Below are 55,527 nucleotides of genomic sequence, written 5' to 3' on the forward strand. Positions count from 1 at the left end.
TTTCAAATGCCCGTGTACGGCTGTGCCGTCGAACTCAGACGGTGCTGCACATCCGGCGGAATTCGACGAAGCAGCGCCGAATGGGACACCTGCTTGCACTCATGCGAACAGGCTAGATCCGGCGACGGTGCGATGGTGGCAAGTGTGATCCAAAGCACCCGTTAACCTATAGGCCAAGTGGGAGTTACGGGTGTGTCCTGCCTGGTCAGAAGCGCCCGGCGCTACGCTGCCTGTAGTCCGGGACGGTCCGCGCGGACCGGGGTCGCCCGCAGGCGGCCCCGGATCGTGCGGGCGGCCGCGCGCAACTCGCGCACCGTGTGCGCCACCGGTGCCTCGCGCAGGGCCTCCGGCGAGGCCAGTGCGTAGATCCGACGGTGCGGCCAGTTGGCCAGCGGTCGCACGCGCAGCCGACTGTCGAGGTGGGCCGAGATGGCCAGCTCGTTCATGAGGGTGATGCCGACGCCGCTGGTCACGAGGTTCTGGATCGTGACGTGGTCGTCCGCGGTGGCCACCAGGCGGGGCGTGAAACGCGCCGCCGCGCAGGCGGCGAGGAAGCGCTCCCGCACGGTCTCCATGACCCACGGCTCGTCGGCGAGGTCGGCGAAGTCGACCTCGTCACCGTCGGACGTCTCCCGGGCCAGCCGGTGGTCGGCCGGCACCACGACGCACCGGCGATCGGTCATCAGGGACACGCGGCGAAGGCCGCGCTCCGCGTCGGCGGTGGCCTCGTTGGTCCAGTCGCACAGAAGGCCGATCTCGATCTTGCCGGACCGCAGGAGCTGGGCGGCCTCGGGCGGTTCGACCTGCTGCACGACGAGCTGCGGTGCGGGATCCCCGCCGTCGTCAGGCGTGCTCCGGGCGAGCCGGTCCAGCAGCGAGGGGACCAGGGTGGCGCAGCTGCTCCGGAACGCCCCCAGCCGGACGGTGTCGGCCCGCTGCTCGCTCATCGCCCTGATCTCCGACTCGGCGGCCGCGAGGGCGGTCAGCACGATCTCGGCGTGGTCGGCCAGCCGGCGGCCGGTCTCGGTCAACACGATTCCTCGTCCCGCCCGCATCACCAGGGACGCCCGGGTGGCCCGTTCGAGCAGCCGCATCTGATAACTGATGGCCGGCTGGGAATAACCGAGTGCCTTGGCGGCGGCGGTGTACGAGCCGTACCGCGCCACTTCGGCCAGGATCAGCAACTGATGCGTGTCCAACACGAGTGGAATCATAAGGATCACTTATGAATGCTCGGTGACGTTTTGATTGGACGTTCGGCGGCGTCGGCCCGATGCTTTGTCCGCAACCGAATTCGGCTGACCCCCGCTATCGGACGATGCCCCCAGATATCCGTCGGCGGCGCCGTCCTGCCCACGGCCGACCACGAGCGGCCGGCGTTCACCCACCCCCGAGTAGTCCCCGGACACACCCTCAGGAGAGACACAGTGGAACCATCGACCGTCCTGGCCGCTCGCGGCCGACGCCGGCTCGCCGGTCGACGGGCAGCCGTCCTGGCCACCGCCGTGGCACTGACCACCGCCCTCGGCGTCACCGCAGGGTGCAGCTCCGCCCCCCTGCCGGCGCCGCCCGGCACCGCCGCCGCCGACGGGGGAGCGGGCGGCGAGTCGATCGAGAAGATCCTGGCCGACGCCCCCGTCGCCGACCCGGCCGACCTGTCGGCCGGTGGCCGGGCGGCCACCATCAAGCAGGCGGGCACCCTGCGCGTCGGGGGCACCGCCACCGCCGCCCTGTTCTCGCTGAAGGACCCGACCACCGGCAAGGTGACCGGCTTCGACGCCTACCTGGCTCAACTCCTGGCCAAGTACATCACCGGGACGCCGTCGGTCGAACTGGTCCAGGTGACGGCGCAGACCCGGGAACTACTGCTGCAGAACGGCACCGTCGACGCGGTGCTGGCCACCTACACCATCACCCCGGCCCGGGCCGAGAAGATCAACTTTGCCGGGCCGTACTTCAACTCCGGCACCTCGATCCTGGTGAAGAAGTCGGAGACCGGCATCACGACGCCGTCGGACCTGGCCGGCCGGACGGTCGTGACCCAGGCCAACTCCACGGCGGTCAACACCCTCAAGCAGGTGGTGCCGGACGCGAAGCTGCTCCTGCTGGAGACCAACGACCAGTGCGTCCAGGCGCTTCGCCAGGGCCGGGCGGAGGCGTACGTGCTCGACCAGGCCATCCTGCTCGGCAACGCGCAACGCGACCCGGAGGTCAAGGTCGTCGGCCAACCGTTCACCGAGGACCCCTACGGGATCGGTCTGCCTCCCGGTGACGCGGAGTTCAAGACGTTCGTCAACGGCTGGCTGACCAAGATCGTCGAGGCCGGGCTGTGGGACCGGATCTGGAAACTGACCCTGGGCACCGCGATCGAGGGCGAACCGCCGACCCCGCCGGTCCTCGGCTCCGTGGCCGGAAGCTGAGCGTAGTCCCCGTGCCGTACGTGTCGGAGGTGGCTGGGATCCCGCTGGTCGACGGCGTGCTCAGCCACCTCGGCCGGCTGGGAGCCGGCCTCCTGGTCACCGTCGAGCTCACGGCGGCCTCGTTCGCGGGCGCGATGGTCCTGGGCACCCTGCTGGCGATCATGCGGATCGTGCCGGTGCCGTTGCTGAGGCTCTGCGCCGCGATCTACGTGCAGTTCATGCGCAACACGCCGCTGCTGGTCCTGCTGGTGCTGTTCGTGTTCGGGCTGCCCGAGATCGGGATCCTGTACGACCTGTTCTGGACGGTCACCACCGCGATGGCGATGTACGGGGCCGCGCTGGTCGCCGAGACGATCCGGTCCGGCATCCGGACCGTGCCGCTCGGTGAGGCGGAAGCGGCCCGGGCCCTGGGCATGACCACGGCACGCAGTCTGCGTCACGTCATCCTTCCGCGCGCCTTCCGCTCGATGGTCCAGCCGCTGGGGAACATCTTCATCGCCATCGCCCTGAGCAGTTCCCTCGCCGCGGCGGTCGGTGTCACCGAGCTGACCGGCGAGACCGACCTGATCAACCTGGAGTTCGCCGACGCCGGCCCGACCTTCCTGGTCAGCACGGCGCTCTACCTCATCCTGACCCTGAGCATCGGCTTCGTCACCGGGCTGCTGGAGAAGAAGGTGGCGGTCGAACGATGAGCGTGTCCGAGCAGGCCCTGTTCGACCAGCCGGGTCCCCGGGGCCGGCGATGGATCCGGCTGGCGACCATCGGCACCGCCGTACTCCTGGTCGGTCTGTTCTGGCTTGCGATCACCGAGTTCCACGCCCACGGCCAGCTCGACCCCGCCAAATGGACGATCTTCGGGCAGTGGCCCGTGATGGCCTTCCTGCTCCGGGGCCTCGCAGCCACCCTCCTGGCCGCCGGGGTCAGCGCCGTGATCGCCGCGCCACTGGGATTCCTGGTCGCGCTCGGCCGGCTGTCCCGGCGACGGGTCATCCGGTGGCCGGCGGTGGCGTACGTGGAACTGTTCCGCGCGGTGCCGATCCTGCTGCTGCTGTTCGCCTTCCTGATCCTGGCGCCTCGCTTCGGGCTACGGCTACCGATCTTCTGGCAACTGGTCGTACCGATCGTGGTCTCGAACGTGGCCGCCCTCGCCGAGATCTTCCGCGCCGGCATCCTCTCCGTCGACAGGGGACAGACCGAGGCCGGGCTCTGCGTGGGCTTGAGCCCGGCGGCCACCATGCGACTGGTGGTGCTCCCGCAGGCCCTGCGGCGCGTCGCCCCGGCGCTGGTGACGCAATTCATCCGCCTGCTCAAGGAGAGCACGCTCGGCTACGTGGTGAGTTTCCTCGAACTGCTCCACGCAGGCCGGGTGCTCGGCGAGTACACCCACGCCCTCATCCAGACCTACCTCGTGATGACCCTCATGTTCGTCGCGGTCAACGCGCTGCTGTCGTGGCTCGCCACGGTCCTGCAGCGGCGTGGCTGACCGTCCACCCTGACCCCGGGAGTATGCACATGTGCCGTCTGTTGGGTGTGGTCGGCGCGTCCGCCGGTCGCCTGACCGAGCTTCTCGCCACCGAACTACCCGGATTCACCGAACTCTCGGCCGAACACGGCGACGGCTGGGGCGTGGCCCACTGGCACGACGGTGAACTCCGCGTCGACAAGGAGCCGACGTCGGCCCGTACCAGCGAGGGATTCACCTCCACGCTGAGCCGGATCACCGCCGACGCCGCCCTGCTGCACATCAGGCTGGCCAATCCCGGGTCACCGCTCGTCCTGGCCAACACCCACCCGTTCCGGTCCGCGACGGTCGCCTTCGCCCACAACGGTGACTTCTCCCCGGCCGACGCCGTCGACGATCTGCTCGAACCGGAGATGCGTGAAGCGGTGGCCGGTACCACCGACAGCGAACGGTTCTTCCTCCTGGTCAGGCAGTTCCTGCGCCGCACCGACCCGGTGACCGCGCTCAGTTCGGCCGCCGCCGAGGTACGGCGTCACGCCACCCGGTACAGCGGCCTCAACTGCCTACTGCTGACCGAACAGTCGTTGTTCGCCTACGCGGACCACGATCCGGACTCCGCTGTCAGCCGGCGTCGTGGCCCCGGGTTCTTCCCCCTCAACTACCTCGTCGAACCCGATCGGGTGGTGGTCGCCTCGACGGGCTGGGACCAACCCACCCCGCCCTGGCACCAACTGGACCAACGGCACGTGCTCGAGGTCCGCCGCTCCGATCTGCGGGTCTCCCGACACCTGACGCGGCCCGAGTTGCCCCCGGTCGCGGCCGTGGAGAGCAGCGTTCGATGAGCACGCGCCCGGTGCCACGGTGGCCTTCCCGTTCCGCGCCGTCCGGGTCGAGGTGAGGGCGCTGGCAGAATGATCGGATGTCCGCCGAAGCCGCGCACGCCGCGGAGATCCTCACCGCGCTCGCCACTCCCGAGCGCCTCCAGGCGTTGGCCGAACTCGCCCGCCGGGGCGACGACGGGCTCACGGCCACCCAGTTGGCCCAGGCGCTGGACATCCCCGTACCGAAGGCCGGAGCGGCGCTCGCCCGGCTCCACGCGATCGGCGTGGTCACCGGCACCGGCGTCTACCGGGCCCGGCTCGACGCCCTGCGGGAGACCGCCGCCGACCTGGACCGTCAGCAGCCGATCAGCCGTCTGCTCGTGGTCTATCCGGAGCTGCGGAGCGTCTTCGTACACGGCCGGCTGACCGCCTTTCCGCCGACCCTGTCGCGGAGGTGGGAACTGCTGGCCGAGATGCTGGTCCGCTTCCTCGACCTCGACGGCCCGTGCGACGAGGACGAGATCAACCGGCGGCTCTCCGCCGTCACCGACGACGTGGCCGGTGCCCGGCGGATGCTGGTCGACGCCGGCTGGCTGGAACGCGACCGCGCCGGCACCACCTACGGCACGTCGCGCACGCTACCCGCGCGCGAGTCGTCCGCCTGATCAAGCCAGGACACAGACGTGCGGCCGGGACGGTGCTGTCCCGGCCGCACGGTGCGGATCAGATGTTGGAGATGCGGAACACGGTCGCGGCGGTGTCACCGCGCGCCGCGCGGTCTCCGGCGGCCGCCGACTCCTCCGGGGTCGCCCCACGGGCCATGGCCCTGGCCACGGCCGCGTCGCGCTGCTCTTCGATCTTCCGCCTACGCCGCTGGGTGAACCTGCTCCAGATAGACATACAGAAGATCTTCCCGATCGCCGACGGACCAAACCGGTTCACGGGCGATCATCGGATCACCCGTGAACCGTCGATGTCCGGACGGGTCAGGGCACCGCCACCACCGCGTCGGTGCCCGGCATCCGGGTCACGCTGGGCAGTTGCGGCACCGCCTGCGCCGAACGGCTGCTCACGCCGCCGGTCGGGCAGATCGCGGTGAGCACGAACGTCTGCCAGGCGATGTCGACCGGATGCGCGTCGGGCAGCCCGATCTGGTAGTGGCTGAGGTTGATCCCGGAGGACGCCTGGCGCACACCGTCCCGGCTGTGCAGTGAGTACGTCAGGTGACCGATGACCGCGCCGTCGTGACCCCAGACCTCGCCGCACGGGGTGGAGAGCGAATAGATGCCCAGACCGTAGCCACCGGCCTCGGGCATTCCCGGCACCATCGGCACTCGGGTGAGCATCTGGTCGAGGGTGGCCGGACGGAGCAGGTCACCACGGAGCAGCGCCCGGAAGAAGGTGTTCAGGTCCGCCGTGGTGGAGATCATCTCACCTGCCGCGCCGGCCCAGCTCATGTTGAACTCGCTCACGTCGCGAGCGCCGAAGGGGGCGAAGTAGGCGCCACCGTGCGGACCGCGGATCGTCGGATCGGTGCCCGGGAAGGACGTGCCGGTCAGCTTCAGCGGTCGGAGGATCCGCCGCTGCACCTCGGTCGCCGTACTGCTGCCGGTGACCGCTTCGATCAGCATTCCGGCCAGGACGTAGTTGGTGTTCGAGTAGCTGAATCCCGCGCCCGGGGCATTGGTCGGCGGCATGGCCAGACCCATGGCGACCAGCTCGGCCGGAGCGTACGTGGTGACCTGCATCCGGTTGATCGCCGCGTACGAGTCGATCATCGCGTTGGTGTAGTTGCCGATGCCGCTGGTGTGGTTCAGCAGCATCCGGACGGTGACCTGGGCGCCGGTCTCGCCCGGTACGACGTCGGGCAGCCGCTGCCCGATCGGGTCGTCCAGACCCAGTCGGCCCTCGTCGACGAGCTGGAGCACGGTGGTGGCGACGAACGTCTTGGTGATGCTGCCGATGCGGTGACGCATCTGCGGCTGCATCGGTCGTGGCTTGGTCAGGAACGCCTGGCCGGCGGCTCCCTGCCAGTCGTGTCGGCCGTCGCGCACGGCGGCCAGCGCGCCGGGCACACCGGCCTCGGGCACGGCCGCGAGCGCGGCGCGCAGCCCGGTGCGGTCCAGCTTTCCGGCGGACGCGCCGGGCTGCGCCACGGCGGAGGCGGGTACGACAGCGATCGTGGCGACCAGCGTGAGGCTGGTGGCCACCACCTTGAGTGTCCGAAGAGTGCGAGACATGGAAATAGCATCAATGTGTCCTGGTCGGTGTGCATCGTGCTCAGGCGCGAGATTCGACTCCCACTGCGGAGTGAGCCGCATTCGACCAGCGGCCTACCGCAGCACCACCGCCGCAGGTCTCGCGCATGACCCGGCACCCCGCCGGTACAGATGTCCCTGGACGCCGGGCGGTCGTCCCTGCCCTCCGGGACGTCCCGCCCACCAGCCTCGGAACGGTCAGGTTCGATGCGGCCCGGCCCGTCCGGTCCCGGTCTTGGGAGGAACACGTGGTGACGACAGCGGCGAAGGGGTCGGGCAGACCGCCCGGCCGACACGGCAGGCCCACGGGCCGCCGGGGCACCCTCGGACGGTGGTGTGCCGTCGGGATCGCGGCGGTGCTGACCGTGACCATGCACCAGACTCCGGCGCGGGCGGTCGAGCAGGTGCCGTTCGACGAGCACACCGTGCACGGTGCGCTCTTCGCTGCCGTGGTGCAGCTCCACGACAACGGTGCCGCCGGGCTCACCGACGCCCTGCTCACCGCCGAACTGCTGGACTGGCGTACGGCGAACCCGAACGCCGACGCCGCCCAGGTGGCGGCACACGCCAACGGCACCCGCGCGGCCGTCGCCACGGTGGCGCCCGACGGCAGCGGTGAGGAGCGGTCCCGCTTCGCCCTGGCGATGGCCCTGCTCGCGCGGCTGGGGGACACCCCGAGCAGCGGCGCGGTGCTCACCGGCCCGACGGTGCGGACCTTCCTGGACAGCACCGTCGGCGCCGAGGGCGCCAACGTCGTACCGGACATGCTGAACCTGGTCCGGGGCGGCTACCAGGACGCCGCGTGGAACGCGAAGTCCCGCGACGTCGTCCGCGAGACCTGGATGGAGCTGCACCGACGGGCGAAGGTGGACGACCCGCTGACCGTCGGGTGGGACGCCGCGTTCACCGGCCGCACCAAGACGGCGGTCCGCACCCCGGTGGACACGTTGCTGGCCACCCGCATCCACGAACCGCGTCCGGACGGCAACGCCGGCACGCTCGGCCACTACGTGCCGCTGACCGCCATCCGGGACGAGCGCGACGACCCGGCCGCCTTCCGCGCGCTGGTGCAGGACCGTGCCTACGCGGCGCTGGCCGTGCTGGACGCGGGCGGACGGGCCCGGGCCGACGAGGTGGTGGCCAGGGCGGCGACCTACCCGCTCAACGGCGACCCGAAGCCGACCGCGGCGGTCATCGACGAGGAGAAGCGCAAGACCGCCGAGAACAAGACGATCTTCGAGGGGCTCGGCTCCACGGTCAGCGTGCTCTCCACCGTGATGGGTTTCCACGACAAGAAGTTCGGCAAGCAGTTGGAGACGATCGGCAAGGCGATCGTCACCTCGGTCACCGCTATCAACACCTACATGACCACCGTGCTCGGCCAGGGGCTGAGCACCGCCGCCGTCGCCATGGGCACCGCGGTGCTCACCGGTAACCTGCTCGGCGCGGCGGTGAGCCTGATCGGTCTGTTCGCCGGCGGCGGCGACCCGAACGCCGCCGTGCAGGCCGAGATCGGCAAGCTCCGGGACCAGATCAACCGCCTGGCCCAGGGCATGGACCGGCGCTTCGACCGGATCGAGGCGGCGCTCGGCGAGATGTACGCCAACCTGGTCGCCCAGCTCGACGCGCTGACCCGGTCGCTGGACCAGGTCCACGCCAACCTCGGCCGGATCGCCACCCAGTTGCAGACCATCGAACGCAAGGTCGACGCGATGGCCCTCGCCACCCACGTGGCGTTGCAGAACATCGCCCGTGACCCGCTGAACACGGTCATCACCACCTACGTGCACCACAAGGAGATCACCGGGGAACCGATCCCGGACTACATCAACACGTACTTCCCGAAGGCCGAGTCGCCGACGTTCGAGTTCGCCACGCTGCGCGCCGCCGCCGAGGGCACCTTCACCGTTCCGGCCGGGACCAACACCACCGACCCGGTCTCGCAGCTCGACCTCTACCTGCCCGAAGGCTCGATCAACTACCTGACCCAGTGGGCCGGTCAGCGGGTCGGCGGCGCCTGGACCACCGGACCGGTGGCCAACGCCGCCGCCTGGAAGACCGCCGCCCGCACCTACAACATCCTGCAACTGCAGAACCCGCAGTACGCCAGGCGGATCGACACCGGGCGGGCCGAGGCGGTGGCCCTGGCCGGTGACGAGATCAACCAACGGGTCCGGCAGTTCAGCAAGCCGACCGACGACGGAGCCACCAACCCGCTGTTCACCGCGCTGGTCGACGACTACCGCACCGCCATGAACGGCTGGCGGGACCAGGCCGACAACGTCCGCCGCGCGGTGCTCTGGAACGGCAGCGACGCGATCCCCGAGTACGACATGTGGGGCAGCCCGGACCAGCAGATCGCCGCCGCCAACCGGATCAGCGAGACCGGCTCGATCGCCCCCTGCGCCGGGACTCTGGGCACCCGGGCGGTGCCGGCCACGCTGCGGCACAACACCCTGCCTAACCCGTTCCAGTTGGCCGCCCACGGCCTGCCGCCGGCCCACCGTCCCTCCTTCACGAGCTGCTACGAGGCGCAGTTCGTCAACGTGGTGGAGAACGAGGGACCCCGCTTCCACACCACCAGCGGGGACCTGCAGATCACCGTGCGGTCCCGGGTGAAGTGGGCCGGCGGCGACTGGCAGCAGGTCCGCAGCGCCACCCGGGTCTTCCCGATCGGTGTCTACTGCTCCTGGAGCGTCCGCTCGGAGATTCCCGACGGCTACTGCTACGACGAGCGCAAGTTCCTCGACGAGCGGTGGAACACCACCTATCGGACGGCCTTCGAGTCCGCCGCGATCCCGACGGTCGACGCCCAGACGGCGACCGCCCGGGCCAAGGCCGCCAGCATGCTCGCCGGCCGGCAGAAGTACTTCTACCGGGTGATGCTGGCCGGCTCCGGCACCGCCGCGCCGGACCCCGGCACCTGGGACTCGGCGAAGGCGCTGTGGCAGCAGGGCAAGAAGGTCTCCAACGCGCTGCGGCTGCTCCAGGCGTACACCGAGCTGGGTTGGGGCACTGCCCTGGAGTCCGACGACGGCCTGCGCGGTCTGCTCTTCGGCAGCCACGGTCTGCCGGCCGACTGGGCCCGGCCCCGCAGCGACGCCGACCAGTCCGCCAACCGGCACCTGCACAACGCGATGGCGCAGGCGCTGGCGAACTACGACGGCTGCACGCAGGTCGACGGATGGGACCCGTGCGGCGGCGACCGGTCCGGGTTCAACCCCCTGGCCAACCAGGGCCAGTACGGTGCCGGCTGCCCGCAGGCGACGAGCGGTGCCCCCCGTGACCCGCTCAGCGCGTGCCTGTTCGGGGCCGCCGAGCTGCGGGCCAACCAGCTCGCCGCCCGGTACGGCCACTGGTCGGGACGGGTGCACGCCGGAGCGCACGCCGAAGGGCTGCCGGACGTGACCGCGACGGTCGACATGACCCGTGCGGCCAGTCGGGCGATCCGGTTGGGCTGACCGGACGGGCCACGATCCCGCCGACCCGGGACATCCGCCCCGGGTCGGCGGGACACCCACCGGGTGACGATGGGCAGGTCGGACCTTCGCCGACGAACGCGACACCCGCGACGGTGCCACCGTGGACCCCGCGCGTGTCTACGCTTCGCGTGATCCTGAGGAGACCACCATGACCCTGCCCACTCGTGAACCGGACCGTGCCTCCGCCGACACCGACCCGCGCATCGTGCTGGTGGCCGGCGACGACACCTTCTGCCACGTCTACCGCAACCTCGCCGAACTGCTCGACGAGCAGAGGCACTACGACAAGCTCGACGGTCCGGTGGAGTTCTTCGACCCCACCGGCCGGCAGTTGATCCCGGCCTTCTCGCAGGACTGGCAGCTGGTGGAACTGCACCCCTCGCACCGCCCGGCCGCGCCGGAGGTCCTGCGCGAACGCTTCAAGGCGGTGCTGGCGCACGTCGAGCAGTTCGTCCGGGAACGCCCGCAGGTGCTCGGCGACCACCGGATCGACGTCGAGGAGGTGCTCTCCGACCTGCCCGACTGCGACGCTCCGAACTTCACCGACGTCGTCGACGCGTTGCCGTGGCACTCACACGGCCATCGGGGCAACCTGCTGCACAATGCCATGCACGCGGCGGGCTGGGCTCGCTGACCCGACCCCTTTCCGACCCGTCCCGGAGGCTCCTTTGTCGCCGACCCCGCCACCAGTGACCGTCCGCCGTCGGGCCCTGGCGGTGGCGGGGACGGCCGTCGCGCTGCTCGTGGTCATCGGCCACCTGTGGAGCCGGGACGCCGCCGCCCAGGGCCCGGTCGCGGTGACCGCCAGCATGGCCGCCGCGTTCACCGCGCTCGGCACGCTGGTGCTCGCCGGTGTGCCGGGCCATCCGGTCGGGCGGCTGATGACCGCGGCCGGACTCACCGCCGCCGTCGCCGCCCTGTCGCTGAGCTGGTCCGGGATAACTCCGGTCGCCTGGGTGGGGCAGTGGCTCTGGTGGCCGCCGTACGGACTGGTCATCCTCGCCCTGCTGGTCTTCCCCGACGGCCGGCTGCCGAGACGGCGGTGGCGTCTGGTCGCGTACCTGATCGTCGTCACCACCGTCGTGGCCACCGTGGCGTTGGCGGTTGCCGCGCTCAGCGACCCCCGTCGGCTGCTGCTCTCGGCCGAGCCGGCCGCCACCGCCCAGGCCCGTACGCTGGTGCAGATCGCGCTGCTGGCGATCGGCGTCGAGGTGCTGGCGCTGCTGGCGGTGTTGGTCGCGCTGGCCGGTCGCTGGCGGCGTGCCACCGGCGAGACCCGCCAGCAGTTGGCCTGCCTGCTCGCCGCCGCGGTGTTGTTCCTGCTCGGACTGGTGCTCGACGCGCTCAACCTCTCCGGCGCCTGGGTGCTCATGGTGATCGCCATTCCCGGGGCGATGACCCTTGCCGTGCTGCGCTACCGGCTCTACGGCCTGGAACAGGTGATCAACCGCACGCTGGTCTGGCTGGTGATGAGCCTGCTGCTGATCGTGGCCTTCGTCTCCACCGTGAGCCTGCTGCGCGACCTGGTGCTGCGCGGCGACACCTCGAACGCCTCGCTGGTGACCACCGGGCTGATCGCGGTGACCTTCGAACCGTTGCGGCACCGGGTGCAGCGCGGCGTCAACCGCCTGCTCTACGGGGAGCGCGACGAGCCGTACGCGGTCCTGGCCCGCCTCGGGGACCTGCTGGAGAGGACCGTCGAGCCGCAGGCCGTGCTGCCGCTGCTCACCCGGACCGTCGCCGGCTCCCTCCAGGTGCCCTACGTCGCGGTCGAGCTGACCGCCGACCACGACCCGGATCGGCCCCCGAAGGTGCACGCCGAACACGGCCGGCCCACCGGTTCGGTGGAACGGTTCGACATGGTCACCCACGGCGAGCGCGTCGGCTCGCTGGTGGTGGCACACCGTACCCCCGGGACCCGCTTCACCTCCGTCGAGCGACGCCTGCTCAGCGACGTCGCCCTGCACGCCTCGGTGGCGGCGGCGACCGCGCGCCTGATCCGGGACCTGCGGGCCTCTCGCGAGCGACTGGTCACCGCACGGGAGGAGGAGCGCCGCCGGCTGCGTCGCGACCTGCACGACGGGCTCGGTCCCACCTTCGCCGGCATGTCCATGCAGGTACGGGCCGCCCGCAAGCTCGCCACCGACCGGCAGCGACTGGTCGGCATCCTCGACGGGCTCGCCGAGGACCTCCGGACCTGCACCGCCGAGGTACGCCAACTGGTCGACCAGTTACGCCCACCCGCCCTGGACCGTGGGCTGGAATCGGCCCTACGGGCGGAGTGCCAGCGTTTCGACGGCCCCGGCCTGTCGGTGCGCCTGCGGGTGGAGGACGAACTGGACCGGTTGCCCGCCGCCGTGGAGGTGGCGGCGTACCGCATCGTCGGTGAGGCACTGGCCAACGTGGCCCGGCACGCCCAGGCCACCACCTGCGACGTGGTGGTACGCCGGGGTCGCGCCCTGGTCGTCGAGGTGGGCGACGACGGTGTCGGTGTCCGCGCCCGACGCCCGGGCGGCGTCGGTCTGGACTCCATGCGCGAACGCGCCGCCGAACTGGGCGGCGAGTGCGACCTGGTGGACCGCGCACCGCAGGGCACCCTGGTACGGGTACGCCTGCCGTTCCAGCCGGTCGCGTCGGCCCCCGTTCCGGTGGACGGACCCGGCTGACACCATGAGCCGGGCTGGTCGAGGCGGTCGGGCCGGAAGTGGGGCGAGAGAGATGTCCGGACAGGGTCGGGTGCTGATCGTGGACGACCATCCGGTGGTCCGCCGTGGACTGCGGATCATGCTGGAGGGGGAGGGCTGGGTCAGCGCGGTGCTGGAGGCCGCCACCTGCGCCGAGGCGATCCGGCTGGTGATGACCGAGCCGGTCGACGTGGTCGCCATGGACGTCGGTCTGCCCGACGGCGACGGCGTCGAGGCCACCCGCCGGATCGTGCGGGACCGTCCGGCGACGGCCGTGCTCATGCTCACCATGGCCGACGACGACGAGGTGGTGAGCCGGTCGCTGCACGCGGGCGCCCGGGGCTACCTGCTCAAGGACACCGACCCGGACGTGATCGTCGACGCGCTGCGCACCGTGGCCGGCGGTGGACTCGTGCTCGGCCCCCGGGTCGGCCCTCGGGTGCTGGCCGACCTGCAGCGCCGGCCGGTGGAACTGCCAGCACCGTTCAACCAGCTCACCCCGCGCGAACGGGACATCCTGCGGTACCTGTCGGCCGGCGAGACCAACGCCCGCATCGCCCGCCGGGTCGGGTTGAGCGAGAAGACGGTCCGCAACCAGCTCTCCGCGGTCTTCGCCAAGCTAGGGGTCTCCGATCGGGTCCAGGCGGCTCTCCTCGCCCGCGACGTCGGTCTCTGAGAGCCGTCTTCGGCGGCGGACGAGACCCGACCGAGGTTACTCAACCAATTGGTTGACAATCATCGGGGCGTGCTGCGATGCTCAACCGCGTAGTTGAAATAGCAGTTCAACATGCTTGTCGACGTTGCCGCGAGGGAGAGCGCCACCATGACCGCCAGCACCCGTGAGACCCGGATCGTGGCCGACCCCACGGTCCCTCAGGTGATCATCACCCGCGAGTTCGACGCCCCGCCGGACGCGGTGTTCCGGGCGCACACCGATCCCGAGTTGTTCGCCCGCTGGATCGGTCCCCGAGACATCGCGACCGTGATCGACACGTGGGACTGCCGGAGCGGCGGATCGTACCGCTACGTCCAGCAGGCCGAGGGGTTCGAGGGTGAGTTCCGGGGCTGCTTCCACGAGGTGCGGGCGGGTGAGCTGATCGTCCAGACCTTCACCTTCGAGGGGATGCCCGACGGCGTCGCGCTGGAACGACTCTCCTTCGAGGACCTGGGTGGGCGCACCCGGCTGACCGCCACCTCGCTCGTCGACTCGTTCGAGGATCGGGACGCGTTCCTGGCCTCGGGTATGGAGGTCGGGGTTCGTGAGGGCTACGAGCAGCTCGACGGTCTGCTGGTCGAACGGGTCGCATGATGCGTGAGACCGATGTGGCGGAAGCCGTCGTACCGCCGGGCATCGCCGTGCGACGGCGGCCGACATGAGCGCGGACACGTTGTCGCCCGTCTTCTCGGCCCTGGCCGACCCGACCCGCAGGCGGATCGTGGCCCGGCTCGCCGCCGGGGACGCCACGCTGACCGAGCTGGCCGAGCCGTTCGACATGAGCCTCCAGGCCGTGGCCAAGCACCTCGCGGTGTTGGAGGAGGCCGGCGTGGTGACCCGTGGCAGGGACGGGCGTCGCCGGCCCGCCCACCTCGAAGTGGAGGTCCTGGACCTGATGGCCGGGTGGATCGAGCGGTACCGCCAGCGGGCCGAGGAGCGCTACCAGCGCCTCGACGAGGTCCTCGCCGCGATGTCGGACGCCGAGGAGGCGTCCGAGCCCGGCCGCGACGGCCACTCCGGCGTCAGCTCAAGGTGAAGGTCACGTCGTCGAGGTCGAAGGTCGTGACGCCGTTGCCGGCCGTCTCGCTGGCGAGGAAGCTGACCGTCGCGGTGCGCTCGACCGTCGCCGTCCCGCTCGACATGGCGTACTCGCGCCACTGTGCCCCACCGTCGAAGGCGAGTGAGAATCTCGTCTTCGGGGGTATCCCGGTGACCGCCAGCCCGACGTTCAGGTAGTCGCTCCGGCTGCTCTCCGTGGTCGTGGTCCGGACCCGGAAGCGGACCGTCAGGTCGCACTCGGCCGGCACGGTGACGGTGGTCCGCAGCAGATCCGACCGGGTCACGTCCAGCCCGGCGAAGGTGGCGTAGGCGCGGCCGGAGTGGGCGGGCCGCGCCGCGTCACCGAGTACGACGATGCGGGGGCCGGCCGTCCAGCCGGTGGTGCCGCGTTCGAACCCGGGGTTGGCGTGGATCTGCCCGGTGCAGGGCGCGTCGGTCGGCGGTGGATCGGCGGGGGCGCTGCCTGTGGCCAGGAACAGCAGGGCCGCAGCCGAGACGGTGGTGACGAGGGCCTTCATGTGTCCTCCCCGTGTCAAGACAGCTACATAAATCGACTTTGCTCGATGCTGTGCGGAGCGTCAAGCCCTTCCCGGATCGGCTCCGAGGCCGGTGTCCCGCTCAACCGCCCACCGCGAGATCGGCCACCTCGTCGGCGCACCCCCAGGACAGCGTGACCCCGGCTCCGCCGTGACCGTAGGCGTGCACGAGCCGATGCCCGGAACCGATCGACCGGTCCACCTCTACCCGGGGGCCGCCGTGGCGTGCCGGACGCAGTCCGATCCGTTCGCCGAGCACCGGGGCGTCGGCCAGTTCCGGCACGAGGGCGACGCAGCGCCGTCGGATCGCCGTCGCGGTGTCCGGGTCGGGCGCGGTGTGCCCCACGCCCGGCTGGTACGTGCCGCCGAGAACCACGTCGTGTCGGCGCGGGTGCACGTAGGTGATCCCCGCCGGGTCGTCCTCGTCGCGTACCGAGACGGTCAGGCCCGGATTCGCCACCAACACCAGGTGCCCGCGCACCGGGTACACGGCCGGGTCGGCGGCGAGCCGGCCGGCGGCCAGGCCGGTCGCGTTGACGACCGTCGGCGCGAGGTCGAACGCGTCGGCGAGCCGGTCCACCCGGCGGCGCAGCAGCCGCCCACCGTCGGCCTCCAACCGATGCCGGAGCCAGGCCAGGTACGGCGTCATCTCCACCGTCGGAGCGGTGAACCGCAGCACTGCCGTGTACGGCGGCGTCGCCGGCTCCGCCACCAGGTCCGCGCACGCCGCCGACCACCACGGCGGCCCGGTGTCCGGGCCGCGCAGCAGCATCCGGGTCGGCCGGTCGACCACCCCCGGCACGCCGTCGGCCGCCTGGCGGCTCAACTCGATCCGGGTCCGGCGTGCCCAGTCCGACACCCGTGGGTCCTCGTCGGTGTGGCTCGGATACCAGACCGCGGCGGCCACCGCCGACACCGTGTCCGCCGGTTCGTCCGCCGCCAGCACGGCCACCCGTGCCCCGCGACGCGCCAGGGTGACGGCCACCGTCATCCCGACGATGCCGCCGCCGGCCACCACCACGTCCGCCGCTGCCGCCATCGCTCGCTCCCGTCTGTCGTGCCGCCTGTCTCGAATCGTGGCGGTGACGCCACGCTGACGTCCAAGACGACATGGGGCAGTCGGCGATAAGCGGCGCTTATGGTGGCTCCATGTCCGACGTGCCGGCCCGAGAAGCCTGGTCCGACCTGCGCCGACTGCGGTACATCGCGGTGCTCGCCGAGGAACTGCACTTCACCCGGGCCGCCGCGCGGCTGCACGTCGCCCAACCCGCGCTCAGCCAGCAGATCCGCGCGCTGGAACGTCAGCTCGGCGTGCCGCTCGTGCGCCGCACCAGCCGGGGCTGCACGCTGACCGAGGTGGGCGCGCGGGTCGCCGACGAAGCCGCGCGGCTGCTCGCCGAGGTGGACGCGGCGACCGCCCGCATCCGGGGCCTGGCGGGCGGACGGGGCGGCCGGCTGCGCCTGGCGTACACCCGCTCGGCGCGCGGCGGCCGGGTCGACGACCTGGTGGCCCGGTTCCGGGCCGCCCACCCGCAGGTCGAGGTGGTCCCGGAGACGGCCTGGACGGCACCGAACGTGGCCGGACTGCTGGCCGGCCGGCTCGACGCGGCGTTCGTCCGCCCGCCACTCGACGAACCGGCGCTGGCCTGCCGGACCGTCGACACCGAGGAACTGCTGCTGGCGCTGCCCGCAGGGCACGCTCTCGCCGCCGGTCGCCGCCGGATCAGCCGCGCCGAGGTGGTCGACCTGCCGGCCGTGATGTGGCCCCGGGAGAACGGCCCCGGGATGTTCGACCGGACGATCGCACAGGTCTGGCCGCACGGCGGCTTCCGGCTCGTCCGGCAGGAGCCGGACGACGAGCAGCTGCTGCGGGCGGTGGCGCAGGGCGACGTGGTCGCGGCAGTCCCGGCCGGTCGCGCACGCGCACTACGGATGCGCGGGGTACGCCTGCGCCGCTTCACCGCCCCGACACCCACCGTGGACGTCGCCCTCGCCTGGCCCCGGGACAGCACGAACCCGGCCCTGCGCCGGTTTCTCGCGCTGCTCGGCCAGCCCTGAGCCCGCCGCCGTCGCCCTGCTACAGGGCCTACGGCACGCTGCAGGTGTAGAGCACCGCGGTCAGCATGCCGAGCGAGCCGGTGACCTGCGTCGACGTCCAACCGCCGGGTCCGTTCGCGACCAGTCGGAAGGTGCCGGTGCCGATGGAGAGCAGCCCGCCGGGGACGGTGACGCTGGTGGCCGTGGGACCGAGTGTCCCGCCGCCGGTGAAGCTGCCGGACAGCGACCACGTGAAGCCGCTGCGGGTCAGGCCCCCGACGGGCAGTGTCCAGGTGAAGGTCGGCGGGGTGAGCGTACCCGCGCTGCACTGCAGGTTGGTCGGTGGACTGACGGTGCCGGCCTGGAGGGTCCCCTGGCCGTACTCGGTGCCGGTCCACGCCGCCATCGTCGATCGCGGCGGCGCGAGCACCCCGACGGTGAAGGCGAGCACCAGGGCGGCCGTACCCGCGAGCCACCGGCGCCCGACCTGTGCGGTGGCTGGTCGAGCCGGCGTGCCCGGACGCCTCACGGCCGCCCCACCCGGATGCGGCGTCGGCGTACGGCGAGCACGAGCAGGAGGCCGGCGAGCAGCGCACCGGCTCCGACGGCCAACGGTGTCCGCAGGTCGGGTCCGGTGCGCGGAAGCGGGCCGACCGTGCCGCCGGCCGAGGCCCGGTCGCCGAACCCGGTCGCGGTGACGACCAGGTCCGCCGACCCGGCGGCCGTCGCGCCGGCGAGCAGGCTCGCGGTGACGAGGACCCACCGTTGCTGATCGGCGCGCATCGAGTCGATGGTGACCGGTGCCGTGGTCAACCTGGTGGCCGGACCGTCCGCGAGGACCTGTTTCTCCTGGCCGGTGGGGCAGCCGCCCTTCACCCACCGCTGCGGGCAGACGGCGGCGGTCACCTGGAGTCCGTCCGGCCTGGCGGCGAGCGGGCCGGAGGCCGACAGCGAGATGGTCACCGTGCCCGGCTGCGGCGCGTGTGCCGAGACACCCACCTGCCAGGGCACGGGTTCCTCCGGCGACATGGTGGTCATCCGCGCCTCGTCGCCGATCGAGACCAGGGTGAGGTACCGGCTCCGGATGACCTCCTCGGTCGGGTCGGCGCGGGCCGGGCTCGGTGCCGCGAGCACCGCAGCGGTGACACCGGGCAGCACCGCCACGGCCAGAAGGAGGCATCGCAGGGTCGAACTCGGGTGCGCGTCCGTCTCTCGATCCGGTGTCGCCCCGTCCGGCCCCGTCCGCCGATGGCGAGCCGGTGGCCGGGGCTCGCTGCGCGGCCAGAAGGCCCAGGTCACGATCGCGGCGGTGCTGATCGTGATCGCGCTCATCGCGTACACGTTCGATACGGTGCGGACCGCGTACCCGAGCCGGGGCGCCGACCACTCGACCAGCCGTACGTGGGTCACCGCGTACGGAGCGGTGTCGTTGGAGTCGTTCGCGTCCCCGCGCAGGGTGAGCAGGCGCGTGGACCCACCCCCGTCGGCGATCTCGACCACCCGGTGGGTGATCGGTGCCAGCGGCGAACGGTCGACGGTCACGACGTCTCCCACGACGACCTCGGACGCGGGGATCTCCCGCACCACCGCCAGTGATCCGGCGGGGATGCTCGGGCTCATCGACCCGGTCTTGAACAGGATGAGCGAGATGTCGAAGAAGAACGCCAGCGGGACGAGGACGACGCACACCGTCCCGCCGACGGCGAGCAGGGTCAGCGCCAGATCGCCGACCCTCGCGAGGAGTCGACGCCGCTGACGCGCTGGTCCCACCATCCGACCGGTCCTTTACGTAGACGTGGCAGTGAATTCCCAGGTGACCGCACCGGTGGTGCCCTGGTACGCGTTGCCGGCTCCGGACTGCACACGTGCCTCGAAGCAGAACCGCAACTGTGGCGTCGCGCCGGCCGGCGCCGTGATGGCCGACGACACCGGCGACCCGGGAACCGAGGTGATGCCCAGGTAGCTGGGCCCGACGATCCATGTCGGCGTACCGGTGAAGGCGGCGGCCGCGCAGGTGGTGCTGGTGGTGGCGGTCCGCACCACGCGGTACTCCAGTACCGGCAGCAGGGCACCGGCGTTGTTGGACGAACCGGTCAGCGCCACCGTGCCGCCGACGTTCGTCGTGGCTGTCGTCCGGATGTCGAGGTAGGCGTAGAACGAGACCGAGGGGGACATCGCCGTCGCGGTGAACGCCAGCGTCGCGGCGTTCACCGCCGGGGTGTGGCTGGCCCAGGTACTCGACGCGGTCTGCGACTCGGTGCCGAAGACACTGGCCGCGAACGACCCGGTGCCGTACTCGCCGTCCGTCCACGCGGCGAGCGTGGACGTCGTGCCCAGGCCGATGACCAGGGCACCGGCGAGTACGGCACGGGTCCGGCGGAGCCGTGGTGTCCCGGCCGGCGTGCGACGGTTGACCACGGCCACCACCTACACGGATTCGGCGAGGAGCTGCCAGGTCTCCGTGACCGACGTGCCCTGCACCAGACCGTCGTCCGCCGTGACGACGAAGCACAGGAACACCGGAGCGCCGGGTGTCGTGGGCGGAGTGCCCTGGGTCAGGTTGAACGACACCGCACCGGTCACCGAGTCGAGTGCGGTGCCCTCGGCCACGATCCACGTCGGAGTCGTGGGTTCCGGGCTGCAGTCGCCGAACGTCGGGACGGTCGCGATGCCGTAGGTGAGCCCGACGAAGGTGGGCGGTGCGGGGGTGGCCGAGGCCACCGTGACGGTCGCGTCGTACGTCGTGGCCGCGGTCAGGCGCACCGCGAACGGTGCGGCGACCACGTCGTCCGGGCTCATGTTGTCGAAGCCCGTGCTGAACGCCAACGCCGCCGCCGTGCCGGCGGTCGGGTGCTCGGCGTAGGTGGTGCCGTCCGTGCTGCCCTCCATGCTGAAGCTACCGGCGGTGAACGTGCCCGAGGCGTACTCGGAGTCGTTCCAGGCGGCGAGGGTGATCGTGGCGCCGAGGCCGAGCGCGAGCCCGCCGGCCAGGATCGCCTTGAGCTTGCGACGACCTCCTCGACTGCTCGACTCGCCCGTCGTCATCCCTGTCGGTCCAGTCAACTTGTCCTCCTCGTGCATCCCCGTTGGCGTGCTGTCACGCAGGGACACGATAAAGCTCTAATACGGACAAGTCGGGCGTGAATTCCGAAACTTCACGGAGGTGTATCGACTGGCATCAAGTAAATCGAATTCGTTTCGCGATGCCGCTAGCATCGCCGGATGGCAACGCGACTCGTGCAGATCAACATGAAGGCCCGGGACGACTCCGCGCTGGGCGGTTTCTGGGCGGCGGCGCTCGGTTGGGGGATCTCCAGCGAGGAGCCAGGCGTCACCAACCTCGAACCCGAGGGTGTCGACTATCCCGACCCGGTCGCCGTCTTCGTCGACCTCGTCGTCTCCGCAGAACCCAAGACGGCGAAGAACCGGGTACACCTCGACCTCGCCACCACCTCGGCGGACCATCACGCCGCGACGGTCGCGCGTCTGAAGGAACTCGGCGCCACCCCCGCCGACGTGGGTCAGGGCGACGTCCCGTGGACGGTGATGGCCGACCCGGAGGGCAACGAGTTCTGCGTCCTGGAACCCCGGCCGACGCTCCAGGACGTCGGACCGGTCGCCGCCGTCGTGGTCGACTGCGCGGACCCGCGCGCCATGGCCGACTTCTGGAGCACCGCCACGGACTGGCGTCTGCACGACATCACCGACCGCGCAGCGGTCCTGCGCTCCGCCGCCGACGTGGGCCCGTACCTGCACTTCCTCCGCACGCCCGACGCGAAGACCGGCTGGAACCGGGTCCACCTCGACGTCCGCCCGTATCCCGGTGACGACCCGCAGGTCGAGGTGGACAGGCTGCGGGCCCTGGGCGCCACCACCGTGGACGTGGGCCGCGACGATCTCCCGTGGACGGTCATGGCCGACCCGGAAGGCAACGAGTTCTGCCTCCTCGCCCCCGGCTGACGCGTACCCGGGGTCAGTGGTCCGACGGCTCCCACCGGTCCCGGTGCACCGCTGCCTGCCAGGGACGGCGCTGCCGCCAGCCGTGTCGCTCCAGGTCCGGCACCTGCTCCAGGTGGGTGACCGGACCCAGGCACAGCCAGGCCACCGGGCGGACACCCGCCGGGATCCGCAGCAGGTCCCGCACGAACGGCTCCCGGTAGAACGAGACCCACCCCACGCCGAGCCGCTCGGCCGTGGCCGCCAGCCACAGATTCTGGATCGCCAGGCACACCGAGTACAGGCCGGCGTCGGCGATGGCGTGCCGACCCAGCACCGTCGGGGACCCCCGGTCCGGGTCGTACGTCACCACGACGGAGAGCGTCGACTCCAACACCCCGTCGATCTTGATCCGGCTGAACCGGCGCGCCTCCTCCCCGTGCAGACCGGCGGCGAAGACGTCCCGTTCCTGCTGCACGTGGCGGTGGAACTCCGCCCGCAACCCAGGATCGCGGACCAGGATGAAGTCCCACGGCTGCGACAGGCCGACGCTGGGCGCGGCATGCGCGGCGGCCAGCACCCGATCGAGGACCTCGGCCGGGATCGGCGCGCCGGTGAACTCGCCCCGTACGTCCCGGCGGGCGTGGATGACCTCGTACACATCGTCGAACATGGGCAGGCTCCCGCTGCGCTCCAGGCCCTGCCCTCACGGCAGGGCAACCAGGCGCGAGGCCGGTCTTCGGACTTCCGGATCGTCACCTCACCGCCCGCCTTCCCGGCCCGAGCCGGGCCAGTGGCTGCGCGTGACGCGCGTGGGCGGCAGCTCCCCGGTCACCGCGGCGGGCCCGTGCCGGACTCTCACCGGCTTCCCGATTCTCCCCACCACCGGCGGGGCACCTCGCAACAGTTCGTGCCGCCGAGCACCCTACCGGACACCGTCGTCCGTCGGCGCTGCCGGAAGATCGAGTCACTAGTCTCGGTGTCGTGACCTCCGAGACCACGCCCCTGCGGCAGCTCACCCTCGATCAGCTCCGGAAGCGGACGAGCGAGAAGTGGCGCGCCCACCCGGGCGACGTGCTGCCGATGTTCGTGGCGGAGCTGGACGCGCCGCTGGCCGGGCCGGTCGTCGACGCGATCATCGAGGCCGTCCGACGTGGTGACACGGGCTACCCCGCCGGCACCGCCTACGCCGAGGCGCTCGCCAACTTCGCCCGCGACCGCTGGGACTTCGACGGCATCGCCGTGGACCGCACCACGATGGTCCCGGACGTGATGAGCGGCATCGTCGAGGTCCTCGACGTGATCTGCGGCCGGACGGACGCTGTCGTGGTCAACTGCCCGGTCTACGCGCCGTTCTACCAGGTGGTGGGGCGTACCGGTCGCCCCATCGAAGAGGCCCCGCTCGGCGCGGACGGCCGGATCGACATGACGGTCCTGGACGACGCGTTCCGGCGCGCGGCACGTCGTGGCTCCCGGCCCGCGTACCTGCTGTGCAGCCCGCACAACCCGACCGGCAGCGTGCACACCGCCGACGAACTCGCCGAGGTCGCCGCACTGGCGGACCGACATGGTGTGCGTGTGGTGGTCGACGAGATCCACGCGCCGCTGGTGCTGGCCGGGGCGAGGTTCACGCCGTACCTGAGCGTGCCGGGCGCCGAGAACGGCTTCTCGGTGATCTCCGCGTCCAAGGCGTGGAACCTCGCCGGTCTCAAGGCCGCCGTCGCCGTCGCCGGACCCGCCGCGGTCGACGATCTCGCCCGCATCCCCGCCTGGGTCAACGAGAGCCCCAGCCATGTCGGAGTGCTGGCCCACGTCGCCGCCCTGCGGGACGGCGGCGATTGGCTCGACGCCCTCCTGGCCGATCTCGACGAGAACCGTCGTCTCCTCGCCCGGCTACTCGCCGAACACCTTCCCGCGGTCCGATACCGCCCTGGCGAGGGCACCTATCTGGCCTGGCTCGACTGCCGCGCCCTCGGTCTCGGTGACGACCCCGCCGCGACTTTCCTCGAACGCGGCCGGGTGGCGCTCAGTCCCGGCCCCGTCTTCGGCACCGGGGGAGCGGGACACGCGCGATTCAACCTCGGCACCACCCCCGAACTGGTCGCCGAAGGAGTGCGGCGGATGGCCGGGGCACTGACCTGACGCCGGTGGCACTGCCGGCCCGTTCGCAGCGAACGCCGGGATTGCTACTGTGGTGAACATGTATGCACCCGAGGATCGCACCGCCAAGGCGATCATTCGGGACACGGCCCTGGAACTCTTCGGCGAACAGTGGCCGGCGGCCGCGTCGCTCAAGCAGGTGGCGGAGCGCGCGGGAGTCTCGCAGTCGCTCATCATCAAGCACTACGGGTCGCGGGAGGGCCTGGTCGCCGCCGTGGACGCGCACGTGCTGGGCGTGTTGGGCAACGCGCTGGAGGCACTCGCCGAGACAGCCGGTTCCGGCCCGCCCGACCGCTTCCTCGCGTCGGCCGACGCGCTGTCCTCCCCGTCGGCCACCCGGTATCTCGCGCACCTGCTCGTCGGCACCACGTCGCGCTCGGTCGAGGCGTATCGGATGCTGCAGGGGTTCGCCGACTCGCTCATGCACCGGATGGCCGACGCGGGCGCGGTCGCCCCGGACGTGGACCGGGCACAGCTCGCGGTCGTGCTGCTGGCCCACGAGCTCTCCATCATCCTGCTGCGCGACCGCATCACCGACGTGCTCGGCACCGATCCGATGGGCCACGACGGCCTGCGGCGCTGGTGGGGCACCATCGACCGGCTCTACTCCGGCACGGCGATCCAGGAGCCCGTCCCGGCCGACGGCTGAGTGACGTCGTCGAGTCGGGCTCCTCCGGACAGACCCTCGACTCGACGGGTGCATAAACGTTCACTATGCTGAGCGATAGTTCACCACCCGTCCTGCGAGCGAACGGCAGCCATGCCCACGACAACGCCCCCGCTTCCGTCGCGCGGTCCGGTCTCGCGGCTCAACGACCTGCTCGTCGCGCCCGGGGCCACGCGGGCGGAAAGTCGGCTCAGCTACCTCACCGCAGGTATCGGCGCGACCGTCGCCGGGGCCGTCGGCGCCGCTGCCGGCTACCCGGTGCCGATCGTGCTCCTGCTGACGGTGCTCGGGTTCGACCTGTTCGGTGGTGCCGTCGTGAACGCCACCGTGTCCGCGTCGAGGCGGTTCCATACCGGCACCGACGCTGTCCGACGACAACTGGTCTTCGTGGCGGCCCACGTCCACCTGCCCGTCGTCGCGTTAGTCCTGCCCGCGTACCCGTGGTCGACCGCGATCGTGCTCTACGCCGGCACCCTCGCCGCCGCCGTACCGATCGCCATCGCCGGACCGACGCTGAAACGCCCACTCGCGTTCGCGGCCGCGACCGTGCTGCTCGTCGCGGCGGTCACGCTGTCACCGGTCCCGACGGCACTCGCCTGGCTGGCACCGATGCTCATCCTCAAACTTCTGCTCGGACACCTGCTGCCCGGCTCCGTGACCAGGGAAGGGACGTCATGACCGACACCGGAGAAACCCGCACGCGCACCGAGGACGTCGCCGTGTCCGAGCGCGCCCTGGCCCGCACCGGGACCCTCGTCCTCGCTGGCTTCGCCCTGCTCTGGGCGGTCTCCGGACTGCACCTCGCGCCCACCGCCGCGCGCATCCCGCTGCTCGTCGCCGCGACCGTGATCACCGCCATCGTCCTCGCCCTGGGGATGACCCGGCCTCGACCGCAGGACCACCGCCGACTGTCGGCGTCCTGGATGCGCCGGTTCAACCGGGTCGGCGTCGTGCAGGGACTGTTGATCGGCGGCGTCTGCCTGGTCGCCGTGCCGACCGGACACCCGAGGCTGATCCCCACCCTCGTCCTGGTCATCGTCGCGGCGCACTTCGTGCCGCTCGTCGCGATCCTCCGCCAACGCGAGTACGTGTGGACAGCGCTCGCACTCGCCCTGGTGGCGGTCGCGTCCTTCGGCGCGTACGTCTGGGGAATGCCGGAACTCGCGGCGGCTGTCGCCTCGCTCGGCGCGGCCGTGGTGCTCTGGGCGACCGCGCTGGTGGTCACCCGACGACCGTGACGTCCTTCCAGAACGCGACCCGGTCCCGGACCATCTCCGCCTCCGGCAACGGCTCCGGGTAGTACCAGACGGCGTCCACGCTGGTCTTCCCGTCGTGATCGAGCGTGTAGTAGGACGCGGTGCCCTTCCACGGGCAGTGCGTGTGCGTGTCGGACTCGCGCAACAGGTCGTCGCGGAGCGCCGCGCGGGGGAAGTAGTGGTTACCCTCGACCACGACGGTGTCCGTGCTCTCGGCGATGACCAGGTCGTTCCAGATCGCTTTCGGCATGGGCCCAGACTATGCCGATCCGCGCGCCGGTTCACCCCGTGTCAGCGCGGCACCTCGTGCAGCGTCACGGCGTCGAGCCGACCCTCGGTCACCTCGGCGGTGAGGTACGTCGCGTACGGCTGGCGCCGCCGGTCGGTCGGCGAACCGGGGTTGAGCAACCGCAGGCCACCGGGCGCCTCGCTGTCCCAGGGGATGTGGGAGTGCCCGAACACGAGCAGGTCGCAGTCGGGGAACCGGGCCGCGCACCGCCGCTCCCGGCCGCCGGCCGGACCGGTCTCGTGCACCACCGCGATCCGCAGGCCGTCGACGTCCGCGCGGGCGATCTCCGGCAACCGGGTACGCAACTCGGGGCCGTCGTTGTTGCCGAAGACGCCGATCAGTCGGGCACGACGTCGCTCCAGGTCGTCCAGCAACGACGCGTCGACCCAGTCGCCGGCGTGGATCACGAGGTCGGCGGTGTCGACGGCCGCCCACAGCTCGGCCGGCAGGTCCCGGGCACGTTTCGGCAGGTGGGTGTCCGCCATGATGACCAACCGCACCCGGCCAGCGTAACCCCGTCCGCACACGGCGATCGGCCAGGCGCTAGGCGAAGCGGTCGGCCAGTCGGGTCAACCTGGCGAGGTAATCCGGCCACGGATAGTCGGTCGGGATGTTGGTGTTCTCCTGCCGCAGGCCGATTCTCGTGTCGAGCTGCTCGCGCAGGATGTCGGCGTGCCCGGCGTGACGCGCGAGGTCCCAGGTCACGTGGACGATGACCCGGTGCAACGTCACCGCCTGCCGCTCCGGCCGCCACCACGGCACCTGTCCCACCGTGTTCAGCGGTAGCCGGGTGATCGTCTGATCGGCGAAGACGGCGACGCGGCGGTACAGGTCGATCAGGCCGTCCTTCGTCTCGTCCTCCCGCGCGTACCAGTCCGCCTGCGGGTCCTCGTCGAAATCCGACTCGGAGACGAGTTCCTCCGGGGTCGGGAACGCGCGACCGAAGGTGGGACCGAAGTAGCCGGCTTCGGTGTTCAGCGCATGCTTGACGATCCCCAGCAGATTGTTGCCGGTCGGCGTGCGGGGGAGTCGGACTTCGCGTTCGCTGAGTCCGTCGAGCTTCCAGATCAGGTCGTCGCGCGTTGCCTGCAGGTAGTGCAGCAGCGCCGCCTTCGCGTCGTCTTCGTCAGCCATACCCGCAGTCTTCCTCGTCCGGGCCGCCACCGCGCGGCCGGAGAGGACGGCGTCACGTCTGTTCGAACCGGCGGCGGGAGGCCAGGACGTCGTCCAGATGACGGCGGCTCCACCGGCAGAACCCGTTGATCGTCTGATGGAGTTCCAGACCGGCAGGGGTGAGCCGGTAATCGGTGCGAGGCGGCACGGTGGGGTGGAGCGTCCGGTCGACCACCCCGTTCCGCTCCAGTTGACGAAGCGTCGCGGTCAGCAGCCGATGGCTGATGCCGGTGACCTTGCGGTGCAGTTCACCGAAGCGACGCGTGTCGGTGCCGATGGCCTCCATGACCGGCAGGGCCCATTTGGTGCCGACCACGCCGAACACCTCAATGGCCACCAGGTGCACCTGGGCCACCTGCGCCGCCGTCGGCGTACCGGGAGACGGCTCGTCCACGTGCCGCTGCTCCTTCACCCGCACCGGTTACCGAAAGGTGCGTACTTACCCCGGCCGTCGTGCGGGCCTACGGTCTGGTCGACGACGTCAACGTACAGGAGCTGACATGACCGTCCTGAAGACGTACGCCCGGCTCTGGGTGGACGACCTCGACACCTCGCTGCCGTCGCTACGGACCCTGGTCGGCGCGGAGCCGGATCTGCGGTTCGGCTTCGACTCGGTCGAGTTGGCCGCGCTCGGTGACTTCCTGGTGATCGCCGGCCCACCAGCGCAACGCGCCCGCTACGCGCACGCCTCGGCGACCGTCGTCGTCGACGACCTGGATGCCGTCGTGGCCGCGCTGACCGCCGAGGGTGGCGTGATCACCACGCCGGAGGCGACCAGCCCCACCGGCCGCTACCTGTACGTCCGGCATGCCGGAGGGGCCGAGGTCGAGTACGTCGAGTGGGTGCCGGAACTGGTCGACCGTATCGTCACCGCCACCTGACTCCCGGACTGCGCGAGCCTGCGGTGCTCGCGGGGACTCACCCCGTGGACACGCTTGAAGGCCGTGCTGAAGCCGAAGGCGTCGGAGTATCCGAGTTGGCGTGCCATGGCGGCGACCGTCGCGGTGGTGCCGGTCAGCATGTCGGCGGCGAGTGTCATCCGCCAGTCGGTCAGGTAGGTCAGCGGTGGCTCACCCATCAGCTCGGTGAATCGTTTGGCCAGCGTCGTGCGGGACACCCCGGCCCGGGCTGCCAGGGAGGCGAGCGTCCAGGGCGCACCGGGGGCGTCGTGCATGGCGCGGAGCGCCGGGCCCACCGTGTCGTCGCCCAGCGCCCGATACCAGCGGGGAGCCTCGGCGCCCGGCTGGTCGAACCAGTCCCGGATCGTGCAGACCAGCAGCCAGTCCAGCAGACGGTCCAGCACGACCTGCCGACCCGGGCGGCACCCGCCGAGCTGGAAGTCCAGGTAGTCACGGAGCGACGAACAGTCGTGGTCGTCCGGTACGACCAGCACCGGCGGGAGCACTCCGAGCAGCCGATGCGGGGCCTGCCCCTGGACGTGGTACGCCCCGGCCAGGAGCAGCATCTGCTCGTTCGGTTCCGGTTCCGGTTCCGGTGTCCGGATGCCCGGTGACTGGCGACAGTCGACGTCGCGCAGCTCGTCGGGTCGGAAGGTCGACCGGGGCTCGGCGGAGAGGACGAAGGGTTGCGGCCCCCGCACCACGACAGCCTCGCCGACCCGGACCAGAACCGGCTCGTCGCGTTCCGGGTGGACGATCCACGCCTCGCCACGCAGCGGTACGCAGAGCGTCAGGGGTGCGCCGTCGGTGAACCGCAGCGCCCACGACGGCGAGAGTACCGACCTGCCGAAGGCGGCACCCTCGGCGCGGACGTCCCGCAGCAGCGTGTCGAACGGGTCCATCGCTCCACCATAGGGGTGCGGACGATCGCACATGCCGGGCGTACGACGAGCCATGTCCCGCCGCTGGCCGGGCGGGTTGACTCGTGGACATGACGAAAGAAACGAACGAGATCCTCGTCATCGGGGGGACCGGGAAGACCGGACGTCGACTGGTACGCGCGCTGCGGGCGTCCGGCGAGCAGGTGCGGGCCGCTTCCCGTTCGGGCGAGGTACGTTTCGACTGGACGCAGCCGGACACCTGGCAGCCGGCGGTGACGGGAGCGTCGGCCGTCTACCTGATTGCTCCGGCGGATCCGGCGGTGGCCGACGACTTCGTGTCGTCGGCGGTGAAGTGGGGCGTCGGCCGCTTCGTGGCGCTCAGCGGACGCGGCATCGACAAGCTCGACCCCGATTTCTCGCCGAGCATGCTCGGCGCGGAACAGGCGGTACGCGACTCCGGCGCGGAGTGGACGATCATCCGCCCGAACAACTTCCACCAGAACTTCGACGAGGACCTGTGGCGCCAACCGTTGGTCGACGGTCGCCTCGCCCTGCCGATGGGCGCGACTCCGGAACCCTTCATCGACGTCCAGGACATCGCCGACGTCGCGGCGATCCTGCTGACCGAGGACGGCCACCACGGGCAGGTGTACGAGCTGTCAGGCGCGCGGGCACTCACCTTCGCCGAGGCGGTGGCGACGATCGCCGAGGCGTCCGGCCGATCGATCCGGTACGTGGAGTTGACGCCGGAGGAGTACCGGACCGAGGTGCTCGCCGAGGGCTGGTCGGAGGCCGACGCGACGGCGCTGAACAGCATGTTCGCCGGAATGCGGGCCGGGCACCTCGCCCAGCCGACCGACACGGTGCGGCGGCTCCTCGGGCGCGAACCGATCCACTTCGACACCTACGCCGAGCGGGCCGCAGCGGCCGGCGCCTGGTCGTGACGAAACGCCGCCGCCGGCTGTCACCGGTGCTGTCAACAGGCGGCGGCGATCCGTCTCAGTGATCAGAAGGGGGGTGCGTCCTCGCCCATCAGCGCCAGGACGACGCCCCCCTTACCGCGCTTGAGGCCCTGGACCACGACCGTGCCGGTGCTGCCGTCGGGCAGTTCCAACGTGAAGGTCTTCCCGACCGCGTTCTTGGGGCCGTTACCGGCGCTGTTGGCCGGCCGGAAGTCACCCGCCCACGGCGGGATCCCACCCTTGCGGGCCGGCTCGGCGAAGAGCGCGGCGGTGCCGGGGGTCCGGGTGCCGTCTGCGGAAAGGAGCACTGAGGCGCTGCGATAAGTAGCCATATGCGGCAAGGGTATCCGGGACCGGTGCCGATTGCGCCCCTACCGCCGTGGCGTGCCGCCGACGACGAGAGGATCGGCCGGCCCGACCGACCTCTCGTCACTGTCCGCGTACCCCTACGCCTCGGCCCAGACGCCCAACTCGTTTCCGCTCGGGTCGGTGAAGTGGAAGCGACGACCGCCCGGGAAGTCGTACGGCCCCTCGACCACCTCACCGCCGGCCTTCCGGACGGCCTCGACGCTCTCGTCCAGGTCGGTCGAGTAGAGCAGCACCAACGGACCGCCGGTCCGCGCCTGCTGGTCCAGGCGCAGACCGCCCACCTCGGATCCGGGCGTCGCGCCGTGGATTCCGGCGTAGGCGGTCCCGTAGTCGGTGAACCGCCACCCGAACGCGTCGGCGTAGAAGCGCTTGGCGTCGGTCAGGTCGGTGACGGTGAGCTCGACGTAGTCGATGGCATGGTGCCGGTGCGAGGTCTGCTGAGACATGCCCACCATTACTTCACACCGGTACGACTCAGGTGCCGGCTTCCTGTTGGCGCCGGTACGTCTCGTTCTGCCGGCGGGCTTCCTCAAGCTGGTCCTCGAGGATGATGATCCGGCAGGCGGCCTCCAGCGGAGTGCCCTGGTCGACCATCTCCCGCGCCCGGGCGGCCAGCCGCAACTGGTAGCGGGAGTAGCGGCGGTGCCCACCGGCCGACCGGGACGGGGCGATGAGTTTCGCCTCGTCGAGCCGGCGCAGGAAGTCCTGCGAGGCGCCGGTGATCTCCGCAGCGCGGCCCATCGTGTAGGCGGGGTAGTCGTCGTCGCCGAACATGTCATCGGGTTGGGCCATATACGAATCTCTCCATGACGAGGGCCCCGGCGCGTCAGCGCCGGGGCCCGGGGTTACGGGTTGGAAACACCATCTACCGACTGATTCGTCGGTTTGTCGTGTCCGCACCTGACGCCGTCAGAGGCGTGGGGTGCGAGGATCGCATAAGCGTGACCGGAGACCACCTCTCGTTCGATGGAAACTGCGGTGTCCGCGCCAGATTTGCATCTGTTTCCTGGCAGCGGGCGATCCAACGGTGTTCAGCCCTCCCTTTCCTCTGCTTCCACATGTGTCGTGCTGCCCGCCGGTGTCGGAGCCCACGCGACTTCATGGCCCCGCACACGTGCGGCGAGCTGTCCTGCCGGGCCGGGGAGTGCCCTGCCCGTCTTGCCCTGACCTGGAATCTCGTCAGGTTACTGCTGCGGTTGCAGGTCCTTGCACCGCTTGCCGAGCGAGCCGCGAACGTCCGGGCCCTGCGTGATGCTCGGTCTTGGTCGTCTGCGTCTTTCTCGGACCTCATCTCTCAACACCAGGAACACTAGCCAAGCCCGGAGCGAATGTCTAGCGCTTCGGGCATAGATTTTCTCGGTCACGGTCCGACATTGCGGGATCGCGGTCAGTGCGGAAAAGCGCGGGGCACGCGGGACCGGAGGAACTCGTCGAGGAACGCTTGGATGCGGGTGGATCCATCACCGTTCCATGACCAGCCATGCCAGCGGACCGCGTCGTCTCGTGCCCGCAGAATCACCGTCCTAACAGGAATCTGATGAGTGGTCCGGATGATGCTTCTACGTCGTGATCGTCTGATGTGGAGGTCTGATGAGGGGACTCAAACGGATCGGTGCGGCCGGGCTGGCCACCGCTCTCGTGCTGGGGCTGGGGCAACCCGGCGGTGCTGCGCCGGGCGGCGGTGGTGCGCCCGGTGACGGCGGAACCGGACGCAGTGGCGGGTCACCGGCCGGGGCCGGCCACCAACCGGCCACGGTCACGCTGATCACGGGGGACCGGATCACCGTCGACCGGGGCGGCCGCGTGACGATCCGTCCGGCGAAGGACCGCGCGGACATCCGCTTCCGGTCCCACCAGATCGACGGTGAGCTGCACGTCGTACCCGTGGACGCGGTGCCGCTGATCGCCTCCGGCGTGCTGGACCGTCGACTGTTCAACGTCAGCAAGCTGATCGAGTACGGCTACCACGACGCCGCGCGCGACCGGCTGCCGATGATCATGGCGTATCCGGACGGGGCGGCGGCCCGGCGCGGCGGCTCGCCGGTGCCCGGTGGCGAGGTCCGGGTGGACCGGGCGCTACCGGCGATCGAGGGCGTCGCGGTCAGCGCGGACAAGACCGACCTGGCCGACGTCTGGACGGCGCTGACCGGGGGCGGACCGGAGACGGCCGACCGCATTCCCGGCGTCGAGCGGATCTGGCTAGACGGGAAGCGCCGGCCGGCGGTGGACCGGGGTGTACGGCAGATCGGCGCGCCCGCCGCGTACGAGGCGGGCTTCACCGGAGCCGGAGTGACCGTGGCGGTCCTGGACAGTGGCGTCGACCTGACCCACCCCGACCTGGCCGACGCGGTGAGCGAGGCGGTCACCTTCGTGCCGGGCACCGATCCGGTCGACCGGTACGGGCACGGCACGCACGTGGCCTCGACCATCGCAGGCCGGGGCACCGCCTCCGGCGGCACGTACCGGGGTGTGGCGCCGGACGCCGACCTGGTCTCCGCCAAGGTCTGCGACGACTGGTGCGAGGACTCGGCGATCCTCGCGGGGATGCACTGGGCGGCCGTGGACAAGCAGGCCACGGTCATCAACATGAGCCTCGGCGGGTGGGACGGGCCGGAGATCGACCCGATGGAGGAGGCGGTGAACACGCTCACCGCCCAGACCGGCGCCCTCTTCGTGGTCTCCGCCGGCAACGACGGACCGGGCGACCGTACGGTCGGCTCGCCGGGCAGCGCGGACGCCGCGCTCACCGTCGGGGCGGTCGACCGGGACGGAAGTCTCGCGGACTTCTCCAGCCGGGGCGCGCGGGTCGGTGACGACGCCGTGAAACCGGACATCACCGCGCCGGGCGTCGGCATCGTCGCCGCGCGGGCGGCCGAGGGCGTGATGGGCGTACCGGTCGGCGAGCACTACGTCGCCGAGTCCGGCACCTCGATGGCCGCGCCGCACGTGGCGGGCGCGGCGGCGCTGCTCGCGCAGCAGCACCCCGACTGGGACGCGACGCGCCTCAAGTCCACCCTGATGGGCTCGGCCAACCCCCGGCCGGGTGACACCGCCTACCAGCAGGGATCGGGTCTGGTCGACGTCGCGCGTGCCGTGGGGCAGGCGGTGACCGCCGATCCGCCGAGCGTGTCGTACGGCCGCACCCGGTGGCCGCACCACGACGACGACCCGATCACCCGGACGGTCACCCTGCGCAACGACGGAAGCGAGCCGCTCACCCTCGACCTGACCTGGCAGATCATCGGGCCGGACGGCAAGGCCGCCCCCGCCGGCATGTTCCGCACCGCAGCGCCGCAGGTCACCGTGCCGGCCGGTGGCACCGCCGAGGTGGCCGCCACGGTCGACACCAGCGTCGACGGGGTGGACGGCTACTACAGCGGGCACCTGGTCGCGACCGCCGGTCAACGTCGTACCGTCGTCCCGGTCGGGGTGCACCGCGAGGTGGAGAGCTACGACCTGACCGTCCGACACCTCGACTCGACGGGGGCGGCGGCCGACACGTACTGGACGCTGGTCAACGGGATCGACGGTCCGGCGTACGAGTCGCTCGACGGCACGTCCGGCGGACCCACCACCATCCGGATCCCCACCGGCCGCTACGCCGTTACCGGCCTCGTCGAGGAGTTCGGCGAGCGGGAGCGCAGCACGGTGCTGAGCCGCCCGGAGATCAACCTGAACCGGGACCTGACGGTCACGCTGGACGCCCGGAAGGGCAAGCGGATCACGGCGACGGTGCCGGAACGCACCGCCCGCCCGGTGCTGGTGCAGGCCGGGGTGCTGGTGGACATGTACGAGAACTCACCGGCGAAGATCGACGTGTGGGCCGGCGGCTTCGACGGCCTCTACACGGCCCAACTCGGAGACCGGGCGACCCACGATCACATCAGCGGCTTCGTCGCACACCAGTGGGCCAGGCCGGACGGCGACGGCGGTTTCGCCGGTAGCCCGTACATCTATCACCTGGGTGAGGGATTCCCCGGCCGGTTGCCCACCGGCTACCGCAAGGACGTGCGGCGCGCGGAGTTGGCCACGGTACGGCACGAACTGCGCGGAGAACGCCTGGGCGACATGATCGAGCGGAGCATGTCGGCGGAGTTCGACGGGGTGTACGGCTGGACCGCGAGCGCGTCGTTGCCGGTCGGCGACGCCTGGACCGAGTACCACAGCACCACGGACTCCGCCTGGTCGGGCGCAGTCAGTGTCGCGCAGAGCGGCGACGGGGAACTCGACGAGGAGTTCCGGAAGATCCTCTACGGCGCGTCGGAGCGATACCGGGCCGGCCGCAGCTACCGGGACGTCTGGAACGCCGCACCGATCGGGCCGACCCTGCTACGCAACGACACCCCGTTCAGCAGCGCGAGCCGTATCGAGGACTTCATGCGGATCGACATCCCGCTGCACGGCGACGCGGCCGGGCACGGTGGCGTCTCCAACGGGGACAGCGGACGCACCGCGCTGTACCGGGGCGACGAGCTGGTCGAGGAGTACATCGGGGCGCTCGACGCCGGTTTCGGCTTCTTCGAGGTGCCGCCGGAAGCGGCGTCGTACCGACTGGAGACGGCGTCCCGGCGCAGCTTCACCGAGTTGTCCACCGAGGTCGCTCTGACCTGGCGGTTCCGGTCCGCCCGACCGGCCGGGGACGACTGGGAACGCCTCCCGGTCATGGTGGTGCGGTTCGATCCGAAGCTGGACCGCGATGCCGCAGCGCCGGCCGGTAAGCGCCTCGACATCCCGCTGCGCGTGCTCGGCAACGAGGGAGCCGCGGTGACGCCGAAGAAGGTCACCGTGCAGGTCTCCTACGACGACGGAGAGACCTGGCAGCCGGTCACGGTCACGTCGGCGGGCACGAAGTGGACCGCGACGGTCCAGCACCCCCGCTCCGGCGGGTACGTGTCGCTGCGGACCTCGGTCACCGATCGCGAGGGCAACAGCCTCGATCAGACGATCATCCGGGCGTACCGGCTGCGCACCGGGTGACCCTGGGCTGACCTCGGCTGCCGTGCCGGACCTTCCCGGGTCCGGCACGGCAGCCGACAGCGCACGGTGCCGCCCGGGTCCGACCGGGCGGCACAACCCTGCCCGGCCCGGGCGGCGACTGCGGCCGGAGCTAGTGGCCCTTGGTCACGTCCAGTCCCTTCGGGGTCAGGGCGAACACCACGACCACCGACACCAGCATGATCGCGGCGCCGATGCCACCGACCAGCATCAGTCCGTGGGTGAAGGCGTCCTGGGCCTGGGCGGCAGCAGCGGCCCCGGCCGGGCCCAGTCCGTCCAGCACGTGCAGGGCGCCACCGAGCGACTCCTGGGCCACCCCCACCTGCTCGGGACTCAGCCCGGCGGCGGCCAGGTCCGAGGCCGGGAGTTCGGCGCGGTACAACGCCGCCGCCGTGCTGCCCAGCACGGCCACGCCCAGCACCGCGCCCAGTTCGTAGGAGGTCTCCTCGATGGCGGCGGCGCTGCCCGCGTGCTCGGCCGGTGTCCCGGACATGATGATCGCCGAGGCGATGGCCAGCGAGCCCATCCCGGCCCCGAGCAGGGCCAGGAAGATCCCGACCGGGGTGTAGCCGAGCGGCTCGGGGGCCACGGCCAGGACCGCGAAACCCAGGCCCGCCAGCGCCAGGCCCCCCACCAGGACGGTACGGGCACCGATGCGCTGGGCCAGCGCCGGTGCCAGCGGCGAGACCACCGTCGCGGCGATGGCCAGCGGCAGCAACGCGACACCCGCCTGCAACGGCGACATGCCCCGCACGAGTTGGAGCCACTGGGCCGCGAGCAGCAGTGCCGACCCCATGGCCATCATGGTGAACAACGCCGCCAACGTGCCGGCCGTGAACGAGGGGACAGCGAAGAGGCGTACCCGCAGCAGCGGCGAGTCGCTGCGCAGGCACCGCAGCACGAACCACACCAGCAGGGCGAGCCCTGCCGTCAGGGCCGCCAGCGCCAGCAGATCGGTCGGCCCCTCCTTGGCGATGCGCTTGATGCTCCACACCAGGGCGGTCATGCCCGCGATGGACAGGACGGTGGCCAACGCGTCCCAGCGGCCCGGGTTCGGGTTGCGGGCCTCCGGCAGCAGCAGCACCGCCGCGACGATCGCCGCGACCATCCAGGGCACGTTGAGCAGGAACGCCGCCTGCCAGGCGAAGTGCTCCAGGAGTACGCCACCCACGATCGGCCCCACGGCCGCGCCCAGCGAGGCCACCGCCGCCCAGATGCCGAGGGCCTTGGCGCGTTCGGCCGGATCGGTGAAGAGGCTCCGGATCATCGACAGGGTCGCCGGCATGATCATCGCCCCGCCCACGCCCAGCAGGGCGCGTACCGCGATCACCATCGGAGCCGACTCGGCCACCAGAATCAGCAGGGACGCCCCGCCGAAGATCGAGAATCCGGCCAGGAGCAACCTGCGGCGACCCCACCGGTCGCCGAGGGTGCTCATGCTGACCAGGAGCCCGGCCAGGACCAGCGAGTAGATGTCGACGATCCAGAGCTGCTGGGCGGCGGTCGGCGACAGCGCCGCGGCCATGTCGGGCAGGGCGACGTTCAGGATGGTCATGTCCATGACCACCACCAGCAGGCTGGTGGAGAGCACGGCCAGGGCGGCCCATCGGCGCCGGGGGGACAGGTGCCCGGCGGTGGCCCCGGGTGCGTCCGAGGTGTGCGTCGTACTCACTGGTTCTCCGGGAGGGACGTGCCCATCAGGGCGGTGATGGCCATGCGCAGGGCCCGCTCGTCGACGGGCCGGTCGTGCAGCAGGGTGTAGAGGATGACGCCGTCCAGGTAGAGGGCGGTGGCCTGGGCGGCCTCCGGGGTGGCGTACGCCGAGAGCATCTCGGTCGTGCCCCGGATCCAGCGCTGGGCGTACGGACGCAACTCGGGCTGCTGGACGCCGGCGTAGTAGAGCAGGTTCTCGGCCTTGAGCCGCGCGCGGTCGCTCAGGTACTCCATGAACAGCGCGGCAAGACCTTCGGGGCTTCCCGCACAGGCGTGGACGGCCTGCGCGACCTGCCGGATCTCCTCGTCGGCCTGGGCGACGACGATTTCCAACGCACTCGTGCGCAGGTCGTCGAGGGAGTCGAAGTAGTAGGTGGTGGCGCCCAGTGGCACCTGGGCCAGCTCGGCCACCCGGCGGTGGGTCAGCGCCTCCCAGCCGTTGTCGATCATCTCCTGCGCGGCGACGTCGAGCATCGCGCGCCGACGCCCCTCGGGATCCCGTCGGGGGGTCATGGGCGCTTCCCGCATGCGGGCCGTCCGGTGGTCATGCTCAGCCTCTCCATCTAGTACGTCCGTACAAGTACAAACGTACTAGATGCCGCGCGCCTTCCCGGTGTGGCCCGTCTCGCTGCACGGGGGCGGCGCGTGAAAGGAGGGGTCCCCGGCTAACGCCTGGTGTATTACAAGGGTCCCCTCCTTGCATGTGTGCGACCCCGGAAAGAATGCTGCAAACATCGATCAAAGTCATTGCATTGCGACATGTTCAAGTGGTGCCGAGCAGCATTTGCCCTGTTCAACTGAGGTTGAACGCTGAGAATTGTGCGACAAAGAGACACGTCAACGGTGGTTTACCGTCCTGTTACCTTTCTTGAGTGGAGCGACTTTGGGAGCGCTCCCTACACTCGTCGCGATGATCACCTCACTCGAAAGGAGTTTGTGATGAGTGGAGCATTGGATCTGTCCGACCTGGACGCCACCGACATCTCGTGGGCGGACGGCGACGAGCAGTCGACCGGCCTGTACGCGGTGGCGCCGGTCGGCAGCGTCGTCCTGACCGAGGGCGCGAGCGACGGCAAGACCTGCGGCGGCGGTTCCTGCGGCTGCGGCGGTCGACCGATCAGCTGGTGCTGCGTCAACTGCCACTGATCGGGTAGCGGGCGCTGGTCAGCCGCGACGCGGTGGTCCAGCGCCCGGTTGGGGCGTCGACGTCGACGTCGACGCCCCAATCCCTGCCAGTACGTGCGGATCCGGGAAGGGATTCAGGAATGACCTCCGAGGTGAACACCGGCGTCGAGATCAGCGTGGTGATCCCCACGTACGAGGACGCCCAGTGTCTGGAGCTGACGCTGCGGTCGCTGCGTCGGCAGAGCCTGGCACCGGAGCGGTTCGAGGTGATCGTGGTGCGCGACGGCGGTGACGGCGGGGAGTACACCGACGTGGCCGATGCCGGCAAGGGGCTGAACCTACGGCTGGTCGAACTGCCCGAGCGGCAGGGCCGGGCGGCGGCACGTAACGCGGGGGTGCGGCACGCCTCGGCCGACCTGCTGCTCTTTCTCGACTCCGACTCGTACGCCACACCCGAGCTGGTGGAACGGCACCTGGTGCACCACCGGGGCGCGGGCCGCCCCGCAGTCCTGCTGGGGCGGCGGGACGAACTGGGACTGCCGTACGTCAACGCCGCGCTGGCCGGCGAGCCGACCATTCCGGTGCCGCACCGACGTGCCGACGGCGGCGGTGACCTGCGCTTCCCGGCCGGAGTGGCCCCGGTGGGGGAGGAATGGCTCCAGGCGGGATGGATGTTCGCCTACACCCACAACGTCTCGGTCTCCCGAGCGCTGTTCGACGCGGTCGGCGGATTCGACGAGCGGTTCGGCCTGCGCTGGGGGCTGGAGGACATCGAGCTGTTCTACCGGGTGCACGAACACCTCGGCCTGCACGACCGCAACTTCGCCTTCGACGAAGCGGCTGCCGCCTACCACCTGCCCCATCACCGCAACGTCGACCGGAACTGGCAGGAGTTCGGGACCAACCGCAGTCTCGCCGCCGAGAAGTACCTCATCCTGGAGTGGGAGTTCTTCGGCATGTTGGACGTCTACGACTCGGCGGAGCGGGTGGTGGGCTACCGGGCAGCGATCGCCGACTGCCTGGCCCGGTCGGCCTGCCGGATCGGAACCGCCGTCGCGCTTCTCACCCCGCAGCTGCCGGGCGAGCGGGTGCTCTGGGTCGGCACGGGCAGTGACCGGACGACGCTGCCCGAGGGGGCCGTGACCTTCGACTTCTCCGTTCCGGTCAGCGCCACCAACCACCACCTGATCGGCATGGACCCGCCGATCGCGCCCGGCAGCCTCGACGCGGTCGTCAGCGTCGACTTCTGGCGCTACCTGAGGTGGGAGGAGTTCTGCCAGTTCGTCAACGTGGGCGGTGCCCTCGCCGGGGAGGTCCATCTGGTCGACACCGGAGCCGAACTCGCCAAGGCGGTCGACCCGGACATGTCCACCTTCGGCTATCTCACCCGCGTCCTGCGGACCGCGTTCGACAGCACCGTCGGCGAGGTCGAGGGCCTGGGTACGGTGCTGCGCCTGCGCCCGCGCGTCCCACCGGCCCTCCCGGCCGAGTGACGCCGACCCCACGACGCCGATGACCCCCACCACCGTGATCGAGGCCCGTGGCCTGACCAAGACTTTCCGGACGCCCGACAAGCAACCGGGACTGGCCGGATCGCTGCGCCATCTGGTCCGGCCCAGGCACCGCTCGCACACGGCCGTGAACGGCATCGACCTGACGGTCGCGGCCGGGGAGGCCGTGGCCTACGTGGGACCCAACGGTGCCGGCAAGTCGACCACCGTCAAGCTGCTCACCGGCATTCTCCAGCCGACCTCGGGACAGGTCGAGGTCTGCGGCATCGTGCCGCACCGCAACCGGTTCGCCAACGCCCGCAACATCGGCGTGCTCTTCGGCCAGCGAAGCCAGCTCTGGTGGGACCTCCAGGTCCGCGACTCACTCGCGCTGCTGCGCGACATCCACCGGATTCCGCAACGACGGTACGCGGAGCGGATCGCCGAGTTCGACGCCCTGCTCGGCCTGGGGGAGCTGCTGCCGGTGGTGACCCGCCGACTCTCCCTCGGCCAGCGGATGCGGGCCGACCTCGCCGCCGCCCTGCTGCACTCACCCTCGGTGGTGTTTCTCGACGAACCCACGATCGGGTTGGACATCATCGCCCGCCAGGCGGTCCGCGACTTCCTGCGCGCCCAGTGCCGTAACGGCACGACACTGCTGCTGACCACGCACGACATCGGTGACATCGAGCAGGTCTGCCAACGTTTGATGATCATCGACGGTGGTCGGGCCATCTTCGACGGACCGATCGACGCCGTACGCGCACAGGTCGCCCGGCACCGCACGCTGCACCTGACCCTGGACGCCGACTGGTCCGCCGCCCACGACCCCCACCTGCCGGGCACCCGCCTGTCCCCGGGCACCTCACCGCGACACGTCTCGATCGCCTTCGACCACGCTACCTACGGCGCGGGCGAGATCGTGGCCGCGATCGCCGCCCGGGTGCCGGTGGTCGACCTGCGGATCGACGAGCCCTCCATCGAGGACGTGGTCCGCCGGGCGTACGCGGGCGAACTCGGTCAGCCGACCGTGGGACGACCGGCATGAGGGCGTACCGCACGCTGGCCCGGATGGCCTGGTCGACGGTCCTGGTCTACCGGGGCGAGTTCCTGCTGCAACTCGCCGGGGTCGCGGTGCAGACCGTGGCGCTGTTCGCGGTGTGGCGGGCGTTGTTCGCCGCCGACCCCGGCGGCGAGATGGCCGGCCTGACCTGGGAACAGATGAAGGCGTACCTCTTCGTCGCCTTCCTGGCCGGCACCCTGCTGTCCAGTTTCACCGACGGGCAGGTCGCCCTGCGGGTGCTGGACGGCTCGGTCGCCATCGACCTGCTCCGCCCGATCGACTACCAGGTGGCCCGGTTCGCCGAGACGATCGGCTATCTCGTCGGCGAACTGCTGGTGGTCGCGGTGATGGGCTCGGTGCTCCTGCTGGCGTTCGGCGGGATGCCGCTGCCCGACCCCACCCAGGCCGGGCTCTTCCTGCTCAGCCTGCTCGCCATGGTGCCGCTGAAGTTCGCACTGGTCTACCTGGTCGGCCTGGCCTGCTTCTGGACGGGCAACTTCCACGGGTTGAGCATGTCCCGGATCGCGATCACCAACATCCTCTCGGGCGCGCTGGTGCCGATCGCCCTGTACCCCGACTGGCTCCAGACGATCTGTGCCTGGTCGCCGTTCCCCGGCATCGTCTCCACCCCGGCACTGATCTTCCTCGGCCAGGTCCGGGGCACCGAGTCGCTGTACCTGATCGGCGTCCAGGTGCTCTGGGTCGCGGTGCTCTGGACCGGCGCCCGGCTGCTCTGGCGCGTCGCCGTACGCCGACTCGTGGTGCACGGAGGCTGACATGCTCGCAACGATCGAGGCGGTACGGATCTACCGGCGGCTGCTCGGGGCCCACCTGCGGGCCGTCCTGGAGTACCGGGCCGACGCGATGCTCACCATCGCCGCAGCCGTACTCGGCCAACTGGCCGGGCTGATCTTCGTGGCCACGATCTTCCGGCAGGTGCCCGTCCTCGAAGGCTGGACACAGTGGGAGGTCCTCTGCGTCTGCGCGATGGTGATGCTCGCCGAGGGGGTCGGCTCCCTGTTCTTCGAGGGCACCTGGCACCTCAGCGGCATGGTCAACCTCGGTGCCCTGGACTACCTGTTGGTCCGCCCCTACCCGGTGATCCTCCAGGTGACCGGCGCGGCGGTCGGCGTCAACGGCCTCGGCAACGTCGTGATCGGCACGGTGCTGCTGGCCGGCGCGGTGGGGCGGACGGACGTGGTCTGGTCGCCGGTCACCGTGCTGTGGGCGGTGCTGCTGCTGGCCAGCGGTCTGCTGGTGAAGATCGCCGTCAGCCTGGCCACCAACGCGCTGACGTTCTGGCTGCTGAGCCCGTCGAACTCCGTCGCGGTCAGCGTGCACATGCTCGGTGACCTTGCCCGGTACCCGCTGACCGTCTACGGCACCGGCGTACGGGCGCTGCTCGTCGTCATCCCGGTCGCCTTCGTCGGCTACTTTCCCGCCGCAGCGCTGCTGGACAAGGGCGTCTCGACGACGATCGGCCTGCTGACCCCGGTCGTCGCGCTGGCCTGCGCCCTCGCCGCCTGGCGGATCTTCGAGGCCGGGCTGCGTCGCTACGAGAGCGCGGGGACCTGAGATGACACCCGAAGCACAGAGCGACGTCGTGGCGCGCTACCTGGACGCGGTCGACGCCCAGACCGGCGCGGCACCCACCTCCTACCTGCCGCCGCAGAGCAAACGCTACCCGGGCAGCCCGCGTACGTCGCTGCCCTGGCCGGGGCCGGGCGCACCACCGCTGACCGACACCGGCCTCGACCGGATCAGCACGCTGCTGCTGGGCTACGGACCGCGCCGGGTGGAGATGCTCACCCAGGCCGGGATGTCGGCGTTGACCGGCACCCCGTTCAGTGGGCCGGCCTTCACCCGCGTCCTGCCCGCCTGGTTCACCCTGCGCTGGACCGTACCGTCCGGCGGCGCCTACTACCCGGGCGAGATCTACCTCGCCTGGACCGGATCCGGGGACCTGCCTTCCGGCGTCTACCACTACGACCACGTCCACCACTGCCTCGAACTGCTGCGCGACACGAATCCCGCCGCCGACGTCGACCGGCTGCTCGGCCCGGCGACCGCCACGGACGGCGCCGGACGTAGCGCGCTGCTGCTGGCCTGCCGACCGTGGAAGAACGGCAGCAAGTACCGCGCGTTCGGTTACCAGCTCGCCACCGTCGACGTCGGCGTGCTGCTCGGGCAACTGCTCACGTGGCCGCAGACCGGCACCGCTGACCTGGCCCCCGATCCACGGGCCGCCGACGACCTGCTGGGACTCGACGGCATGCTGGAGACCGTCTACGCGGTGATCGAGATCCCCACCGCCGCCACGCCGGACACCCCGCCCGAAGCCGGCACCCCGCCCGGACCCGACACCCCGCCCGGACCCGGCACCCCGCCCTGCCGGACCGCGCCACCGGAGCCGGTCGGCCTGACCCACGACCGGCTCGTCCTGGCCGACGCCGATCCACACGCGGTGGCCCTGCACCGGGCCGCCTGGGCCGAAACCGACATGCCGCGGCGCGCGGTGCCACCACCTGCACCGCAGGCCATGACACCGTCTGACGCGGCCCCCGTCCACCTGCCCGAGGTCGCGGCGCTGGACCTGACCGGTGCCGCTGCCGGCCGGGCGTCGGCCTGCGACCTCGCCCCTGGCCTGCGCCTCGCGCAGCTCGCCGACGTCCTCGCGTACGCCGGTGGCCACCGGCCCACCACCGCCGCCCTGGACGAGCTGGCCCGGCACCCGCTGTACCCGACACTGTGGTGCCTGGTCGGCCAGGTGGACGGGCTGCCGCCCGGCGCCTACCGCTACGACCCCCGACACCACCTGCTCCGACCGTCGACCGGTGCCGACCGGCCGGGACCGCCCACCACCGTGGTCGCGCACCGCATGGCGACCGCCGGCGTCAGCATCGTCGTCGTCGCCGGGGGAGGACGACCCATGACCGGGCTGACCCCTGCGGAGTTTCGCCGACTCCACCTGCTCACCGGGACCGTCGTGCAACTGGCCGCCCTGACCGCGCAGGCGGTCGGCGCGGCGATCCGCCCGATCGGCGGGTTCTCGGCCCCCGACATCGCCGCACGACTCGGCCTGCCCGGCGGAGACACCCCCGTCCTGCAACTCCTGCTCGGCGCGCCCACGTCGCGTGCCGGACTGCTGGCCGTGGCACTCACGGAAGGAACCACGAATGGATGACCAACGGATCCCGGTGCTCACCGGTCAGCCGGCGCCGGAGACGGTCCTGGCGACGGTGGCTCGGCACGGGGCGGCCCTGCTGCGCGACGGCGACCGCCGACGCGAGGCGTTCGTCCGGCTCGGCGACGCGGTGATGTCGCCCCTGCCGTACGACGGCGCCTTCCACGACGAGCGGGACGTCGTCGACGACGACCCGACCACCACCACGGTCACCCGTGGCACCCAGGGGATGCCGCTGCACCGCGAGGCGTCGTACGCCCCGGGCTCACCGGACCTGATGACCTTCTTCTGCGAACGGCCCGCCGCCGACGGCGGGGGCGGCACCACGCTCTGCGACGGTGTCGCGTTGCTCGCCGCCCTCCCCACACCGGCGCGTGAGCGGTTCACGCAGATGGAGATCGTCTGGGAGAGCCGGATGCCCACCGCCGACTGGCAACGGATGTTCGGCACCACCGACCCGGCCGAGGCGCGGGGCGCTCTGCGACGGTGGGAGCCGTACCTGCGCCCGTGGGAGTCGATCCACGTCGACGTCACCGACGAGGGGATGACGACCGGCTTCGGCACCCACTGCACGCCGCCGACCAGGTTCGGCGCCGTACCCGCCTTCTGCAACTCGCTGTTCGTCAGCCGCCCCCGCGACGACGAGTACCACGATCGGCGACTACGGGTGCGCACCCCGGACGGACCACCCGTGGACGGCGCCCTCGTCGCCACCGCCGCCGAGGTCGCGGCCGATCTCACCGTCGCCGTGCCCTGGCAGGCCGGTGACGTCCTGGTCGTCGACAACTCCCGCTACCTGCACGGCCGCCAGGCGTTCCAGGACACCGGCCGCACCGTCCTGGTCCGGATGGGCATGCTCGACCGGGCGGTGGCGGCATGAGGGCCAAACTGCGCGACGACCTGATGTACGTGCCCACCGAGGACGGCGTCTACCTGGAGACCGGCACCACCAGCACCGAGATCAGCGGCGGATCCGCGTACGGCCTGATCCGCCGGATCGCCCCGCACCTGGACGGCACCCGCACCGTCGCGGACCTGACCGCCGGCCTGCCCGCCCCGCAACAGCGCCTGGTCACCGACCTGGTCACCATGCTCGTCGACCGGGGCATCGCCCGCGACCTGGACCGGGACCCGCCACACGGACTTCAGGACTGGGAACTGGACCGGTACCGCCAGGCCATCTCCTTCGCCGAGCACGCCGCCGACGCTCCGCCGCACCGCTTTGAGTCCTTCCGCAACAGTCGGGTCCTGCTGGTCGGCGCCGGTGCGGGCCTGACCGCACTGGTCCAGACCCTGTTCGACCTCGGACTCCGGCGGGCCACCCTGGTCACGACCGCCGAGTCGCCGACCGACCCGGCGGCCTGTCGGCGGATCCTCGACCGCCACCGCGCCGACGACCCCACCGCCGAGCTGGACCTGCGTCCGGACCTCGCCGCCGCGCTCACCGACGCCGCCGCGCTCACCGCCCTGATCGGTACGCACGACGCCGTCCTGCACTGCACCGACCGGCTGATGGCCGGCCGGGCGCTGACGCTGAACCGGGTGGCCCGCGCCCACGGCGTCGCCGCCCTGCACGCCCTCGCCTTCAGCGGCAGCGCATGGGTCGGCCCCACCGGCGGCGGGGCAGCCGGTGGCTGCTGGGAATGCGTGGTCTGGAGCCTGCACGGCACCAGCCGCTCCGGCGACGCCCCGTGGCGGGACGACCGGCCGGACCAGGTCCCGGAGTACCTGACCGCGCCGGTGGGCGCCCTCGTCGGCACCGCCCTCGGCTTCGGCTACTTCCGGCACGCCGTCGGCGCCGAGACCGACACCACCAACCGCATGACCCACATCGACCTGGCATCGGCCGTCACCAGCGAACACCTGCTCACCGTCCATCCCCGCTGCCGAGCCTGCCGCCGCGACCGAGCGGCCGTCGACCTCGCCGAGCGGATCGCCACGATGACCGGACGTCCGGCGGTCGACGCCGAGACGTTCGCCACCCGGGTGGCCACCCTGATCGACCCTCGACTAGGTCCGGTGCTCGACATCGGCACCGGCCGTCAGTCACAGACGTCGGTGAGCTGCATCGAGGCGACCGTCGCCGACGTGACCGGCACCGGGACCGGACCGGCGACCGTGACCGCCATCGGCGACGACCGCCGCCAGGCGCTCAACCGCGCCGCGGTGGCCGCCGTGGAGTCGCTCGCCGGGCAGGCGGCCACGGTCGCCGACGCCACCCCGACCCACTGGTGGGACCCGGTCGCCGGGGAGGTCGTCCCGGCGGAGCCCACCGCCGTGCTGCTGGCCGCCGGTTTCACCTGGACTGAGGCGGTGGGCCGGGCGCTGCTCAGGTTGCGCCGCACGACCGCGACGGCACCGGACGCCGGTCACCTGTCCGACCCACCCTCCGACGCGACGCACCCGGCCGGCTCCGCACTCGACCCCGCCGACTGGCCGGAACCGGTCCGGACCAGGGCAGCGGACATGAGCGTCCTCGGACACGACCTCGCCGCCTGGTTTGACACCTCCAGCACGCCGACCGTCTTCGTCGGCACCACCGGCGGCTGGCTCGCCCACAGCACCGCCCCGGACACCGCGACCGCCCTCGAACAGGCCATGCAGACGGCGGTCGCCGCCCTCACCGGACGCGTACCGGCCGGTGCGGACGTCGGCCCGGACCTCGGTGCCGGCGAGTGGGACGCCTGGCTCCCGCCACTGCTCAAGGAGGTGGACGCCGCCGGGCAGCGCCTTCTCCTACGGCCGGTCGACCACCTGCCCGACACCCGGGACGTGCTCCCGTTCCTCGTCGAAGCCATGCTCACGCCACGACCCGGAGGCGCTGGATGACCGACACGACCACGCTGACGCACGCCGTTCGCGTCCACGGCGACGGCGCCCTGTTCCAGGCCGTCGCGGACGCGACGGAAGCGATCCGGACCGACCGCCCGGTGGACCTGTTCGTCGTCGACGACCAGACCGACCGGGTGCAGGACGCGGCCCGCCGCGCCCACCAGGAGGGACGGGACTTCCTTCCGGTCTACCCGACGCTGCGCGGTGTGCGGGTCGGCCCGTACGTCACGGTCGGGCAACCCGGCTGCCACCACTGCGTCCGTGTCCGCGAACGTCGAGCCCGCGTCACCGGGACACCCCAGCGCTCGGCGCTCTGGCGTGCCCTGTACGAGGGATCCGTCACCGCGCCGACCCCCGTCCTCGGCCCACCGGTGCGCACCACCGTGGCCGCGCTGGTCACCGACGAACTCGCGCGGGTGGCCCGCGGTGCCGCTCCGCGTTGCGCCGGCGCGGTGCTGGAGGTCGGCACCGCCACGCTGGCGGTCAGCCGCCACCGGTTCATCGCCGACCCCGAGTGCCCGTCGTGTGCGACCCTGCCCGACGACGGTCCCGAGGCGGGCACCTTCACGTTGGTGTCCCGCCCCAAGTCGGCGCCGGACAACTACCGCGCCCGCAGCCTCCCCGCCGAGCACGAGCGGCTGCTGGAGACCATGGTCGACGTCGAGACCGGCCTGATCTCGTCGATGACGCTCCACCACAACCACCCGATGATCCTGGCCGCCGCCATCGGTGGCCCGGCCTGCTGCACCGAACTGTCCGGATACGGGCGCACGTTCAGCTATCCGGCCAGCGTGTCGGTCGCCATCGCCGAGGCACTGGAACGGCTGGGCGGCACCCTGCCCCGGGCCCGCCGGACCCGGGTCCACGCCTCGTTCCGCGAACTCGGCCCGGACCGCGCCGTCGCACCCCCGGCGCTCGGTCTGCCCGACTCGCCGCCGCACCACAACGCCGTGCGCTACCACCCGGACCTGCCGGTGGAGTGGGTGTACGCGTACTCCTTCCGCCGCGACGGCCCGGTCCTGGTCCCGGAGAGCACGGCCTACTACGGCTCGCACGCCACGGCGTTCGGCCTGGAGAGCTCCAACGGCTGCGCGCTCGGCGGCAACCTGGAGGAGGCCGTCCTGCACGGCATCTTCGAGGTGGCCGAGCGCGACGCCTTCCTGGCCACCTGGTTCGCCCGGCTGCCGGTGCCCCGGATCGACCCGCTGACCTCGGCGGACCCGGCGACCCGGCTGCTGGTGCGCTGGCTGGAACGCACCACCGGCAGCCGGCTGCACGTCTTCGACACCACCATGCCGGAGGGAATCCCCGCGCTCTGGCTGATGCTGGTGGACGAGGACGACCGGGCCGGCGAACCCAAGGCGTTCTGCGGCGCGGGCGCACACCTCGACCCCGAACGGGCACTCTGGTCCGGACTGGTCGAACTGGCCAGCGTCGCCGACGCCACGAAGGAGATGGTGGCCGCCGACACCACCGCACCCGACCTGGTCGCCGACTCCGACCTGGTCCGATCGATGGAGGACCACGCGCTGGTCGCCGCCGCCCCGCAGAGCTGGGACCGTTTCGCCTTCCTCTACCAGCGCGACGAGATCCTCTCGATGGAGACCGCGTTCCCGCCCGCGAAGCGGTACCGGCCCGCCACCGACCTGCTCGACGATCTGCGCTGGGTCGTCGACCGGTACCTCGACAGCGGCCTGGACGTGGTCGTCGTCGAACAGACGGCCCGGGAACAGGCCACCGTCGACCTCACCTGCGTCAAGGTCATCATCCCGGGCACGCTGCCGATGGTCTTCGGGCATCGGAACCGCCGCGTCGACCTGCCCCGGCTCAGGGAACTCCCGGTACGGCTGGGCTACCGGTCCACGTCGCTGCCGCCCGAGGAGATCAACCCGCACCCGCACCCGTTCCCCTGACCCGCACCGCGACAGGTCGGTGGTGACGGCCACCAGCCGCCACCACCGACCATGCTGGTGCCCTCGCGCCGGGAACGTCCGGGCTGAACTCGCGGGTGAGCTACCAGGTCCACGCCGGCCGTGTGCGCGATCCGGCACTGCCGCACCGGCGACGGGTGTCGGCGGTGTGATCGTGCGTGCAGCTGTACCGGCCGCGGCCTGAAGGTAGGTGGTGGCCTGCGCGGCGCAAAAGCCGCGACGTCTGTCAGTGACTGCGGTGGCGAGCGCCTTATCGCCTTCGCTACGCCGGCACCGATGGGGAGATCGGTGACCGGACGTCGATGCGATTCCTGTGTCACCGGGGCAGATTCATGCACCACCGGTAAAAGGCCCGTCACGGTGCGCGTGCCCCCGTGTGTGGGCAGAAGCTTCACCGCACCGGAACGAGCGTTTCGTCGCGCCGTGTGAGAGGTGCCGTGCGGTCGGTCAGCGACCGGCTTTCGCGTGGTACTCGTCCACGATCTCCTGCGGAATGCGGCCCCGGTCGGAGATGTCCTTACCGGCCTTCTTGGCCCACTCCCGGATCGCCTTGTTCTGCTCCCGGTCGGTGCTGGCGGAACCCTGACCACGAGCGGCCCGGCCACCCACGACCACACCGCCGCGACCCACCTTCGTGCCGTGGGCCACGTAGGAGGCGAACGCCTCCCGCAACTTCGCGGCATTGCTGCTGGACAGGTCGATCTCGTACTGCACGCCGTCGAGAGAGAACTTCACGGTCTCGTCGGCGTCGCCGCCGTCCAGGTCGTCGACCAGCTTATGAATGATCTGCTTAGCCACGTCTGAGCACATTCCCTTCCAGTGGAGACAGTTCCACGAACGTGGTAGTCACAATAGCGCCTGCGATACTTGTCGCGTCAACGGGATCCACATAACAGCCCAGGTATTGACCGGTCCCATCCCCGGTGCGGATCTGCCCGTCCCGCGAGAGCCGAAAATGTTCGGTGCGGTAAGTGGACGGCGACTATGTGTCGCGGCGGAGGCGCGATCCGCCGGGCGATCTCCGGCTGGAGGAAGTGGCTGCCGCCGGGCCTTCTTCTTCCGGTGCCGGGAGGCCGGCGACACCCGTCCCGGGGAGATCGCGGTCCGCGTGTCGTCGGCGTGTGCCGTGTAGGCCCTCGACGCCGGCCTCGCGCGGCTGTGGTGGCGCTCCGAGGAACTGTTCGCGGAACGGCTGGCCGGGGCGGCGGAACGAATTGTGGGGGCGCATTCGTGGCGGCGAGTGTCGCCCGACGCACCGCTACTCCGGCCCGGAAGATGCCCGGACCGGAGTAGCGGCGTAATTGCGACCTTGCGGATCAGACGATGTTGATGTCGCTACACCACATGTAGGTCTGGTCCATGTGCGACGCCTTCCAGATCACGAAGAGGACGTGCTGTCCGCTACGGCCGGAGGTCGAGACGTTGAACGAGATGTTCTGCGTCGGCGCGTACCGCCCGGTCGTCTGGATCAGGTCGATGTTCCCCCACCCGACCTGCTGGGTGGCCGGGTTGAACCCCTGCCGGGTCAGGTAGACCCGGAAGTAGTCGGCGCCGTGGCTGGCCTGGTCGTAGAACTGGAGCGTGAAGCTCCGGCTGACCGTGGTGGCCTTCCAGGCGCCCGGCTGGTTCAGGGCGTTGTTCCGGGAGAGGGCGTTGCTGCACAGCTGGCCGTCGGGCGTACGGGCCTGGAACTGCCCGCCCAGGCCGTCGCGCAACTGGCTCATCCAGTTCCACATGGTGTCGGGGTTGGCCTGGAACGCCCGGTAGCACATCGGGTCCTGCGTCTGCATGGCCGGATCCATGTGCCGGTGGCCCCAGTTCTGCCAACACTGGTAGGCGCGGGTCGCCGGGTTGATGACGGTGCCGTGAGCCTGGGCGGCGCCGGCCCAGGGCAGCATCGCGACCACCAGGGTGAGCGCCAGGGTGAGCACCTGGAGGGGGCGGCGGACGGCCGGCCGGGATCGAGGGGGGTGGTGTGAACGCACGGTGCATCCTCCGTTCCGAGCGCTCCGGGACGGTGTGTGGGAGCGCTTCCAACGAGTATTGCATCGAGGGTAGCGCATATCAATGATCGTCTATTCGATTTCGGTGTTTCGGAACTACCGAAGTGGTCGCCGGGATTCACCCGGGCGGCGCTGCTTCGGCTCGATCTCGACAGGTCGACATAGGATGATCGACGATTTTCCGGGCGCTGCGGAATGCACATCCCACGTCGCACGGGCAATCGGAGGCGGTGACGGCCGTGGTCACGGACCGCCTGCACCGTCCGCGACGCGGTTGAGGAGGCGTGCGCGGCAGCACGGCCACGACTTGTGAGCAGATGGGCGTCGTCCCGTAGGTTGACAGCGCTCGGAACGGGATCGACGGCGAGGGGCGGACCACACATCATGACGGCGCTATCGGGCCGGAGCCCTGCTGCTGCGGGTCCGGCGGGGACCACGCCTGCGGCAGAGGACGACCTGCGCACGTTGTTCGGCCAGTCCATCGCCGTATTCGCCGCACTCGCCGGGCCGTCGCACGTGTTGGAGGCCGCGAACCCGGCATTCTTCACGACGATCGGCCAGGAACGTGCGCGTACCGGGGTCCCGCTGGCGGACCTGATGCCCGAACTCGCCGGTCAGGGCTTCATCGGCCTGCTGGACCAGGTCTACCGCGTGGGGGAGCCCTACACCGGACGTGACGTCCGGGTCGTGCTGGGCACCGGCCCGCAGGCCCGGGAGACCTTCTTCGACTTCACCTACGAACCGCGCCGCGCCGCCGACGGCACCGTGATCGGGATCCGGGTGATCGGTGTGGAGACCACCCAGGTCAAGCACGCCCAGTGGTTGATGGCCGAACACCGCGCACTGCTGGAGCAGATCGCCCGTCAGGCACCGCTGACCGAGGTTCTCGACGGGATGGCCCGCTGCATCGAGAACCTCGCGCCGCTGGAGGTGCTCGTCTCGGTCCTGCTGGCCGACCCCGACGGCCGGCACCTGCGCCACGGGGCGGCGCCCAGCCTGCCGGACTTCTACAACGAGGCCATCGACGGCATCGCCACCGGCGAGGGCGTCGGTTCCTGCGGCACCGCCGCCCACCGGCGTCAGCCGGTCGTCGTCACCGACATCGCGACCGACCCGTTCTGGAGCGACTTCCGCGAGTTGGCCGACCGGGCCGGGCTGGCCGCCTGCTGGTCCACGCCGATCCTGGCCCGTGACGGCGGCCTGCTCGGCACCTTCGCCATGTACCACCGCGTTCCGCGCGTCCCGCAGGACACCGATCTCGCCATCGCCCGGCTCTTCGCCGGCACCGCGGCACTCGCCATCGAACGCCACCACATCGAGCGGGCGCAGAAGGCCGCCGAGGAACGCGCCGCCGCAGCCCACGACGAACTCGCCAAGGCGGTACGCGCCGAGCGCGAACTCCGCGCCGAGGCCGAGCGCCGTGCTGCCGCCGCCGCCGAACTCAACGCCCGGATGCAGTCCGCCGCCGCCGCGCAGGTCGCGGTGCCGCACCCCGAACACTGCCAACTCGGCGGTGCGGCCGGATGCGCCGCACCGGCCGAGATCAAGATCGCCGACTCCTGGGGTGACGCCGCGTGGGGCTGCCCCACCCACGTCGAGGAAGCCATCATCAACGTCCGCTCGGTGTTCATCGCCAACGAGGAACTCGGCGGTCTCGCCGCCTACCTGCACCGCTGAACCGGTGTGCCGGCCGGGAACGACGCGGGTGGCGACGACGGCGCGCGGCCTGCGGTGTTGGATGGGCTGATGGCAACCATCGCGCGCCTGGCCGCAGGCTCCCGGATCGGGTTCGGACTGGCGGCCGTCGGCCGTCCGGGCTACATCAATCTCGGACGCGCCGCGGACCTGCCGGCCGAGCGGACCGTCGAGGCGCTACGCGCCCGCGCGAGCGAACTCCTCGACCAGGCGTACGCCGCCGGGGTCCGCTACGTCGACGTCGCCCGCTCGTACGGCCGGGCCGAGGAGTTCCTCGCGCACTGGCTGCGGAGCCGGCCGGACGTCGACGACGTCGTCGTCGGGAGCAAGTGGGGCTACACCTACACCGCAGGCTGGCGCGTCGAGGCCGAGACGCACGAGGTCAAGGACCATCGCCTCGCCACCTTCGACCGGCAGTACGCGGAGACCACCGCGCTGCTCGGCGACCACCTCGACCTCTACCAGATCCACTCGGTCACTCCGGAGAGTCCCGCCCTGCACGACGTGGCCCTGCACCGGCGACTCGCCGACCTCGGCCGGCAGGGCGTGCTGGTGGGACTCTCGACCAGCGGGCCGCGGCAGGCCGAGGTCATCCGCGACGCGCTCGACGTACGCGTCGACGGCGAGCCGCTGTTCCGCAGCGTGCAGGCCACCTGGAACCTGCTGGAGCCCAGCGCCGGCCCGGCCCTGGCCGAGGCGCACGACGCGGGGTGCCTGGTCATCGTCAAGGAGGCCCTCGCCAACGGCCGTCTCGCCGTACGTGAGGACGTCGGTGACGCGCCCGCGCTCGCGGCGGCGCTGCACCAGCCGTGGGCGGCGATCGTCCTGTCCGGAGCCGCCACCGCCGACCAACTGGCCTCGAACCTGCGGGCGCAGACGCTCACCGTCGACCCGACCCGGTGGGCGGACCTGGCGTCGCCGCCGGACCGCTACTGGCAGGAACGCGCCGCCCTGCCCTGGACCTGACGGACTACGCGCGACACCGACACCGGTGGGCACGCCCGCCGCCGCGCCCGACTGGCAGGACGAAGGTGATGGCCGTCACAGTGATCCGGGACCCGATCGTGGTCCGACCGTCGTCTTACCCGGTGTGAGTACCGGCATGGACGCAGCGGACGAGGGTGAACTCGTGCGGCGCGTCGCCCGTGGTGATCGGCGGGCCTTCGATGAGCTGTATCGGCGTACCGCGCCGTGGCTGGAGGTGCGGCTGCGCCGCCGGTGCGCCGACCCCGACATCGTCGCCGAGGTCCTCCAGGACACCTACCTGACCGTCTGGCGGGCCTCGGGCACCTTCGCCGGAGCCCGGACGGGAAGCGGCGGCGGGGCGCGGGGCACCGCCGTGGGCTGGCTCTGGACCATCGCCGCCCACCGGCTGGTCGACGCGTTCCGTCGCCGGGCCCGCACGGCGCAACTGCCGCAGGTGCCGCTGGCGCCGACGACGGCACCCGCCGCCGAGGACGAGGTGATGGCGGCGCGGATCGGACAGGAACTCGAACAGGCGCTCCTCACCCTGCCGCCCGAGGTCCGGGCCGCCCTGCGCGCCACCGTCCTGGACGGGTTTTCGACCCGGGAGGCGTCCGTGCTGCTGGGCGTACCCGAGAACACCGTCAAGTCCCGTGTCCGCCGAGCCCGGATCGCGCTACGGGAGGCCCTGTCATGACCCCCCATCCGACCCTCACCCAGATCGAGCGGTACGCCACCGCGGACCCCCGCCTCGACGAGCCCGGCGTCTGGGCCATCGAGGTGCACCTGGAGGACTGCGCCGACTGCCGGGCGCGGCTGGCCGGCAGCACCACCGCCGACACCCGTGCCATCCTCGCCCAGGTCGCCGTCACCCTGGACCGGGAGATCGCCGAGTCCCCGGCCCCGGTCGCCCGCAGCCGGTCCTGGACGGTGCTGCGCCGCCGGTGGCTGGTCGGCACGCTCGCCCCCTGGCTGGCCATGACCGCCGCGGTACTCGCCTGCGCCGTCCTGCTCAGCGAGTTGTGGACCGCGTTGCCGTCGCTGGTGCTGCTGCTCGCCCCACTGGCCCCGTTGCCCGGCGTCGCGGTCGCCTGGCACCGCCGGGCCGATCCCGCCTGGGAGCTGATCGCCACCACCCCCGGGGCCGGTCTGACGACCCTGCTGCGCCGTACCGCGACGGTGCTGGTGGTCGTCATCCCGCCCCTCGCCCTCGCCGGCTACGGCACCGGCGTGCCACCGGCGCTGACGCTGTTGCCCTGCCTGACGTTCACCGCCGCCACGCTCGTGCTGGGGAGTCTCGTCGGCGTACGCCGGGCAGCGATCGGACTGATCGCGATCTGGACACTCGCGGTGATCACCCCCAGCCTCGCCGCCGCCCGTACACCACTGGTGCTGACCGAGGAGAGCACCGGTGTCTGGGCACTGGCCACGGTCGCCCTGACCCTCACCGTGCTGCTGCGGACCGACGGGCTCCGACAAGCCGCCCAGCAGTAGGACGTCTCCGCCACCGGACGCGCGACGCCGCGTCCCTCTCCACCGACCCCGAACGAAGGAAGATGTCGATGCGTGCCCTGAGCGTGGCCGAAACGGCCGTCACCACCAGTCCCTGGGTCGTCCACGCCGAGAGCCTGAGGGTCCGCGCCGGGCGGCGCCTGGCCGTCGACGGCCTCGACCTGGCCCTGACCACCGGGGTCCACGGGCTGCTCGGCCCCAACGGCGCCGGGAAGACCACGCTGATGCGCTCCCTGGCCACCGTGCTCGCGCCGACCGCCGGGCGCCTGACGCTGCTCGGACACCCGGTCGACGGCCGCGCCGACCTGCGTGCGGTCCGTCGCGGCCTGGGCTACCTGCCGCAACACTTCGGCTTCTACCCGCGCTTCACGGTGCGCGAGTTCGTCGGATACATGGCCTGGCTCAAGGAGATGCCCAAGGCGGCGATCCCGGCGGCGGTACAGCGGGCCGTCGACCGCGTCGGCCTGACCGACCGGGCCGACACCCGGCTGAAGACCCTCTCCGGCGGCATGCTGCGCCGCGCCGGCATCGCGCAGGCCATCGTCAACGACCCGCAGCTCCTGCTGCTCGACGAACCGACCGTCGGCCTCGACCCGGAACAACGACTCGACTTCCGCGAGCTGCTGCGGGACCTCGGCACCGACAGTTGCGTACTGGTCTCCACCCACATGGTCGAGGACGTGGCGGCGGCCTGCACCGACGTCATCCTGATCAACGAGGGCCGCCTGGTCTGGCAGGGCACCGCCGAGGCCCTCAGCGCCCAGGGCGACCAGAGCCACCCGGGCGACAGCCCGACCGAGCGGGGCTACTCCGCGATCCTGCGTCGGCACCGCGCGGAGGCCGCCCGATGAGCATCCTGGGTGTCGAGATCCGCCGCTCCGCCGCGCTCGGTGCCGCGCTGATCACCGTGCTCGCCGGAGTCGGCGCACTCTACGTGGCTCCGGCCCGATGGTCC

The 55,527-nt window shown here is 71.4% G+C and carries 57 protein-coding genes and 1 riboswitch (1 of these 58 cut by a window edge); of the genes, 35 read left to right on the forward strand and 22 right to left on the reverse strand.

Annotation, left to right across the window (positions count from 1 at the left end; genetic code table 11):
- Positions 1-221: 221 nt before the first annotated feature.
- A complete protein-coding gene (locus ABZ738_RS19410) occupies positions 222-1,202 on the reverse strand; it encodes a LysR family transcriptional regulator (RefSeq protein ID WP_161595054.1) in 981 nt (326 codons plus the stop codon).
- A 225-nt stretch (positions 1,203-1,427) separates the two neighbouring features.
- On the opposite strand from ABZ738_RS19410, the gene ABZ738_RS19415 reads away from it, so the two are divergent.
- The 5 genes from ABZ738_RS19415 to ABZ738_RS19435 all read left to right on the forward strand — a co-directional run bounded on the left by ABZ738_RS19415 (position 1,428) and on the right by ABZ738_RS19435 (position 5,368).
- Positions 1,428-2,420 carry a glutamate ABC transporter substrate-binding protein gene (locus ABZ738_RS19415; RefSeq protein ID WP_217705993.1) on the forward strand — a complete coding sequence of 331 codons (993 nt, stop codon included), beginning with the start codon at positions 1,428-1,430 and terminating at the stop codon, positions 2,418-2,420.
- A gap of 11 nt (positions 2,421-2,431) precedes the next feature.
- Positions 2,432-3,112 (forward strand): amino acid ABC transporter permease, encoded by a 681-nt coding sequence (locus ABZ738_RS19420; RefSeq protein ID WP_357214956.1) that lies wholly within the window; start codon positions 2,432-2,434, stop codon positions 3,110-3,112.
- Complete coding sequence (locus tag ABZ738_RS19425) at positions 3,109-3,903, forward strand: amino acid ABC transporter permease (RefSeq protein ID WP_357214959.1); 795 nt, start codon at positions 3,109-3,111, stop codon at positions 3,901-3,903. Before ABZ738_RS19420 ends, ABZ738_RS19425 begins: the two co-directional genes overlap by 4 nt.
- A gap of 29 nt (positions 3,904-3,932) precedes the next feature.
- Entirely contained in the window at positions 3,933-4,724 is a 792-nt protein-coding gene (locus ABZ738_RS19430) for a class II glutamine amidotransferase (RefSeq protein ID WP_357214962.1), read from the forward strand.
- A 77-nt stretch (positions 4,725-4,801) separates the two neighbouring features.
- On the forward strand, positions 4,802-5,368 hold the full coding sequence (locus tag ABZ738_RS19435; RefSeq protein ID WP_357214965.1) for a DUF2087 domain-containing protein: 567 nt from the start codon (positions 4,802-4,804) through the stop codon (positions 5,366-5,368).
- A 58-nt stretch (positions 5,369-5,426) separates the two neighbouring features.
- On the opposite strand, the gene ABZ738_RS19440 is transcribed toward ABZ738_RS19435, so the two are convergent.
- Together ABZ738_RS19440 and ABZ738_RS19445 are read right to left on the reverse strand one after the other, a co-directional pair.
- The gene (locus ABZ738_RS19440; protein ID WP_161595041.1) at positions 5,427-5,603 is read right to left on the reverse strand and encodes a hypothetical protein; all 177 of its coding nucleotides are present in this window, start codon (positions 5,601-5,603) and stop codon (positions 5,427-5,429) included.
- A gap of 86 nt (positions 5,604-5,689) precedes the next feature.
- On the reverse strand, positions 5,690-6,913 hold the full coding sequence (locus ABZ738_RS19445; protein ID WP_357215236.1) for a serine hydrolase domain-containing protein: 1,224 nt from the start codon (positions 6,911-6,913) through the stop codon (positions 5,690-5,692).
- A 413-nt stretch (positions 6,914-7,326) separates the two neighbouring features.
- Between ABZ738_RS19445 and ABZ738_RS19450 the strand changes: the two genes are divergently transcribed.
- The 6 genes from ABZ738_RS19450 to ABZ738_RS19475 all read left to right on the forward strand — a co-directional run bounded on the left by ABZ738_RS19450 (position 7,327) and on the right by ABZ738_RS19475 (position 14,878).
- Positions 7,327-10,422, forward strand: a complete 3,096-nt coding sequence (locus ABZ738_RS19450; RefSeq protein ID WP_131054584.1) for a hypothetical protein — start codon at positions 7,327-7,329, stop codon at positions 10,420-10,422.
- 169 nt (positions 10,423-10,591) lie between these two features.
- Positions 10,592-11,077 (forward strand): hypothetical protein, encoded by a 486-nt coding sequence (locus tag ABZ738_RS19455; protein ID WP_176093635.1) that lies wholly within the window; start codon positions 10,592-10,594, stop codon positions 11,075-11,077.
- A 55-nt stretch (positions 11,078-11,132) separates the two neighbouring features.
- A complete protein-coding gene (locus ABZ738_RS19460; RefSeq protein ID WP_357214970.1) occupies positions 11,133-13,109 on the forward strand; it encodes a histidine kinase in 1,977 nt (658 codons plus the stop codon).
- Between the two features lie 52 nt (positions 13,110-13,161).
- Positions 13,162-13,803 carry a response regulator transcription factor gene (locus tag ABZ738_RS19465; RefSeq protein ID WP_131054581.1) on the forward strand — a complete coding sequence of 214 codons (642 nt, stop codon included), beginning with the start codon at positions 13,162-13,164 and terminating at the stop codon, positions 13,801-13,803.
- Between the two features lie 147 nt (positions 13,804-13,950).
- Positions 13,951-14,436: an SRPBCC family protein gene (locus ABZ738_RS19470; protein WP_357214974.1), complete on the forward strand. Its 486-nt coding sequence runs from the start codon at positions 13,951-13,953 to the stop codon at positions 14,434-14,436.
- Between the two features lie 64 nt (positions 14,437-14,500).
- Positions 14,501-14,878 carry a metalloregulator ArsR/SmtB family transcription factor gene (locus ABZ738_RS19475; RefSeq protein ID WP_131054580.1) on the forward strand — a complete coding sequence of 126 codons (378 nt, stop codon included), beginning with the start codon at positions 14,501-14,503 and terminating at the stop codon, positions 14,876-14,878.
- Here ABZ738_RS19475 and ABZ738_RS19480 read toward each other — a convergent pair.
- On the reverse strand, positions 14,865-15,419 hold the full coding sequence (locus ABZ738_RS19480) for a hypothetical protein (protein ID WP_131054579.1): 555 nt from the start codon (positions 15,417-15,419) through the stop codon (positions 14,865-14,867). The genes ABZ738_RS19475 and ABZ738_RS19480 overlap by 14 nt on opposite strands.
- 100 nt (positions 15,420-15,519) lie before the next feature.
- The gene (locus ABZ738_RS19485; protein WP_357214979.1) at positions 15,520-16,476 is read right to left on the reverse strand and encodes an FAD-dependent oxidoreductase; all 957 of its coding nucleotides are present in this window, start codon (positions 16,474-16,476) and stop codon (positions 15,520-15,522) included.
- Positions 16,477-16,586: 110 nt separating this feature from the next.
- Here ABZ738_RS19485 and ABZ738_RS19490 point away from each other — a divergent pair, with 110 nt between their 5' ends.
- Positions 16,587-17,495 carry a LysR family transcriptional regulator gene (locus tag ABZ738_RS19490; protein ID WP_357214982.1) on the forward strand — a complete coding sequence of 303 codons (909 nt, stop codon included), beginning with the start codon at positions 16,587-16,589 and terminating at the stop codon, positions 17,493-17,495.
- Between the two features lie 28 nt (positions 17,496-17,523).
- On the opposite strand, the gene ABZ738_RS19495 is transcribed toward ABZ738_RS19490, so the two are convergent.
- From ABZ738_RS19495 to ABZ738_RS19510, 4 genes are read right to left on the reverse strand one after another with little or no spacing between them, the layout of a single operon-like run.
- Complete coding sequence (locus ABZ738_RS19495; protein WP_357214985.1) at positions 17,524-18,003, reverse strand: hypothetical protein; 480 nt, start codon at positions 18,001-18,003, stop codon at positions 17,524-17,526.
- Entirely contained in the window at positions 18,000-19,247 is a 1,248-nt protein-coding gene (locus ABZ738_RS19500; RefSeq protein WP_357214988.1) for a signal peptidase I, read from the reverse strand. Before ABZ738_RS19500 ends, ABZ738_RS19495 begins: the two co-directional genes overlap by 4 nt.
- 12 nt (positions 19,248-19,259) lie before the next feature.
- Positions 19,260-19,892: a hypothetical protein gene (locus ABZ738_RS19505; RefSeq protein WP_131053315.1), complete on the reverse strand. Its 633-nt coding sequence runs from the start codon at positions 19,890-19,892 to the stop codon at positions 19,260-19,262.
- Between the two features lie 9 nt (positions 19,893-19,901).
- Positions 19,902-20,537 carry a SipW-dependent-type signal peptide-containing protein gene (locus ABZ738_RS19510; RefSeq protein WP_201272380.1) on the reverse strand — a complete coding sequence of 212 codons (636 nt, stop codon included), beginning with the start codon at positions 20,535-20,537 and terminating at the stop codon, positions 19,902-19,904.
- Between the two features lie 159 nt (positions 20,538-20,696).
- Here ABZ738_RS19510 and ABZ738_RS19515 point away from each other — a divergent pair, with 159 nt between their 5' ends.
- Complete coding sequence (locus tag ABZ738_RS19515) at positions 20,697-21,434, forward strand: VOC family protein (RefSeq protein ID WP_131053314.1); 738 nt, start codon at positions 20,697-20,699, stop codon at positions 21,432-21,434.
- A 13-nt stretch (positions 21,435-21,447) separates the two neighbouring features.
- Here the strand turns inward: ABZ738_RS19515 and bluB are convergent, their stop codons facing one another.
- Positions 21,448-22,083 carry a 5,6-dimethylbenzimidazole synthase gene (gene bluB / locus ABZ738_RS19520; RefSeq protein ID WP_131053313.1) on the reverse strand — a complete coding sequence of 212 codons (636 nt, stop codon included), beginning with the start codon at positions 22,081-22,083 and terminating at the stop codon, positions 21,448-21,450.
- 39 nt (positions 22,084-22,122) lie between these two features.
- Positions 22,123-22,326, reverse strand: a riboswitch (cobalamin riboswitch).
- 68 nt (positions 22,327-22,394) lie between these two features.
- Between bluB and ABZ738_RS19525 the strand changes: the two genes are divergently transcribed.
- The 4 genes from ABZ738_RS19525 to ABZ738_RS19540 all read left to right on the forward strand — a co-directional run bounded on the left by ABZ738_RS19525 (position 22,395) and on the right by ABZ738_RS19540 (position 25,475).
- Positions 22,395-23,552: an aminotransferase class I/II-fold pyridoxal phosphate-dependent enzyme gene (locus tag ABZ738_RS19525; protein ID WP_236145742.1), complete on the forward strand. Its 1,158-nt coding sequence runs from the start codon at positions 22,395-22,397 to the stop codon at positions 23,550-23,552.
- Positions 23,553-23,610: 58 nt separating this feature from the next.
- Positions 23,611-24,219, forward strand: coding sequence for a TetR/AcrR family transcriptional regulator (locus ABZ738_RS19530; RefSeq protein WP_131053312.1), 609 nt, complete (start codon positions 23,611-23,613; stop codon positions 24,217-24,219).
- 111 nt (positions 24,220-24,330) lie between these two features.
- Positions 24,331-24,915, forward strand: coding sequence for a hypothetical protein (locus tag ABZ738_RS19535; RefSeq protein ID WP_131053311.1), 585 nt, complete (start codon positions 24,331-24,333; stop codon positions 24,913-24,915).
- On the forward strand, positions 24,912-25,475 hold the full coding sequence (locus ABZ738_RS19540) for a hypothetical protein (RefSeq protein ID WP_131053310.1): 564 nt from the start codon (positions 24,912-24,914) through the stop codon (positions 25,473-25,475). Before ABZ738_RS19535 ends, ABZ738_RS19540 begins: the two co-directional genes overlap by 4 nt.
- Here ABZ738_RS19540 and ABZ738_RS19545 read toward each other — a convergent pair.
- The 4 genes from ABZ738_RS19545 to ABZ738_RS19560 are packed head-to-tail and all read right to left on the reverse strand — an operon-like array spanning position 25,459 to position 27,367.
- Positions 25,459-25,743: a DUF427 domain-containing protein gene (locus ABZ738_RS19545; RefSeq protein ID WP_131053309.1), complete on the reverse strand. Its 285-nt coding sequence runs from the start codon at positions 25,741-25,743 to the stop codon at positions 25,459-25,461. The two genes, ABZ738_RS19540 and ABZ738_RS19545, sit on opposite strands and share 17 nt — an antisense overlap.
- 41 nt (positions 25,744-25,784) lie before the next feature.
- Complete coding sequence (locus ABZ738_RS19550) at positions 25,785-26,282, reverse strand: metallophosphoesterase (protein ID WP_131053308.1); 498 nt, start codon at positions 26,280-26,282, stop codon at positions 25,785-25,787.
- 43 nt (positions 26,283-26,325) lie between these two features.
- The gene (locus tag ABZ738_RS19555; protein ID WP_131053307.1) at positions 26,326-26,916 is read right to left on the reverse strand and encodes a DinB family protein; all 591 of its coding nucleotides are present in this window, start codon (positions 26,914-26,916) and stop codon (positions 26,326-26,328) included.
- 52 nt (positions 26,917-26,968) lie between these two features.
- Positions 26,969-27,367, reverse strand: coding sequence for a helix-turn-helix domain-containing protein (locus ABZ738_RS19560; RefSeq protein ID WP_236145741.1), 399 nt, complete (start codon positions 27,365-27,367; stop codon positions 26,969-26,971).
- Between the two features lie 88 nt (positions 27,368-27,455).
- Here ABZ738_RS19560 and ABZ738_RS19565 point away from each other — a divergent pair, with 88 nt between their 5' ends.
- Positions 27,456-27,836, forward strand: coding sequence for a VOC family protein (locus ABZ738_RS19565; RefSeq protein WP_131053306.1), 381 nt, complete (start codon positions 27,456-27,458; stop codon positions 27,834-27,836).
- Here ABZ738_RS19565 and ABZ738_RS19570 read toward each other — a convergent pair.
- Positions 27,746-28,756, reverse strand: a complete 1,011-nt coding sequence (locus tag ABZ738_RS19570; protein ID WP_357215000.1) for an AraC family transcriptional regulator — start codon at positions 28,754-28,756, stop codon at positions 27,746-27,748. The genes ABZ738_RS19565 and ABZ738_RS19570 overlap by 91 nt on opposite strands.
- Positions 28,757-28,845: 89 nt before the next feature.
- On the opposite strand from ABZ738_RS19570, the gene ABZ738_RS19575 reads away from it, so the two are divergent.
- Positions 28,846-29,679: an NAD(P)H-binding protein gene (locus tag ABZ738_RS19575; RefSeq protein ID WP_357215004.1), complete on the forward strand. Its 834-nt coding sequence runs from the start codon at positions 28,846-28,848 to the stop codon at positions 29,677-29,679.
- Positions 29,680-29,741: 62 nt separating this feature from the next.
- Here the strand turns inward: ABZ738_RS19575 and ABZ738_RS19580 are convergent, their stop codons facing one another.
- From ABZ738_RS19580 to ABZ738_RS19590, 3 genes are all read right to left on the reverse strand, one after another.
- Positions 29,742-30,029 carry a hypothetical protein gene (locus ABZ738_RS19580; protein ID WP_236145740.1) on the reverse strand — a complete coding sequence of 96 codons (288 nt, stop codon included), beginning with the start codon at positions 30,027-30,029 and terminating at the stop codon, positions 29,742-29,744.
- A gap of 114 nt (positions 30,030-30,143) precedes the next feature.
- Positions 30,144-30,512, reverse strand: coding sequence for a VOC family protein (locus tag ABZ738_RS19585; RefSeq protein WP_131053303.1), 369 nt, complete (start codon positions 30,510-30,512; stop codon positions 30,144-30,146).
- Positions 30,513-30,540: 28 nt separating this feature from the next.
- Positions 30,541-30,858: a MerR family transcriptional regulator gene (locus ABZ738_RS19590; RefSeq protein ID WP_131053302.1), complete on the reverse strand. Its 318-nt coding sequence runs from the start codon at positions 30,856-30,858 to the stop codon at positions 30,541-30,543.
- Between the two features lie 798 nt (positions 30,859-31,656).
- On the opposite strand from ABZ738_RS19590, the gene ABZ738_RS19595 reads away from it, so the two are divergent.
- Positions 31,657-35,043 carry a S8 family serine peptidase gene (locus ABZ738_RS19595; protein WP_357215010.1) on the forward strand — a complete coding sequence of 1,129 codons (3,387 nt, stop codon included), beginning with the start codon at positions 31,657-31,659 and terminating at the stop codon, positions 35,041-35,043.
- A 130-nt stretch (positions 35,044-35,173) separates the two neighbouring features.
- Here ABZ738_RS19595 and ABZ738_RS19600 read toward each other — a convergent pair whose 3' ends face one another.
- Both ABZ738_RS19600 and ABZ738_RS19605 read right to left on the reverse strand, forming a co-directional pair.
- A complete protein-coding gene (locus tag ABZ738_RS19600) occupies positions 35,174-36,733 on the reverse strand; it encodes an MFS transporter (RefSeq protein WP_357215013.1) in 1,560 nt (519 codons plus the stop codon).
- Complete coding sequence (locus ABZ738_RS19605) at positions 36,730-37,287, reverse strand: TetR family transcriptional regulator (protein ID WP_161594925.1); 558 nt, start codon at positions 37,285-37,287, stop codon at positions 36,730-36,732. Before ABZ738_RS19605 ends, ABZ738_RS19600 begins: the two co-directional genes overlap by 4 nt.
- 426 nt (positions 37,288-37,713) lie before the next feature.
- On the opposite strand from ABZ738_RS19605, the gene ABZ738_RS19610 reads away from it, so the two are divergent.
- The 9 genes from ABZ738_RS19610 (at position 37,714) to ABZ738_RS19650 (ending at position 48,381) form a co-directional block, all read left to right on the forward strand.
- On the forward strand, positions 37,714-37,920 hold the full coding sequence (locus ABZ738_RS19610) for a hypothetical protein (protein WP_131052337.1): 207 nt from the start codon (positions 37,714-37,716) through the stop codon (positions 37,918-37,920).
- 119 nt (positions 37,921-38,039) lie between these two features.
- Positions 38,040-39,392, forward strand: a complete 1,353-nt coding sequence (locus tag ABZ738_RS19615; protein ID WP_357215017.1) for a glycosyltransferase family 2 protein — start codon at positions 38,040-38,042, stop codon at positions 39,390-39,392.
- A 19-nt stretch (positions 39,393-39,411) separates the two neighbouring features.
- Complete coding sequence (locus tag ABZ738_RS19620) at positions 39,412-40,437, forward strand: ATP-binding cassette domain-containing protein (protein ID WP_131052335.1); 1,026 nt, start codon at positions 39,412-39,414, stop codon at positions 40,435-40,437.
- The gene (locus ABZ738_RS19625; protein ID WP_131052334.1) at positions 40,434-41,228 is read left to right on the forward strand and encodes an ABC-2 family transporter protein; all 795 of its coding nucleotides are present in this window, start codon (positions 40,434-40,436) and stop codon (positions 41,226-41,228) included. Before ABZ738_RS19620 ends, ABZ738_RS19625 begins: the two co-directional genes overlap by 4 nt.
- 1 nt (position 41,229) lies before the next feature.
- Positions 41,230-42,027: an ABC-2 family transporter protein gene (locus ABZ738_RS19630; protein ID WP_357215022.1), complete on the forward strand. Its 798-nt coding sequence runs from the start codon at positions 41,230-41,232 to the stop codon at positions 42,025-42,027.
- A gap of 1 nt (position 42,028) precedes the next feature.
- Positions 42,029-43,636: a hypothetical protein gene (locus ABZ738_RS19635; RefSeq protein ID WP_357215025.1), complete on the forward strand. Its 1,608-nt coding sequence runs from the start codon at positions 42,029-42,031 to the stop codon at positions 43,634-43,636.
- A complete protein-coding gene (locus ABZ738_RS19640; protein WP_131052332.1) occupies positions 43,629-44,516 on the forward strand; it encodes a TauD/TfdA family dioxygenase in 888 nt (295 codons plus the stop codon). The genes ABZ738_RS19635 and ABZ738_RS19640 overlap by 8 nt, the downstream gene beginning before the upstream one ends.
- A complete protein-coding gene (locus ABZ738_RS19645) occupies positions 44,513-46,465 on the forward strand; it encodes a TOMM precursor leader peptide-binding protein (RefSeq protein ID WP_357215029.1) in 1,953 nt (650 codons plus the stop codon). Before ABZ738_RS19640 ends, ABZ738_RS19645 begins: the two co-directional genes overlap by 4 nt.
- Entirely contained in the window at positions 46,462-48,381 is a 1,920-nt protein-coding gene (locus ABZ738_RS19650; RefSeq protein WP_131053449.1) for a TOMM precursor leader peptide-binding protein, read from the forward strand. Before ABZ738_RS19645 ends, ABZ738_RS19650 begins: the two co-directional genes overlap by 4 nt.
- 465 nt (positions 48,382-48,846) lie before the next feature.
- Here the strand turns inward: ABZ738_RS19650 and ABZ738_RS19655 are convergent, their stop codons facing one another.
- Both ABZ738_RS19655 and ABZ738_RS19660 read right to left on the reverse strand, forming a co-directional pair.
- Positions 48,847-49,197, reverse strand: a complete 351-nt coding sequence (locus ABZ738_RS19655; RefSeq protein ID WP_131053450.1) for an Lsr2 family protein — start codon at positions 49,195-49,197, stop codon at positions 48,847-48,849.
- A 518-nt stretch (positions 49,198-49,715) separates the two neighbouring features.
- Positions 49,716-50,384, reverse strand: coding sequence for a lytic polysaccharide monooxygenase (locus ABZ738_RS19660; protein WP_357215033.1), 669 nt, complete (start codon positions 50,382-50,384; stop codon positions 49,716-49,718).
- A gap of 402 nt (positions 50,385-50,786) precedes the next feature.
- Between ABZ738_RS19660 and ABZ738_RS19665 the strand changes: the two genes are divergently transcribed.
- From ABZ738_RS19665 to ABZ738_RS19690, 6 genes are all read left to right on the forward strand, one after another.
- Complete coding sequence (locus ABZ738_RS19665; protein ID WP_357215036.1) at positions 50,787-52,079, forward strand: GAF domain-containing protein; 1,293 nt, start codon at positions 50,787-50,789, stop codon at positions 52,077-52,079.
- Between the two features lie 69 nt (positions 52,080-52,148).
- A complete protein-coding gene (locus tag ABZ738_RS19670) occupies positions 52,149-53,063 on the forward strand; it encodes an aldo/keto reductase (protein ID WP_176093653.1) in 915 nt (304 codons plus the stop codon).
- 136 nt (positions 53,064-53,199) lie between these two features.
- A complete protein-coding gene (locus tag ABZ738_RS19675) occupies positions 53,200-53,757 on the forward strand; it encodes a sigma-70 family RNA polymerase sigma factor (protein WP_176095781.1) in 558 nt (185 codons plus the stop codon).
- On the forward strand, positions 53,754-54,554 hold the full coding sequence (locus ABZ738_RS19680; protein WP_176093654.1) for a hypothetical protein: 801 nt from the start codon (positions 53,754-53,756) through the stop codon (positions 54,552-54,554). The genes ABZ738_RS19675 and ABZ738_RS19680 overlap by 4 nt, the downstream gene beginning before the upstream one ends.
- Before the next feature lie 68 nt (positions 54,555-54,622).
- Entirely contained in the window at positions 54,623-55,423 is an 801-nt protein-coding gene (locus ABZ738_RS19685) for an ABC transporter ATP-binding protein (protein WP_357215041.1), read from the forward strand.
- Positions 55,420-55,527, forward strand: the 5' portion of a protein-coding gene (locus ABZ738_RS19690) for a hypothetical protein (RefSeq protein ID WP_357215044.1). It continues 1,227 nt past the right edge of the window; 108 of the gene's 1,335 nt are visible here — the first part of the coding sequence; it begins with the start codon at positions 55,420-55,422; the stop codon falls past the right edge of the window. Before ABZ738_RS19685 ends, ABZ738_RS19690 begins: the two co-directional genes overlap by 4 nt.

This window comes from Micromonospora sp. NPDC047793, assembly GCF_040642635.1.
In the GTDB taxonomy this organism is placed as follows: Bacteria; Actinomycetota; Actinomycetes; order Mycobacteriales; family Micromonosporaceae; genus Micromonospora.

Coding starts and splice junctions, on each gene's coding strand:
- ABZ738_RS19490 (WP_357214982.1), top strand. CDS start 16,587: ATGTCCGACGTGCCGGCCCGAGAAGCCTGGTCCGACCTGCGCCGACTG.
- ABZ738_RS19615 (WP_357215017.1), top strand. CDS start 38,040: ATGACCTCCGAGGTGAACACCGGCGTCGAGATCAGCGTGGTGATCCCC.
- ABZ738_RS19555 (WP_131053307.1), bottom strand. CDS start 26,916: ATGGCTGACGAAGACGACGCGAAGGCGGCGCTGCTGCACTACCTGCAG.
- ABZ738_RS19515 (WP_131053314.1), top strand. CDS start 20,697: ATGGCAACGCGACTCGTGCAGATCAACATGAAGGCCCGGGACGACTCC.
- ABZ738_RS19595 (WP_357215010.1), top strand. CDS start 31,657: ATGAGGGGACTCAAACGGATCGGTGCGGCCGGGCTGGCCACCGCTCTC.
- ABZ738_RS19675 (WP_176095781.1), top strand. CDS start 53,200: ATGGACGCAGCGGACGAGGGTGAACTCGTGCGGCGCGTCGCCCGTGGT.
- ABZ738_RS19470 (WP_357214974.1), top strand. CDS start 13,951: ATGACCGCCAGCACCCGTGAGACCCGGATCGTGGCCGACCCCACGGTC.
- ABZ738_RS19455 (WP_176093635.1), top strand. CDS start 10,592: ATGACCCTGCCCACTCGTGAACCGGACCGTGCCTCCGCCGACACCGAC.
- ABZ738_RS19650 (WP_131053449.1), top strand. CDS start 46,462: ATGACCGACACGACCACGCTGACGCACGCCGTTCGCGTCCACGGCGAC.
- ABZ738_RS19485 (WP_357214979.1), bottom strand. CDS start 16,476: ATGGCGGCAGCGGCGGACGTGGTGGTGGCCGGCGGCGGCATCGTCGGG.
- bluB (WP_131053313.1), bottom strand. CDS start 22,083: ATGTTCGACGATGTGTACGAGGTCATCCACGCCCGCCGGGACGTACGG.
- ABZ738_RS19435 (WP_357214965.1), top strand. CDS start 4,802: ATGTCCGCCGAAGCCGCGCACGCCGCGGAGATCCTCACCGCGCTCGCC.
- ABZ738_RS19570 (WP_357215000.1), bottom strand. CDS start 28,756: ATGGACCCGTTCGACACGCTGCTGCGGGACGTCCGCGCCGAGGGTGCC.
- ABZ738_RS19500 (WP_357214988.1), bottom strand. CDS start 19,247: ATGGTGGGACCAGCGCGTCAGCGGCGTCGACTCCTCGCGAGGGTCGGC.
- ABZ738_RS19440 (WP_161595041.1), bottom strand. CDS start 5,603: ATGTCTATCTGGAGCAGGTTCACCCAGCGGCGTAGGCGGAAGATCGAA.
- ABZ738_RS19645 (WP_357215029.1), top strand. CDS start 44,513: ATGAGGGCCAAACTGCGCGACGACCTGATGTACGTGCCCACCGAGGAC.
- ABZ738_RS19685 (WP_357215041.1), top strand. CDS start 54,623: ATGCGTGCCCTGAGCGTGGCCGAAACGGCCGTCACCACCAGTCCCTGG.
- ABZ738_RS19640 (WP_131052332.1), top strand. CDS start 43,629: ATGGATGACCAACGGATCCCGGTGCTCACCGGTCAGCCGGCGCCGGAG.
- ABZ738_RS19630 (WP_357215022.1), top strand. CDS start 41,230: ATGCTCGCAACGATCGAGGCGGTACGGATCTACCGGCGGCTGCTCGGG.
- ABZ738_RS19575 (WP_357215004.1), top strand. CDS start 28,846: ATGACGAAAGAAACGAACGAGATCCTCGTCATCGGGGGGACCGGGAAG.
- ABZ738_RS19625 (WP_131052334.1), top strand. CDS start 40,434: ATGAGGGCGTACCGCACGCTGGCCCGGATGGCCTGGTCGACGGTCCTG.
- ABZ738_RS19670 (WP_176093653.1), top strand. CDS start 52,149: ATGGCAACCATCGCGCGCCTGGCCGCAGGCTCCCGGATCGGGTTCGGA.
- ABZ738_RS19680 (WP_176093654.1), top strand. CDS start 53,754: ATGACCCCCCATCCGACCCTCACCCAGATCGAGCGGTACGCCACCGCG.
- ABZ738_RS19545 (WP_131053309.1), bottom strand. CDS start 25,743: ATGCCGAAAGCGATCTGGAACGACCTGGTCATCGCCGAGAGCACGGAC.
- ABZ738_RS19590 (WP_131053302.1), bottom strand. CDS start 30,858: ATGGCCCAACCCGATGACATGTTCGGCGACGACGACTACCCCGCCTAC.
- ABZ738_RS19475 (WP_131054580.1), top strand. CDS start 14,501: ATGAGCGCGGACACGTTGTCGCCCGTCTTCTCGGCCCTGGCCGACCCG.
- ABZ738_RS19535 (WP_131053311.1), top strand. CDS start 24,331: ATGCCCACGACAACGCCCCCGCTTCCGTCGCGCGGTCCGGTCTCGCGG.
- ABZ738_RS19465 (WP_131054581.1), top strand. CDS start 13,162: ATGTCCGGACAGGGTCGGGTGCTGATCGTGGACGACCATCCGGTGGTC.
- ABZ738_RS19585 (WP_131053303.1), bottom strand. CDS start 30,512: ATGTCTCAGCAGACCTCGCACCGGCACCATGCCATCGACTACGTCGAG.
- ABZ738_RS19540 (WP_131053310.1), top strand. CDS start 24,912: ATGACCGACACCGGAGAAACCCGCACGCGCACCGAGGACGTCGCCGTG.
- ABZ738_RS19530 (WP_131053312.1), top strand. CDS start 23,611: ATGTATGCACCCGAGGATCGCACCGCCAAGGCGATCATTCGGGACACG.
- ABZ738_RS19605 (WP_161594925.1), bottom strand. CDS start 37,287: ATGACCCCCCGACGGGATCCCGAGGGGCGTCGGCGCGCGATGCTCGAC.
- ABZ738_RS19665 (WP_357215036.1), top strand. CDS start 50,787: ATGACGGCGCTATCGGGCCGGAGCCCTGCTGCTGCGGGTCCGGCGGGG.
- ABZ738_RS19480 (WP_131054579.1), bottom strand. CDS start 15,419: ATGAAGGCCCTCGTCACCACCGTCTCGGCTGCGGCCCTGCTGTTCCTG.
- ABZ738_RS19425 (WP_357214959.1), top strand. CDS start 3,109: ATGAGCGTGTCCGAGCAGGCCCTGTTCGACCAGCCGGGTCCCCGGGGC.
- ABZ738_RS19635 (WP_357215025.1), top strand. CDS start 42,029: ATGACACCCGAAGCACAGAGCGACGTCGTGGCGCGCTACCTGGACGCG.
- ABZ738_RS19620 (WP_131052335.1), top strand. CDS start 39,412: ATGACCCCCACCACCGTGATCGAGGCCCGTGGCCTGACCAAGACTTTC.
- ABZ738_RS19565 (WP_131053306.1), top strand. CDS start 27,456: ATGACCGTCCTGAAGACGTACGCCCGGCTCTGGGTGGACGACCTCGAC.
- ABZ738_RS19430 (WP_357214962.1), top strand. CDS start 3,933: ATGTGCCGTCTGTTGGGTGTGGTCGGCGCGTCCGCCGGTCGCCTGACC.
- ABZ738_RS19610 (WP_131052337.1), top strand. CDS start 37,714: ATGAGTGGAGCATTGGATCTGTCCGACCTGGACGCCACCGACATCTCG.
- ABZ738_RS19580 (WP_236145740.1), bottom strand. CDS start 30,029: ATGGCTACTTATCGCAGCGCCTCAGTGCTCCTTTCCGCAGACGGCACC.